Here is a 48,088-nt window from a genome sequence, read left to right as displayed (position 1 = left end):
CTCACGCCAGCTGAGTACGAACAGCAATTGATCACGTCACGTAGGCTGTCACTCGTCGCGTGAAACCCGGTGTCCACCCCCGGGGATCAACCTCAGGCCACCGCTACACCTTCCATGACTACCGCCTCGCCGGACGCTCCACCGTCCGCGTCCACACCGGTCAGGGCCGCGACACCCGCTCCGACGTCTGCCAGGACCGCCGCAACTACGTCTGGGACAACCGCTCCGACACCGCCCCCTCCGCAACGACCACGGCCGCTTCATCGACGACGAGTCCTGGGGCCACCGCCGCAGCGGCCGCCACTGACACCCACTGGCCGTGCCGGTGGACCCCACCGGCACGGCCACCGCATCGTGCGGCACGCCTTCCCTCGACCGCGGGGGAAGGCGTGCCGCCCGGCTGTGTTCAGGTGCCGAGGCCGGACTTTTGGGGAGTCAGATGACGTCGATGGGGGTGGAGGGTGAGGGGTGCTCGCCGACGGTGAAGGCCACGCCGGTCGGGCCGGTAGGAGTGGCGTCGGAGGCACTGACACAAACCCACATCACTGATCGGGAACCCGGGTTGGGGATGGCGAGGTCAACGTCGGTGAACGTCAGTTCCTGGCCGTCGTCGGAGATGCTCCCCCGATAGACGACCGGGTCTCCCGCGCCGGTCCACACCGTGAGCTGATGGTCGGGGCTGGACTGGGTGCCGAACCGCATGGCCGCGTCGGCGGGCAGAGTCGCGGTGACCGTCTGCAGGGGGATGGTCTGCGAGCCGTTGTTACGGACTTGCACCCCCGGATACACCGGCGTCCCTGCCCGCTCCGCTTGTACGCGGCCTTCCCCCGGGCTGACCGTGAACGCCGGAGTGACCACGACCGTGGTCGAGCGGCAGGCCCTGCCGCCAACGCTGAAGGCCAGGCTGGAGGCACCCAGCGGCGCGTCGTGGCCCGCCCCGACACCGACCCACATCACCGTGGTGCCCGGCAGCTGCAGGTCGACGTTCGAGAAGGTCAGCGAGGTGCCGTCTGCGGACAGGCTCCCGGGGTAGCGGGTGATCCCCCCTGCGGCGTTCTGCACAGTCAGTTGATAGTCGGCGAGTGTGGAGGTACCGAACAGAAGGCCGCGGCCCTCGGGCAGTGTCACCGTCACCGAGACGGGGTTGAAGGCCGTGTCCCCCGCCACCCGGACTCCGGGGTAGCCAGCCGCTCCTCCTTGCCGTACCTGTACGTCCGGCGGGCCGCCCGGCGTCACGGTGAACTCCGACCATTGCAAGACCACCTGGCCACGGTTTCCGGCGTCCCCGACCGGCGACTGGTACAGGGGGTCGTCCTTGCCTCCGGCCCGGGTCCCGTTCCCGGGCACAGTCCGGCCCTCGGTTACGCCAGGACCGCCGACGAAACTACTGCCGCCCCCACCACCACTGGCAAAATTGCCGCCGCCACCGACGAACAGGCCGCCGCCACCACCCGCGTAGCCGGCACCGCCACCGGAACCGCCGCTGTAGCCGGCGCCGCCGCCTCCGCCCATCCCGGGGATCGGGATTCGGCCCCCGGGGGTTCCCTTGACGTGGGCGCCGCCGTTCTCACCGGTGTTGCCGCCACGGCCTCCGTAGCTGCTGTTGCTGGAGACGGCGCCGCCGGCGCCGCCAGTGGACCCCGACGCTCCGCGTGCCGGGGTTCCGGTCCATCCGCCGGAGGTGTAGGTCCGTGCGTCGGAGCCGCTGGTGCCGCCGCCAGCGCCGCCGCGTGCGTCCATGTTGCTGGTGCCGCCTCCTCCGCCGCCGGCGATCAGCAGGGTCTTGCCCAGCCGCTGGCTGTACAGGCCGCTCATTCCGCCGCCGCCGTCCGGGCCGCCGCCCAGGTCGACGACGATCCGCAGGGTTTCCCCCGGCACCACGGCGATGCGCCCGGTGGCAAAGCCGCCCCCGCCTCCTGTGTTGGTTCGGCCTCCGCCACCGCCCCAGCAGCGGGCGTCGATGGTGGTGACGCCCGGGGGGACGGTGAAGTCCTGGACGCTGCCGGTGTAGGCGAAGCGCTGACTGTGGGTGTACGGGCCGACGGGAGCGCTGTCGGCCGGCTCGATCGCCGAGCGCGGCTCGATCACGCTGACGGGTTCGGTGACGGTGTCCTCGGTGATCGTGTTCTGGGTCATGGAGCGTGTCTCTTTCCTTGGTTGCTGGCAGGGACCGGTCGTATGCCGCAGGCAGCTGCGCGGATGGCCCCGCCCTGGTCTGGTCTGGCGGGGTTGCCACAGGAGGTGGTGGCGGTCGTGGGGCAGCCGCCGCGGTGACGGTGCGCCTCGGCCACGGGGCCCGTCGGGCAGCCGCATAGGTCTCACTGCGGTGACGAGCCCGGGCCGGGTGGATCGGGCGGTGACGGGGTCGGGGCGGGCTCGTCACTGGCGCCATATGCGGCTGACGGCGCGCCGGCGGGTGCTGGTGCGGGGGCTGGTGTCCCACAGGGTTTCGACGGCGTCGCACCACTGGTCGAGGTCGGGAGCGGCGCTGAGTTCGAGGGAGCGGGCCTTGGCACGCAGGGAGGCCTGCCTCCAGGTGGCCGGGTCCTGCAGAGCGGTGAGGGCGTGGATCCAGGCGTTGAGGTCGTCGCGGTAGGCGAAGATGCCGGCGTCGCCGAGGGACTCGACGAGGCCGGGGGTGGGGTGGGCGATGACGGGGATGCCGGAGGCGAATGCTTCGATGGCGACGCGTCCCCAGGACTCGTACAGGCTGGGCATGAGCATCACGCGGGAGCGGCAGTAGACGTGGTCGCGCATCTGCTGGCCCGGCACCCCGTTGACGACTTCGCAGTTGGGCAGGCGTGGTGGGGGCATGATCTGCTGGCCGTAGGCGCCGCGGACGCCGAGAAAGTTCCACTCGGGAGTCCAGGCGGCGATCTGCCAGAACAGTTCGCCGCCCTTGTCGGCGTTGAGGTTGACCAGGGTCGCGGCCTCGCCGGGCTCGGTGCGGTACTCGTCGGCGAGGACCGGGGGGCGCACGACGATGCTGGTGCGGGGCAGGAACTCGCGCGGGTAGCGGGCGTAGAAGATCTCGCCGTCGCGGCGGATCCATTCGCTGTTGTAGACGACGAGGTCGGCGCCGGCGGCGTTGTGGAAGCTGGTGGCGAAGTTGTCGTGGCAGATCACGGCGAGCGGAATCCGGCGGTCTCTGGCAAGGCCCGCCAGGACCGGCACGTTCTCGAAGTGGGACAGCAGGACGTCCGCCTCGGCGGCCTGGGCAGCGAAGTCCAGACCGTCCTGGAAGGGAACGACGCGCACGCCGTCGATCTCGTAGCGTTTCTCGGTCTTACCAGGGTGCGACAGCCAGACAGTCACGTCGTGGCCACGTTCGGCCAGGGGGCGGAGCATCGAGTGCAGCATCCACTCCGAGCCCGCATTATGGTCCGGCGGGTAGCCGTACACCCGGGCCACCAGGGACATCCGCCGCCTGTTGGGGGCGGCGGCCAGCCGGTAGGGACGCAGTGCCGCTGGGTCCACACGCAAAAGGTTCTTCTCCGAACGGGTCGAGCCACGGTTCGCCGGCACACCCGCTATGGCGGGCTGCCCGCCCGCCCGGCCACGCCTTGCGTGCCGAGCGGCCCGATGCCCCGGCGGTCACACCGAAAGCACCAGCACCCACCTACATACCCTTCGTAATCACCTGAACGCGTAGCGTGTCTAATGGAAGTGGGCGCGCGGAAGCACTCAACACCGCAGCCGTATCGTCTGGTTGACCGCGCAAGCGCCCCGCACTCCGGAGCGCCGACAGCTCGCTGCCCCGCCGGGCGCAGCGTCCTGCACGCCGGTGCGCCGGCAGCCCGCCATCCCGTCGGAAGCAGCACTCCGCGCTCCGGCGCATCAGCCACGGGCACGTTACGCCGTCGCTTTCTTCCCATTTATTCACTCACATGGGGGAGATGGCGGTTCGTGCTGAGTGATGCGGCAAAGCTGCCGAAGAGCAGTAGTGCTGCAGGCGCCGCTTACTCGACACATGTGAGCCGGGCGCCCCGCCTTCCCCAGCACCTCTTTTCCGCCTGGCCGGTCACGGACGGGCCAGGTCCCGCACTCAAGGGAGTTTGGCATGACTACAACAATTGAGCCTGCGGTCGACGTCGAGGCTGCGGACTCGGCCGAGACGGGCATCGAGACCCTCGGATACGCGAACCGGTTCGCGGTATGGGATTCCGAGTTCCGCTACGACGGCCGCATCCGCGTTCCGGTCGGCGTGAAGATTTCCAAGGTCGAGTACGCCTACTACGGCCGGGACGACAAGGACTACATCACCGCCGTCGTCGTGCCGCGAGGCCAGATGGGCATCAACCAGGAGTACGAGGTCGCCGACCTGACGTTTTTGGAGGACTCCGACGTCATCACCTTCACGCTGCGCGGCGACCTCAACGTCGACGCGGCCCCGGAGAAGGGGCAGTACAGCCGCACCTACCAGCTCGGAGTGCGGCTCAGCCTCAACGACGGCACCACCCGCACCACCCACGTGCCCGTCGAGGTCCTGTGGCCCCACTACAACGCGGACCAGGGGTATACCGGCCGGCCGTTCGTCCGCCTGCCCTACGACACCGGCTGGGGCGGCACCCCCAACAGCCAGGCCGGGTTCGGCTACGTGTCCGACAACGGCTACGTCGCCGAGAAGCTCATCGTCGACCTGGTCAACCCCCGCCAGGACATGAAGGACGTGGCCAGCAACTACAGCGACCACGTGTACTGGCAGCTGCTGCACGAGGACGGCACGCCCTCCCACCTCACCCCCGACCCGGTCAAGCTCAACGTCAAGGGCCACCAGGGCGGCGGCACCGGCGACAAGAAGATCCTCGAGGCCCTCAACCTGCGGGACGCGGGCGACAAGCCCGGGTACTACCGCTTCCTGGTCTGGCCCCAGTCCGTCGACACCGCCAGCGGCAAGACCAGCATCCTCAGCTGGGACCGCACCAAACTGGAAGACGCTTTCCAAATCGGAAGCATCTACTACCGCTACACTGCCACCGGCTCCACCGGTGCCCGCTTCGACGTCGCCCCCGGCGGACCGCCCGACGTGAAGCTGTCCTCCGACGGCCCCGTCGGCTACCCCGGCGTGCGGCTGACGACCGACGACGGCCCCGTCCCCGTGCACAACGTCCAGGTCAGCCTGCCTCCGGGCATGGGCCTGGCATTCGTCGCAGAGGGCAACCCCGGCTACATGCTGACCGTGCTCGACGGCGACGGAGCAGCCAAGCACTACCCCGGGCAGCTCTCCGCCGACGGCCAGACGCTCACCTTCCCCAAGGTCAACCTGGCCCTCGCCGGCAAGACCTCCCAGTCCATCGCGTTCGTGGCGGTCAGGGCCACCGACCCCAACGCCACCGGCCGCACCTCCCTGACCTTCCAGGTCGGCGCCGAAAGCAGCCAGAGCACCCCCATCGAAGTCGGTGCACACTGACGGGTACATGCTCGCCGCCCCGGCTCCCAGCCAGGCCGGGGCGGCACTCCGGGCACGCACCAGGCACACCGAACGCGCGGGGTATCACGCCCCGGCCCAGCGCCACCCCGTGGCTTGGTGGCGGGGCTTGATCCTTGTACGGCTCACACTGACCCATGCCCTGAGGACCTGCAAACAGCGAAGTGGCCCGATCCTGGAGTCGGGCCACTTCTCTGCTGTGGAGGCTTCGCATCAAGATGAGTCTGCAGTCTGCCGACGGATGCGGCCTATAGGTCGCATCCTGGGTCCCGCCCTAGGTCACGCCCCGAATCCCGCCCTAGGTCGTGTCCTAGGTCCCGGCCTGGGTCGCGCCCGACGTCGTCCCGGGGCCCAGCGAAACCCCAGCTCAGCGCCGCGATTCCGGACAGTGCGGCACGCCGACTACTTACCTGGGAGGCTCCCTGCGGGCAGTACCGGCCCGGTTCCGCCAGCTCCTGGTGCTCTGCTCGGGCCCGGCTGGCACCCGCTGTCAGGAGCACCGGCAGGCGCTCGCCGAAGCCCACCGCCTCCCACACGTGCGCGTCACGCGTGCGCCTGGGCCGGGCCGGAGCGCACAGCCGGGGCGGTGAAGAAGAACTCCGGCTGCACCGCGATGATCGGGCGATGACAGACCGCCGTCCCCTGGGCACCGGACCCGACCGTGCCAACACGTCCCGCACGCAGAACACCGCCCTGCCGCGCGTCCAGCTCGCCGCCGAACGCCTGCCCGCCGCCCGGGCCACCACCGAGCCGAAGCCCCCACGCCCACACACCGGGCGGCGCATCCTCGGGGCCGGCCCCGACGCCCAGGCGGTGACGCCCTTCTGGCGGGGCCGCCGTGAACGCGTGTCACCCGTGGGAGGTAGTGGGAGGAAGGCTCGCAACGGCTCATAGCCGCGCGCAGGCGGCGGGAAGCCTCGGCAGGGCCGACATCGAGGCGCTGCTGTCGCCAGCACCTCTAGGTCCGGCGCGATAGGCCGCTGTTCAGCGATCGACCACCCAGCGAGCGCCTGCGGGGGCATGGCGGTTGTCGCGCACGTAGTTGCAGCGGGCCTGGTCGACGGCGTTGCGGGTGTCGCGGCCCTGGGCGGCCTTCCGCGCCGCAGCGGGCGCGGACATCGAGAAGTCCCGTGCCTGCTGGGGCAGGTACGGGACGTGTGTGGAGCGCCAGGCAGGCCTTGCACCTGCATTTCCCCGCAGGAAGCGGGACGTCTTTCCTTAAAAGAGCGTTTTGTCCCGGCAGGGTTGTTTGGTTTGAGGTTCAGGTGTCGCGCCAGTTCGGGGTGGATTCTCGGGTGAGGCGTCGGCTTATGAGGTCGATCATGGCGATGTGGATCATGGCTTCGGAGCGGTGGGGGTGGGTTTCGTAGTCGCGGGCGGGGCGGCGGTGGTGCATGAGCCAGCCGAAGGTCCGCTCGACCACCCAGCGTCGCGGGATCACCTTGAAGCCTTTGGTTCCGGGTTCGCGTTGGACGACTTCCACGTCGATACCGAGGCGGGCGCCGTGTTCGATGGCTTTGGTGCGGTAGCCGGTGTCGGCCCAGGCTTTGGTCACGCGGGGGTGGGTGGCGGCGATGTGGGACATCAGGTGCATGCCGCCGACGTTGTCGGAAACGCTCGCCGCGGTGACCCAGACGGCCAGGAGCAGGCCGAGGGTGTCCACCCCGATATGGCGCTTGCGGCCTGCGATTTCCTTGCCGGCGTCGATGCCCTGGCCGGCCGTCGGCACATTGCTGGAGGTCTTCACGCTCTGCGCGTCCAGCACGCAGGCACTCGGCTCGCCGTCGCGGCCTTCGGCCTGACGGGCCAGGCGTCGCAGGAGACCGTTGAGCTGGTCGAAGACACCTTCCTTCTGCCAGGCGGCGAAGTAGCCGTAGACGGTTTCCCAGGGGGCGAAGTCGTGCGGCAGGTACCGCCAGGGGATACCGGTGCGGTCGACGTAGAGGATGGCGTCCATGATGCGGCGCAGGTCGTGCTCGGGCGGGCGGCCGATGTCGAGAGCCTTGCCCCTGCGCTCGGCCCGCCAGGCGGTGAGCGTGGGTCCGATCAGTTCCCAGCGCGCCTCGGAGAGGTCACTGGGATACGGGCGGTGTCGCGTCATGTTTCGGTAGTACCGTCGAGCAGGCCGCCTCCCCAGGGCGCAAACGAGGCCAACCGGGGGCGCGTTGGGATCAGGCAGGAACGAACGGAACGAAACGGGTCGCCGAATGACGACACGAATCCCCCGCCCCGCATCAGACACATCTACCCCAAAGGCCCCATGCCGGATCGGCCCGCGAATCAACGCCAAACAGCCCTGTCGGGACAAAACGCTCTTTGAGTGCGTGTTTCTGAACTCTGTATCAGCAGATCAAAGGGTTTCAGTGGTGAGCTGACGCCCCGATCCGCTAGCGGACGAGGTGGCTCTCGATGTGGTCGATCACCGCTGACACGGCCTGCCGGTAGGCGGTGCTCGACCGGCGAACCTGGGACAGCAGCATGCCGCCCTGGATGGCGGCCAGCAGAGCGGTGGCGAGCGCGGCAGTATCGGCGCGCTCGTTCAGCTCGCCGCGTGCCTGCATGCGTGCGAGTCCCGACCTGATGGGGCCTTCCCACCGGTCGAAGGCAGAAATGAGGCTGGTCCGCGCCGACTGATCGCTGTCGGCGAGTTCGCTGGCGAGCGAGCCGATCTCGCAGCCGCCTTCGCATCCTCTTGCGTCCTGCCGGTTCCCTGCCCTGTCACACCACTCGCGTAGGGCCTCGATGCTGTCCAGGTTGTCCAGCAGCGGACGCTGCTTGGCGAGCTGGGTGTCCGTCTGGTGGTCGATGACCGCCAGGACCAAGCCCTGCTTGTCGCCGAAGTAGTGGTAGATCTGCGACGCGCTGACCCCGGCGGCCGCCTGGATGTCCGGGATGCTCGTGCCTCCTGCGCCGCGGTGGAACATCAGTTCCGCAGCGGTCTCGATGATGCGTTCGCGGGTCTTGCGGCCGGCCTCGGTGAGCCGCTGCTCCTTCGACCCTTCGGTCTTCACTGATGTGCTCATATACCCACGCTACCCAAGTTGGAATTGACATTCCAATTATGCTCCGCCGATGATCCTGGAAAGGTCATTCCATACCGGGTGGCCGTCTCTTCAGACAGGTGAGTGCTATGCCCCTCGACCCCCAGATCGAGACCCTGCTCAAGCAAGTGGCCGCAGGGGGCGGCCCGGCGCCCGAAACCCTGACGGTGGCGGAGAACCGCGCGTTCGGGCGCGCCTTCGGCGCCCTGGCCGGCGCTCCCGTACCGGTCGCCGATGTCCGGGACACCACGGCCGCTGCCGACGGCCGCGACATACCCGTCCGTGTCTACCGGCCCCTCACCGAGCCGGACGCCGGGCCGCTGCCCGTGACGCTCTTCTTCCACGGCGGCGGGTGGGTCTTCGGCGACCTGGACACCCAGGACAACATCGCCCGCATCATGGCCAGCCGCTCCGGCACGATCGTGGTCTCCGTCGACTACCGGCTGGCACCCGAGCACCGCTTCCCGGCCGCGGTCGACGACGCCTACGCCGCGCTGACCTGGGTCGCGGACAACGCCCCGGGCTTCGGGGGCGACGGAGAGCGCATCGCCGTGTTCGGCGAGAGCGCCGGCGGCAACCTTGCCGCGGTTCTCGCACAGGAATCCCTGCGCCGCGGGGGACCTCGCATCACGCTCCAGGTGCTCGCCTACCCGGCGGTCGACCGGTTCGACGACAGCCCTTCGATGTACGAGAACATGACGGGCCCGGTCCTCTCCCGTTCCTACCTCGAGTGGTTCTGGGGCGCCTACCTCAGCACCCCGGACCAGGGCGCCGACCCGCGGGTCTCGCCGGCGCGCTCCGATGAACTGGCCGGACTTGCTCCTGCCGTCATCGCCACCGCCGAGAACGACCCCCTGCGCGACCAGGGCGACCACTACGCCCGCAAGCTGGCCGACGCCGGCGTGCCGGTCCAGCACCTCCCGGTCGGCGGAGCCGTTCACGGCTTCCTCTCGTTCACCGGCTCGGTGCAACTCTCGCGGGACGTACTGAATCAGCTCTCGGACGCCGTGTCCGCAGTCTTCAGCTGACTTGACCCGCACGGCCTCGCCAGCCGCCGATTTTCTCGCGCACGCAAGCAGGACGGCGACCACCCCTGTGCTGACCCTCGCTGTGAAGTGGCCGGTCCGGGGCTGCTCGGACCGGCCGCTTCGTCTGCAGCAACTCGTGGCCACCCAGTACGGGACGCAGATCGCCAGTGAGTGGCCCGAGCTGCGCGGCCGACGACCCCCGGGGGGCGCGGTGGACCGGACCGCGGTGGACCGGACCGCGGTGCGGCTGAAAGTCGGACACGGACTGACGGTGACCGAGACCGCGCTGGCGTTCTTGCAGGACGCCCGCCGCCGCGGTGACGTGTGCCGGCCGTTGGACTGGATCCCGGAGGTCCACCACGCCCTCGGTTGGGGCGAGGCCGTCATCCCTGACGCCCTGCTCTACTACCGGCACATCACCGACACAGACGGCGGTGGTTCGATGCTGCGGGCATTCGTCGAAGTCGACCGCGACACGATGGCCCCGAGCGCCTCGCCGCCGAACTCGGCGCCTACGCCCGCCTCCACCAGCACATACCCGCGCCCGCGCCCGGCACCACCTGGCCGTGCAGGAGGAGAGCCGGTGGCGGCGCTACCCGCTTTTCCCCGCTCGTGGCCGTCAGGACCCCGACCATGGGCCCGACCACAGCAAACCAACACCATGCGCAGACACCGCGCAGACCAGGGCTGTCGGCGTACCGAGAAAAGTGCTCAGGCGTGTACAGACGAACGTGCTCAGTCGTGGGACCGGGAGGACAACCCTGCGGCCGTGGGGGTGTCCGCGAGCGTTCATGGCTCGACGCCGGTCTGGACCTGGAGCACGCGGGCGTAGGCTCTCGGGAATGCGGATAGGCGAGTTGTCCAAGCGCACGGGCGTGAGTCCGCGCTCACTGCGGTACTACGAAGAGCAGGGCCTGCTGACCAGCTCACGCTCCGATGCGGGGCAGCGTCACTATTCCGATGCTGCGGTCCAGCGCGTGTCACTCATCCGACAGTTGTTCGACGCGGGTATGTCCAGCAGGGTGATCGCGACTGTGCTGCCGTGTGTGGACGTCCCGGGTGACCTGGGCGTCGCCGAGGAGACGTTCACGGCGATGATGCGCGAGCGCGACCGGATCGACGCCGACATCGCGCATCTGATCGAGACCCGGGATGCACTCGACGTGCTGATCAGGGCCAACAGCCGACACCGGGCGGAGCTGTCCACGGCCCCGGAACCGGTGGCGCAGTCGACCTGATGCTGTGATCTGCGTCTCAGCCGGTTGCCCCTCACATCCATGTCAGAGGTGAGGATGGCGTCAACGCCCGGAATCACCGGGTCGGTCGTACGAGAGGCGGCGGAAGATGGGGCAGGCGTGGGGTTTCGGCAGGTATGGCGGGCCCGAGGTGCAGGAGTTCTTCGATCGTCCCGACCCTGTCCCCGGTCGCGGCGAGGTACTGATCCGGGTCGACGTCGCCGGGGTGAATCCCCTCGACCACCTTCTGCGCTCGGGTCTGGTCGACGGGCTCGACGGCGGGCGTCCGTTTCCCCGCGTGCTCGGCATGGAGGCAGCCGGAACCGTTCTCGCCCGGGGCGAGGACGTCAACGGGCTCGAGGTGGGTGACGCGGTCTTCGGCTTCGCGCTCACCGGTGGCGGCACCTACGCCGAGACGACGGTGCTGTCCGCGCCGAACACCGCGCGCATCCCGGAGGGTCTGTCCGCGACCGTGGCGGCAACGCTGCCCGTAGCCGGGACGACCGCGGTGGACGTGCTCGACCAGCTCGGCCTCCCGGCCGGTGCCACGGTCCTGGTCAACGGAGTCGGGGGCGGGGTCGGCCTCGCCGTCGCCCGGCTGGCCATCGGGCGCGAGCTGCGTGTGATCGGCACCGGGAGTACCGCCAAACGCGAGCACGCCGAGGCCATCGGGGTGCGGTTCATCGACTACACCGCCGAGGACGTCGCCGCCGCGGCACGCGAGCTGGTTCCGGACGGCTTCGACGGGATCGTCGACCTGGCCGGAGGCACCTCGCTGCGGACGGTGGCTCCGCTGGCCCAGGATCCCCGCAACGTCATCGCTGTGGGTGATATGTCCGTGCCCGATCTCGGTGGGCGTTTCGTCGAGCGTCGCGTCGACCGCGAGAACCTGGAGCGGTCGGCCCGGCTGGCCCTCGACGGACTCCTCGCACCCGTGATCACCGCGGTCCATCCGCTCTCCGACGCCCCGGCCGCCCTCGCCACCGTCGAGAACGGTCACACCTCGGGCAAGGTTGTCATCAAGGTGACATGAGAAGTGCCCGGCCGTCTGACGCTGTCGACCGTGTGCCGCTCGAAAAGTCATCGTCGCCTGTCAAGCGATATAGCGGTACTCGCTGATCACGCCGCCGAGGATCCTGGTCCGCAGCACTCGGCGAGCGTCGAGGTCGTGCACTGTGACATCGGGCCGTTCCTTGGCATCAGGCGGTAGTTGCTGTCGGGCTTGGTGAGGTCGGTGGGCGTTGCAGTGCCGCCGGTAGGCGGCCAGGACCTGGCGGGCGTGGGCCTCGTTCACGATCAGCACGTGGTCGAGCATCTCGCGCCGGATGCTGCCAATGGTCCTCTCGCAGTGGGCGTTCATCCGAGGAACCCGCGGGGCACTCAAGACCACCTCCAGCTCCTCGGCCTCGAAGACCGTGTCGAACGCCGCACCGTACCTGTCATCGCGCTCACGCAGCAGCAACCGCACAGACTCCATGCCCATGCCCAGATCGGCGGCGGGATTCCGCGCCCGTTGCACGGCCCACTCCCCGGTGGGCTGGGCGGTGACTCCGGTGAGGTGCAGGCGCCTCGTGCCGTGCTCGAGGAACACCAGTGCCTACAGCCTCGTGCCGAGCGCGGTGTCGAGGTGGAGGAAGTCTGCCGCGATGATCCCCTCGGCCTGAGCGGCCAGGAACTCGCGCCAGGTTGGACCGGCACGACGCGGCGCCGGGTCGACGCCCGCGGCGTTGAGGATCTCCCGGACCGTCGGGGCAGCGATCCGATGCTCGAGTCGGGCCAACTCCCCCTGGACCCGCCTGTGCCCCAACCGCGGGTTCTCCGGGGCCAGCCGCAGAATAAGCATCTTGATCACCCCTCAGGTGGGCGGGCGTCCGGTGCGTCGGCGTGCGGTGTAATCCCACTGGGCAGCGACTAACCTGCGGTGCCAGGCGAGCAAGGTGCCTGGAGTGACCGGGAAGACCTCGCGCCAACGTCGCCGGGGTATCAGCCCGGAGAGGGCAGCGAACCAGAACCGACCGGCCGGCTCGTAGCGGACCGGGACGGCACTCCGCCGGCGCAGGACTGTGTTCTCATGCCGCAGCACGAGCAACTCGGCGCCATTCGCGGTGTCACGGCGCAGCAGCACCGACAGGACGGACAACAACCTCCGGACCACCCCGTACAGCAGAGACACGATCACGCGGACATGCCCCCCCCCAGGACCGAACTGCATCACTCCCACCTGCGCCGATGACTTTTCGAGCGGCACACGGTGTGCGCAGTGTGCTGCGTGCGCTGGATCTCCTCGCCTTGTTCGGCGGGTCCCATCGCTCGGGGACGGTACAGGAGTTGGCCGACGCGTCGGGGCTCGTGAAGACGACGGCCGACCGTCCGGACCGGCTACCGTCTCGGCCCCGCCAGAGCGTAGGCCGTGATGCCGGCGACCGTGAGGACGAGGGCCGTCCAGGTACCCGCCGCCGTGCCAGGTGGGAGCAGCATCCAGGTCGCCACCTGCATCGGCACACTCGTGGCGGGTGGGGCGAGGAACGAGAACGCGAGCCAGGCGAACGGCAGCGTCCACCCGAACTGTCCGCCCGAGAGTGTCGCGCCCAGGGCGGCCAGCCCCATCAGGCCCGCGCTGTCCCGGACGACGAACGCGGTCGTGGCCATGTCCTCGCCCACCGCTTGCACGGTCAGCAGCACCGTGGTGACGATCCCGCTGCTGAGCAGCACGTGCGCCGCCCTGCGGGGCGCCCAGCGGATCGCGGCCGTCCGGTCCAGTGCGAGGTCCTGCCCGCTGAGCCCGGTCGAGACCGCCATCGCCGCCGCGGCGAGGACGAGCACGGGGGGCCGCGGATCCCACGGCTCTCCGCTGCTGTCCCGGGCGAGTGCCCACACCGCCACCGCGCTGATCACCACCGCGGCGAGCGACGCAGGCACCTGCCGGGAGCGTGTGTACAGCATCAGCCATCTCACCGGGACGCACCGCCCTTCAGCGTGTCGAACGCGTCGCCCTTGCAGGAGAACGCGGCGGCGCGCATTGCGTTGATCCGCGCGCGCTGCCCGTCCCGCGAAAGCGCCTTGAGCTCTCTCCACACCGGGCGGGCCTTGGCGTCGGCCTCGCGGCGCAGGCTTGCCGACCCTGCGCCGGGAAGCGACTTGAGGTCCCCGAGGACCCAGCCCACCGCGACGGCCCGCGCGAACTCGTCCCCTCCGAAGCCGCTCCAGCCGACGGGGTCACAGCCTGGCACCATGCCCTTGGCGATCAGGGCCCAGGTCAGTTCCTCGCCCTCTGCGGCGGCGATGAGGTCCTCGTCGAAGTCGAAGAGTACGGTGTCCTGGGACCACTGCGGTGTGGAGCCGTCCGGCAGTACGGCGGTGTTCTCCCGGATTGAGGCCGGTGCCTGGTCGCCCAGGGTTTCGTGCAGCAGGCGCAGTGCGTCCTTACCGGGTCCCGCCAATCCGGCGAGTCGTCCCTGGTGCGTCTTCGTCACGCATACCGGGCCGTCGCACACCGGCTCCGCGGCGGCCTCGTCGACGACGTACATCCGGCGTGGGTCGGAGGGGAGGACGAGCAGGGCGATCACCGCGCCTGTCAGGAGCGGCGTCAGGGCGATCAGCCGGGTGCGCGAGGTGGTGGCGGCCAGCAGCCCGAAGCCGGTCGCGGCCAGGCCGAGCAGCCAGATCGTCTGCCCGACGTGCACGGACGCGGAGAGCGTGACCAGCACGTCCCGCACGTCCTGCACCGCCGGTGACAGCAGGGAGACCCGGTTGGGTTCCGTGATCGGGATGCCCGACGCTGTGTACGTCTCCGTCCGGCCCAACGACATGTGCATCAGGGCCGAGAACACAAAGGCGCCCATGGCCAGCGCGGGAGGGGTGAGCGCGGACGGCAGGGCGCGACCGGCCCCCATGCCCAGCGTCGCCCCCGCGGCGAGGGAGAGGGCTCCCACCAGCGCGATCGGCAGCCACCCGAGGTGTGTGTAATCGGTGTTGGCAAGCACCTGGACCGCGCCGACGAGGACGAGGAGTGCGAAGGCCGATGCCAGTGTGATCGTCGTCGTGCCGGCCATCGTGGCCGCGCGGTGCCAGGCGGGCCGCGGCGTGCTCGTCAGCAGCTCGGACATCCTCGAGCGGTGGTCGCGCAGACCCTGCAGCGCCCCGAGCCCCACGGCGAGCGGCCACAGGTAGAACAGCAGGCCGCGGGTGGTCAGGGCCAGGGACGTCCACTGGGCCGTCCACATCGTGGTGCCCCTCCACCACGCGCCGTCCACCAGGTACAGGAACGCCAGTGCGCTCGTCAGGACCAGGGCGCCGGCCCAGGGGGCGACGGAGCGCTTCAGTTCGGTGCGCAGGACGCGTGCGTTCACCAGGCGCCCCTTCCCTGCTCGGGGCCCTGGAGCAGGGCCGAGTAGCCGCGCTCCAGCGGGCTGTCGCCCACGTGCTCGGGACCGCCTGCGGCGGCCAGTTCGTCGGGGGTGCCCTGGAAGACCAGCCGGCCCTCGGCGAAGAGCACCACGTCGGTGCAGGCGGCGGCGACGTCCTCCACCAGGTGGGTGGAGACGAGCACGCAGGTGTCCGTGCCCAGCTCCTGCAGCAACTGGCGGAAGCGCAGCCGCTGCGCCGGGTCCAAACCGACCGTCGGCTCGTCCAGCAGCAGGATCGACGGGTCGTTGACGATGGCCTGGGCGATGCCGACCCGCCGCACCATGCCGCCCGACAGGGTCTTCATCCGCTCGTCGGCACGGTCCGCCAGACCCACCCGCTCCACGGCGCGTTGCACCGCTGCGGGGATCTCCGTCTTGGGTACTTCCTTCAGCCACGCCATGTACTCGACGAACTCGCGCACGGTGAACCGTTTGTAGTAGCCGAACTCCTGTGGCAGGTAGCCGATCCGGCGGCGCAGTGCACGGTGCTCACCCCTGCCGCCCACGGACTCGCCGAGCAGTTCCAGGGTGCCCTCGGCGGGGCGCAGCACGGTGGCCAGCGCCCGGATGAGGGTGGTCTTGCCCGCCCCGTTGGGGCCGAGCAGGCCGTGTACGCCGGTGCCCAGCGACAGATCGATGCCGTCGACGGCCATCCGCTTCCTGCCGGCCCTCACCTTCAGCCCTGTGGCCTGGATCTGCCAGGCGTAGGCCGTCGGCACGAGGTCGGCCGCGTTCACTGCGGCAATCATATGGAATCCTCTCCGATGTCGTTTCGGGTGGTCGACGAGGTGTCCGTCATGGCAGGCTCTCCGGTCGTCAACGGTGGGCTGTGCGTGACGACGTGTCGGGGCGTGATGGGCCGGATTCCAGGCCTGCGGTCAGGTTGCAACGGACCGGCCGGCAACGCTGATGACCTGGTCCCGGACGGCGAAGCAGATGCTCATCTCCACGCGGTGCCGGGTGGCGGTCATCAGATGGCGATGGGAGCGAAAGCAGGGCGAGACGCCGCTGAACGCGGGACAGGCAGCGTTGTGCCGCGCTGACGGAGCGGAAAGCCTTTCCTTGCTCGTTCGCGTTGCCGCGTAGGCTCGTGGCCGCTTCGGGCCCGGTTGTTCGGGGCTTGTGGAAGCGGTGCTCCACGGAGGGGACGACCCTTGCGGCGGGCGGCGCCGCAGGAGCGGAGCTTGTCCATGACGATCGTCCTGGGCACCGCCCGGGTCTTCTTCATCAGGCGGCAAAAGAGGCGACCGGCGGCCTTCGCGTCCCGTCAGGACTGGAGCGGGATGTCGAGCACGTTGCCGCCGGTATCGGGAATCCGCCTGATCACCGACCGGAACTGACTGCTCCTGCCGCCGGGCTTCTCCGGCGGCAGCACGCACGACGGCCTCAGCCCGGAACCGCTCGTGCGCGAGATCCCACTCATCCTCTTCCGCCTCGGCGCCCTCGGCCGAACACCGCTCCTATAAGGGCTTGAACAACCGGGCGGAGAACACCCACCGACCCACCCGCCAGCGTGACGCGCCGTGGAGGGCTTCCGCTCGGGCAGGCGGGGCGCAGCGGTTCCTGCCCCGCGTTCAGCGGTGTCCCACTGCGCTTCCGGCCTCGCCGCTCCTTGATGAGGGCGCACGGCTATCGGCCCGGGACGGCCATCCGCTTCGCGATCCGGAACCGGAACACCGGCACCGCCAACCGGCCCACCACGATCTGAACACGAGATCGAACCGAAAGCCCACTACCCCCGGCACACCGGCAGACACTCAGCCACCCGACAACGTGACAGCGTCGGTGGCGGGCCTGCTGAGGCCCGAGTATCACCTCGGTGGGCGCCCCATCCCACTGCGCCGGGCCGGGCTGGTGCTCTCATGGAGGCGGAAAAAGCGCGGGTCAGTGGCGGGTTGGCAGGAGCGTGGCAGATCTGCTCGGGGCTCCCGCGCAGGGTCAGGTCATGCTGGACGAAGTCCCGGAGTTCCGGGTTCTGGCCGATCTTCCCGACTTTCGGCCGAGGCCGCCGCCGGACCGCTCGCCGGTGGGCCGTATGCGGTCGGTAGGACCACTGGCCGCCGGACAGGACCGTGCGGTTGCGGTGGATCTCCCGGCTGATCGTGGACGGACTGCGCCCCAGCTCGGCGGCGATCGCGCGAACCGGTGCCTTCTCCCGGAGCCGGTCGGCTATGTGGATCCGGTCCGTCTCGCCCGGATATCGCGAAGGGCCGTCGCTCTCGGGCTCCTGGGCGGCCACCGGCTCTGGGTCATCGGTGTAGCGCCACGGCCCCGTTTCCACGAGGGGCGGTGCCGCTTTGTTCTTCCCGGACGCCTGCCGGCCGTTACGCCATCGCCTGCCTGCCCGGTCGTTGATGCCAACGACCGGACAGGCATCCAGGTGAGAAGTTCCTTGATCCACGAGCAGAAGGTACGTCTCCCGCTCGCGGCTCAACTTCTTCGGCCCCTGTGGCCGCCGATCCGCCCGACCCTCGAAGTCCATCGCATCCCCTGAGCTGGGGTGTTGCGACGACCACCAGAACTCAACTTCGCCCCGGGCCCTGTCGGTGAACGGGCCCTTCGGCCCTCGCCCTACCGGACCGTGAGGTAGGCGCGGTCGATCGTCTGGACCAGGGTGTTGCCGTCACGGTCGGTCAGCTCGGCACGCAGCGAGACGGTGCCCGGCTGCGCTGGGTGGTTCAGCGACAGGTGGGTGCCGTTGACGGCTCTGGCCGTGGTCCAGGTCCTGCCGTCGTCGTAGGACACCTCGAACTCCAGCTTCTTGGCTGTCCGAGCGGTGGCCGCGCCCTCCACGGTGAAGGGCACCTGGAACCTCTCGCCGGCCTTCGCCGTACTGGTCAGTGACAGCCCGGGAGAGAAGCGGACCACGGACAGCGGCAGCCGGGCCCAACTGTCCCCGGACACGCCGGCCGACCTGAACGTCCACTGCGCCCGCACGCGGGTGCTTACCGCGAGTAGCTCGGGGTCCCGGGAGGCGTCGACACTCAGTTCGTACCGGCCGTCCCCGGCGGGGACGGTGTACTCGGCGATGTCCAGCGGATCGCCCTCGGCGGGGATCTCTTCGCCGTCGACGCGGAGCGAACTCTCCAGCTCCGTGTAGCCGCCGCTGCTCTCATGCCCGTCACTGTCGCCGAACATGGGCAGATGCGCCTTGATCGTGTTCCCGCTCCGCGCGATCCCGGGACGCCTCCACCGCGGTTCACCCTCACCCGGGGGCAGGAGCGGACCGAAGACACCGACGTTGAACCGCGCGGCGTAGCTCTTCTTCGGCTGGTACGCCGTGAACCTTCCCAGCTGTGCGTCCCCCGACTCCCAGTGGTGTACGGAGTAGGACCACTTGACACCATTGCCGAGGACGTATTCAGAGGTCCGCAGCGGCAGTTGGCGCTGGGTGGGGGTGCTGAAGTCGGCCGCGAACTCGCCGATGGGTGTCAGGGGCATCACCGCGACCTGAGCGGTGGGCTCAGGGCCGGGCCTGCCGGCCGCGAAGTCGATCTCGGCCAGTTGCTCGCGCCGGACGTCGGCGGTGAAGCCGCCGAGCGAACCCGTACGGTTCCACGCGAGACGGTAGTTCACCGCGCGCCCGTCGGCCGGCTGACGTGTCCAGAAACCGCTGTACTGGGCGTATGCCGCGTCCTTCGGCGCCTCCGGGCCGATGTGACCGACCTTGAAGCTCTGGAAATCGGGGAAGTCGAAGACGGACGGCGTAAAGCCCAGGGGCTGCCCGTCGGAGCGGGTGTAGCCCGGGATGAGCTGGGCGTGGTGGTTCTCGGCTCCCGCGTCGGGGACGGTGATGCGCGTGGGCTTGGCCTCCCGGGCGTCCATGACGACCGTGGTGTCCTTGGTCAGCTGCAGGGCCGGGGCCAGGAAGAGGGAATCGGGGGCGGCGGACTCGCCGCCGGCGTTGAGGACCCCGGTGAGCGCATAACCGCCCTTGGGCAGGCGCACCGTGATCTCGCCGTCCGTCGCGTCTGCGAACTCCTGGTAGTAGTCGCGGTCCCGGCCATCGATCGTCGTGAAACCCTTGCCGGTCGGCTTGCCGTCGTCGTCCAGGTGCTTGATGGTCAGGTCGTACGACTCAATCTCGCGCTCCACGCCGAAGGCGGTGCGCACCCGGGTCCGGCCGTCGGCCGAGGCTGCGGTCACCGAGCCGCCGTACGAGCCGTAGGCCTCGCCGCCGACGCGCGTATCGGCGGTCACCGTGATGCTCGCCGCACCGCCCGCCGCAACGGTGAGCTGCCGCGACGACATCTCGAACATGCCCTCGGGGGCGGGCCCGCCGTCCATCCCGAGCGCCTCGATCGCCAGGTCCAGGACGACCGGCTCGGTGCCGAGATTGCGGTACGTGATCTCCTTCGTCACCGGCTCGTCATCGGTGTGAGGCCACTTCGGGCGGCCGAAGCCGATCGGCCCCTGCTCGGCGACGACGGTCTGCCCGATCGCCCGGGCCACATCGGTGCGGCCGGTGCCCTGCTGGTACGCGCTGTACGGGCCGGGCTCAGCGGAAGCGGTGAGCGCCGCCTTGATCTGCTCGCCGGTCCAGTCCGGGTGCTGCTGCGCCAGGATGGCGGCGGCGCCCGCGACATGGGGAGTGGCCATCGACGTGCCGCTCTGGGTGGCGTAACCGGGCGTCCCCGAGGGGAACACCTGCTCCATGCCGCTCGCGGTGGAGGCGGCAGCCGTGATGTCGACGCCCGGCGCGGTCAGGTCCGGCTTGACTCCTCCGTCACCGACGCGCGGGCCGCGGCTGGAGAAGTCGGCGAGCTCGTCGGCCTTGTCGACCGCGCCGACCGTCAGCGCGGACTCGGCGCTGCCGGGCGATTCGACGGTGCTCTCGCCGTCCTCGCCCGCGTTGCCCGCGGCGATGACGAACAGCGTGTCCGTCTCGGCGGAGAGACGGTTGACCGTCTCCTCCAGCGGGTCGATGCCCTGGGTGTCGGTGCCGCCCAGACTGAGGTTGACGACCTGGGCGCCCTCGGCGACCGCCCACTCCATGCCCGCGATGATGCCGGACTCCCAACCGCCGCCGCTGTCGTCCAGGACCTTGCCGTCCAGGATGCGCGCGCCCGGCGCGACGCCCTTGTACCTGCCCTGCGACCTGGCACCCGTACCGGCCACCGTCGAGGCCACATGGGTGCCGTGGCCGACTCGGTCGACGCTGTCCTCGGCGTCGGAGAAGTTCCGTTCGGCGATCTCCTGGCCCGCCAGGTCGGGGTGCGTCTGGTCGACGCCGGTGTCCAGCACGGCGACCTTGACGCCCGTGCCGTCGAACCCGGCGCCCCAGGCCGTCGGCGCGCCCGTCTGGGCCACGCTCTTGTCCAGGCCGGCCTGGCGCTTGCCGTCCAGCCAGACTTTCACCACCTTCTTCACCGCCGGTGAGCCGGACAGCCGCGCCGTGCCCTGTCCACCGTCCCCGCCGTCGGTGAAGGTGTCCCAGAACGCGGAGTGGCCGTGCTTGTCGGCCCGTAGCGCCACGCCGTTGACGCTGGTCAGCTCCTGGCCGGCCTTGGCCCGTGCGTCGCGGAAGGCGCTCGCGGGGGGTGTCTCGTCCCCGGCGTAGGTGACGATCAGCGGCAGGTCGGACCGGCTCGCGTCGTCGTACCCGTACGCGACGAGTTGCGTCACGTCGAACAGCCGCCGGTCGAGCTTTCCCTGGGCGACAGCCGGCGCCGCGTCGCCCGGTATGACGAAGCTGTGCCCGTCGACCTTCCGGACCGAGAACGACACGCCCTCCCGTCCCTTGGCCCTCTCGATCCCGGCGACAGAGCCGTCCGCGGCGATCGACACCTTGTCGCCGGTGATCAGCGTCACCGTTTTGGCGCTCTTCGCCCCCGGAACGGACAGGGCCCTCCCTGAGCCTGCCGGAGCGTCAGGGGTCAGGGCGACGGCCTGGCTCACCCCCGGCATCCCGGTCACGGTGACTACGGCGGCCATGGCGAGAGCCCCCAGCGGGGCGGCCGCACGTATTCGTCTGCCGGGAGATAAGGACATGCTCATGCCATCTCTTTCGTCGGGGGATGAAGGAACGAAGGGCTGGAGCACACAGGCCCGCCCCGCGATGACTCCGAGGTTGGACGTCACGCCGTCCCACGCAGGCCAGGACAGGCCGGCAGTGGGTCCGCCGCCGGAGGCGGACCGCCCGGGCCGCGGGACCGGGATGCCGAAGACCTCGCGTGCTGAGCGATCACGGTCGTTGAGGCTAGGTCCGCGGTGTGACCGGACCTGGCTCGGACGATAACGGAACCGCATCGGCCGATCCGAGGATGTGCTCGGGGACCGCCACTTGGCCGACGGCAGGCGACCGCGGCCACGTCAGCCGAAGATGCGCCTGCCGCGCCGACGGACGGTCTCACCGACCGCACATTCCCGTCCGTCGCGCCCACTGCACACCGTGGCGGTGGTCGACGGGAGCAGGCCCCCGCGCGCCGTGTGGTCCTGCCGTCACCGCCGCACCCGGTTGGCGACGGCCCGCAACGTGCGCGGGCCGCGTCGACCCGGCCACCGCCGTTCTCCACGCGAAAGCCGTTGGCCGCGGCCGCCACGGCCCGAACCTGATCGACGACGCTGTCCTCCAGCCTTTCGAGCAGTTCCTCACCCTGGTGGCGCAGCGCAGCGAGCAGGTCGGCGGTTGCCCGGCCATGGACCGCTTTTCCGCGATGCTCTGGCCGGCCCGACAGGCCGCCAGCACCGGGGCGGTCTTCAGCCACCGTAGAACCCGGACCTCGACAGGTTCAGCACGGTGCACAGCCGCTTCACGCCGAAGGCGTCGCGATGGTCGGCAACGAACTCGAAGCGGCTCACCAGTTCGTCTCGCCCGCAAAATACTTGGCCGCCCGGCGCAGGACGTCACGTTCCCTCTCCAGCTCGCGGACCTGCTTGCGCAAGGCGGCGATCTCCGCGTCCTTCGTGGACTGCGCGACCGCCTCGGGCCGCTCGGCATGCTCCGCGGTCCTGATCCACTGCCGCAGCGTCTCGTGGTGCACGCCCAGCTCGGCGGCAACGCGAAAGACGGGCCGGCCCGACGAACGGGCCAGCGCCACCGCATCGGCCCGGAACTCCGTCGAGTATGTATAGGCCCCCACCTGGGACTCCTCTCTCTGAACTCAAGATCCAGTGTCGAGGTGTCCACGATCAAGGTGGAAGCCTCATGTGCCACCGCGCCACCTGAGACCACCCGATCGGCAATTTTTGCCATAGCAGCAAGGAGCCTTCGCGCATTGGCACGGTTACGCGGACGCTGGTTCTCGAGCGCCCCTGACCGCATCGGGGTAGGTACGAAAGGGCAACCGATGACCAGCAGTGACATAGCCGCAGCCGCTGCGAGCCGACCCGACGAGCAGGACTCCGAGTCGTCCGCCTGCTTGGCCGCTGTGCGCCAGGTCGCCAGTCGGTTCACCGGGACATACGGCCTGACGCAGGTCGACCCCGAGTTCGGTCTGCTCTTCGCCGAGACCGTGGAGGTCTGGCACAGCTTCGATCACGAGACCGTGTCACTTCCCGGCGATGAGTTCGCGAGTGCGATGCTGCGGATGCTCCGTGCGACCGCCGACCTCATGAGAAACCACGCCGACCGCATCTGGTCTCTCCACGTCGACCACCACGGCTTCGCTCTGGCCGCCACCGCTTCGGGCGAACTGGAAAACGGCACCCCGGTGCGCATTTCACGCTGCCTCCAGGTGACGGTCCACGAGGGGCGCATCACTCGCATCTGCGAGTTCGGCGACCAGCAGCAGCGCCTGCCGCTGGAGGAAGCCCTGCGCGCCGCAGGCCGCTTCCGCAGCTGACACCCCCACCACCCTGACATCGTCAGGAGTCATCATGGACGTCTTTCTCACAGGCGCCAGCGGCTATATCGGCGGAGCCGTAGCCCGCCGTCTGACCCGCGAGGGGCACACGGTACGCGGCTTGACCCGCACGCCCGGCGTGGTCGATGCTCTCGCTGCCGCCGGGACCGCCGGCCTCGGCCCCGGCCGGCTCTCCTTCACCCGCACCATTCGCCTCGCACGCCGCCAGGTCACCACGCAGGCGGCTTTTTCCTCCTGACCGCCTGGCCACGACACTGGCCGACGGACTCCGCGAAATCACCGCCCGACTGCTGCCCCCGCGACGCAGGCGTTCCAACCCCCGCGTCGTCAAACGCAAGATGTCCAACTTCGGCGTCAAACACGACGAGCACCGCACCTGGCCCCAGCCCACTCGCAACCCGGCCGACGCAGTGACCATCGCACCGCACTGGCGCACCACCCCTGTCCTCTGACATTGGTGCTGGACCGTTTGCCATCGGGGTTGGACCGCTGGTGCCGGGCGATGAGGAGCCGGAGGCTATGCGCGGTGCCCGGTGGCGAAGCGGACGAAGCCGGCGATGCGCGGGCTGAACGTCAGCGCGCACTGCTCGCTGAGAGCCGAACGCACGCCCGCCACCACATCAGCGTCCGGCGCACCAAACACCTCGAAGCGCTCCACCTGACAGTGCTTCATCACCTCTTGGATGTACGGATCCGCCAGCTTCCAGTGGAGGCGGACCGCGTCGGAGTCCTGATAGAGCTGGAAGCTATGGGCGACCATCCGCTCCTCGTCCACGAAGGTCTCCACCATCAGCTGAGGACCGTGCTGCTCTGCGAACGCGACTGCCCTGGTGACGGCGTCGCGGAAGCCCTCCAGGTGACCTTCGGTGATGCGCATGGTGTTCCGGAAGAGGAGACTCGTCGAGTCGTGAGTAGTCATGACTCGACACTCGCCCCTCAACCTTGGTTGAGGTCAAGCGTGGATTTCTCCCAGCACCCTCCTCGACCTCGTAGGCATCGCTCAGGTCAGGCAAGGTGCCGACAGTGACGCCACCGCTGTGGCCTCTCAGCTCCCGGTCCAACTTCGCTGTCACGCACCGAGTGGCGGTCCAACTTCGGTGGCAAACAATCCAGGTTCGGTGTCAGAAGCCGCATCTCAACCGAACGTGATCCTTTGATTCCTGCAGGTCAGGCATGGTTTCGCTCGGGTTGAGGGAGGTTTCGCGACGTCTTGTGTCCGCTTCATGGTCAAGGGGTGCGCGGTGGCGTCGGTGCTGGGGATGCTGGAGGAGCGGGAGGCGGCTGCCCGGGTGCGAGTGGAGGGCTTGCGGGAGGAAGCCGCGCGGTTGGCCGAGGTGTTGGAGGCCGCGGAGATCGAGCTGGACCGGCGGGTGATCGCGCGGGAGGAACTGCTCGAGGTCCCGGCACCAGCCGACGAGGGAGCCGGTGTAGCCGCCGTCGGCCCAGACCAGGGTGATGTCGCGGTGCAGGCGGTGCAGCCGCCCAAGCAGGCCCGCCGCGGCGTCCCGGTCGCCGATGTTCGCGGCGGTCACGCGGGTGACCAGGAGCAGGCCGAGGGTGTCGGTCACGATGTGCCGTTTGCGGCCCGGCACCTTCTTCCCGCCGTCGTAGCCGCGTGAGGCGGCCGGCACCGTCGCCGCGGCCCGCACCGACTGCGCGTCGATGATCCCGGCCGTGGGCTCGGCCTCACGGCCCTCGCGCTCACGGACCTTCCCGCGCAGCCGGTCGTGGAACTCGGTGATCAGCCCGTGCTCACGCCAGCGGCGGAAGAAGGCGTAGACCCGGCCCCAGGCGGGGAAGTCCGCGGGCATCGCCCGCCATGAGATCCCGCCCGCGACCAGGTAACGGACCGCGTCCAGCAGCTGGCGGTGGCAGTAGCCCTCGGGCCGTCCGCCCCGCCCCTGAAACCAGGCCGGCACCGGCAGCAGCGGTCGGATGGCCGCCCACTCCGCGTCCGTCATGTCCGACGGATACCGGCGCATCCGATCGGGATGATCGGCCGCGTTCCCGTACACGTGCGCGAGGCAATCGCACGACACGACGGACGAGTTGAAGTCAACGGGCTCGGACGCGTACAACAACGACAACAGGGCCTCCGGGAACCGCTCGAAATGGGATCGCACCCCCGAGCTACCAGGAGGCCCTGCCTTCATGCGCGTACCACCGGAAGATCACCCGACCAGGAACCCTGTTCGATCCACACGCTCCAAGATCGGTTGAGATACGGCTTCTAAGGTCAGTGCCGCATCAGGCAACGTTCGTCCTGCCCCTGTCCCCCGGTGCTGGGGTGGTTGTGATCAGTCGGTTTGTGATCTCCTCGGCGGTCAGCACGAGTGCGAAGCCTTTGCGCAGGACGGCGAGTTCTGGTTCCTGGCGGGACTCGTCATCGGTGGCCGTGATGTCGCTTCCGAAGACGACCTTGTAGCCGCGTTCGTACGCCTGCCGGGCCGTGGTGCCGCAGCAGTAGTTGGTGAGGGTGCCTGTGACGATGACAGTGTCGCGGCCGAGGTTGCGCAGCATCGTGTCGAGCGGGGTGTCGTAGAACGCGCCGTAGGAGGGCTTGCGGATCAGTGCCTCGTCAGGGCGGCGGCCCATCGGAGCCCATACTTCGGCATGGCCGGGGCGGCGCCAGTTGGTGTTGGCATGCGGGAGGAAGGGCAGGGCATGCGGCCGGTCCAGTCCGAGATGGGTGTCATCGAAGATGGTCCAGATCACCGGGATCGAGGCAGCTCGGCAGTCCTCGACCAGTTGCTTCAGCCGGGGAGCCATCCGAGTGGCTGCGGGCACCCAGTAGGGGCTCCACCCGGGGCGGACGAATTCGTCCTGCATGTCGATGACCAGCAGCGCTGTGCACTCGGACCGTACGTCGAACGAAGCCCGGCCGTGCTCGTAGGCGTCGCGCGCTCGCGCGGTCACCCACTCCTCGGTATACGTCATCCCCGCCCCTTACATCGATTCGAGGTACCTCGTTTCGATGTGCGAGAGTAGCAGCATGCTGGAACTTGCGATCCTGGGATTCCTGGCCGAGGGGCCACTGCACGGATATCAACTACGGCGCCGGATAGCGCACTTGTCCGGCCATGCCCGTCCGGTCAGCGACGGCAGCCTCTACCCGGCGATCAACCGCCTGGTCAAGGCCGGGCTGCTCGACCGCAGAACCGAGCCAGGTGCCTCGGCCGTCCAGCGACACACCCTGAGCCTGACCGCTGCCGGCCGCACCGAGCTGCTGCGTCGGCTGCAGGGCGCCGACGGCCTGGACATCAGCGACAGCACCCGGTACTTCACGGTCCTGGCCTTCCTCTCCCAGCTTCCCGACCTCGCCGACCAGCACGCGGTACTGCGCCGACGGCTGGACTTCCTGGAACAGCCCGCAAGCTTCTTCCATGATGGCGACCGCCTCCTGGGCGCCGAGGACACCGACGACCCCTACCGCCGCGGCATGCTCACCATCGCCCGCATCACCAGCCGTGCGGAACAGTCGTGGCTACGGGAACTGCTGGCCTGACACAGACACGGCGGACCCCCACCCACATGCCCCTCCACCCGCGAGACCAGGCGGGTGGCAGGACCAGTACGCGTCCGAGAGATCGATGACGATGAGGGGCGGTACCTGCTGCAAATCATCCGCAGGGGGACCTGATCGGTGGGGACCTGACTGGGGGCCCAGATGGTTCCGCTCTCAGCTCAGGGCATGCCCGCGACGAGGATCGCCGAGGTGACGTTCACCAGAGACGACCGGGTGCGGGATGTAATCCGTGACTTCAACGCCGACGGCTTCGACTCTCTTTACCCGAAGCACAAGGGCGGCCGACCGAGAACCCTCACGCCCCCCCGCATGACCGCGGACTCAACGACAGCCGTGACGGGACGGTCGATTGGGCTCGGGGCAGGCATATTGACCTCAAGTGCACTTGAGGGAGGAGTCTGCCGCCATGAACACCAACGAGATGCAACGACAGCTGCAGGCCCTGACCGACCGCGCTGGGATCACCGATCTGATGGACCGCTACCTGCGTTCCCTGGACGACGGGGTCTTCGACGAGGAATGGGCTCGCGCGTTCCACACCGAAGACGTCACCGCAGAAATGCCCATCGGCACCGTCCATGGCCGCGATGCCCTATTGGCCCGCATCCGGCGAGGAATGGCGTTGTTCGACCGAACCGTGCATCTCGGCACCAACGCCATCATCGAGATCGACGGCGCCCGGGCCATTGCCCGTTTCGCCCAGCTGAGCACCCACGTCCTGGCGGACGACTCAGGCAGCGTCTTCATCTCCGCCGGCCATGCCGATACCCACCTGGTCAGGACGGCTGACGGCTGGCGGATCTCCGCCTCGACACTGCGGGTGGTGTGGACCCAGGGCTCCCCTCCGCAACTGCCGGAAGAATTGGCCCCAGTCCCCGCAGCCTAAGACGTTGTCTCATTTGGGTTCGTAATCTTGAGGCATGACGATCGTGGAGCGGCTGGTCCCGGACGGGTTGTGGGAGTTGTTTCAGCGGGTGGTGCCGCCCGCTCCGACGCGCCCGCAGGGCGGTGGGCGGCGTCGTCATGGTGACCGTGAGGTGCTGGCGGCGATCATCCTCGTCGCCACCTCCGGCTGCACCTGGCGGCAGTTGCCGCCGGTCTTCGGCCCGTCGGGGCCGACCGCGCACCGGCGTTTCACCGAGTGGAGTGCCGCCCGGGTCCGGGCGAAGCTGCACCGTCTGGTCCTGGACGAACTGGGCTCGCGCGGGGAGCTGGACTGGTCGCGGTGCGCGATCGACTCGGTGAACATGCGGGCCCTGAAAAGGGGGGACCTGACGGGTCCGAATCCTGTCGACCGGGGCAAGAAGGGCTCGAGAATCCACTTGATCACCGAGAGAACCGGTCTGCCCCTCTCGATCGGGATCTCCGGCGCGAACCTCCACGACAGCCAGGCCCTCAAGCCCCTCGTCCGCGGCATCCCGCCGATCCGCTCCCGGCGCGGCCCGCGCAGACGCCGACCCGCCAAGCTCCACGGCGACAAGGGTTATGACTATGACGACCTGCGACGATGGCTGTGCAAGCGAGGCATCCGGCACCGCATCGCCCGCAAGGGCATCGAGTCCTCCACCCGGCTCGGCCGACACCGCTGGACCATCGAACGCACCATGTCCTGGCCGGCTGCCGCCGCCTGCCCCGCCGCTACGAACGCAAGGCCGAACACTTCCTGCCTTCACCACCATCGCCTGCACCCTCATCCGCCACCGCAGACACACCAAATGAGACGACGTCTAACCACCAGGCCACCTGCCGCTCGCCTGCCGGGCGAACCTCGTCCTGCCGTTCCCGCTCGTCGCCGGTCCGGGGTGCTGAAGGGTCTGTCAAATGAACGGCCCTGTCCCGCATTCGGTAGTGACGGAGGGTGGCGCTATCCGAGGAGGATGCGGTGGCGGAGCAGGGGGAAGCTTGCTCGGCCGTGCATCTGGCGCGCGATTCGCTTGGTCTTGGTGTTGACACCTTCGGTGGGGCCGTTGCCGTACGGAAGTGTGAGTGCGGCGTTCACGGCGTCGCGGTCTCGGTCCAGGCCTCGGGTGAAAGCGTGCAGATGGGGCAGATCGGCTGAGCGAACCTCGACGATCCAGCGCGAGAGCCCGTCGGCGTTTCCTGCGCAAGGCAGGTTGTGCCACAGGTGCCACCGGTCGGCGACCTGGACTGCGTCAGGCAGGGCGCGGCGGATGACCTCGGCATAGGTCGCGGAGCCGTCTCGACACACGATCTCGATGCCTGGATGTTCGCGCAGCCATGCTTCCAGCGTGTCGGCGGTGCGGTCGGGCAGTACGTCGCTCCGTTCATGGGTCCCGGCGTCGATCACGACGGTGGCGTGGCGGTGCCGTCGGCGCAGGGCGAAGTCGTCGACGCCGATCACACGGGGCATCCACCCGGTGGGCAACGGGATGCGCAGCAGAGTGCGCAGGTCCGTGTGACGCGACAGGCCCACCGCGAGTATCGCCAGCAGACGCGATCCGGCCCGGCCCGCTGACTCTTTGGCCACGGTCTTGACCTGCCTGGTCGGACGGGCCGTGCGGCGCTGGTATCGCTCCAGCACCCCGGTCATCTGCTCACGGAAGGTCTGCCGGCAGCCGCGTGTGGGACACACCGGACGCCGAACCCGCACACGGACCACCACCCGGCGGTCGTCCACCGGCACGTCGGCGACGGTCCGCCAGTGGTAGCCGTGCACCCGCCCCGTCGACGCCCCGCACACCGGACAGATCGCGGCCTCCTGCGGAGTACGCGCCCGTACCACGATCCGCTCACCCTCGTCGGCCACTTCCTCGACGACCAGCGGGAACAGACCCGGAAGCACCATCCGCACAAGCTCGTTGGCGTCCTTCACGCGAAGGTCAGCCGAAGGTTGACGACCCTCACGACTCTCCGGCACCACCGACTGTGAGACAGGGCCGTTCATCTGACAGACCTGGGCTTGGCCGTCGCAGGCCGACGGCGACGCCGACTGTGACGAGCAGGGCGCCGGTGACGTCGGCGGGGCCTGCCCGGCCGAGGCCGAGTGCGACGGTGGTGAGCAGTGCGCCCACCGGTACGAGGCCGGCGAAGAGGCCCGCACGGTCGGCGCCGAGGCGGCGCAGTGCGTCGTACCAAAGGAAGAAGGCGGCAGCGGTGACGACCGCGCCAAGGTAGCCGAAGGCGGCTGCTTGGCCGGGGGTGGGCAGCCGCAGGGAGGCCGTACCGTCCAGGGCGAGACCCGCCGCCAGGAGCATGGGTACGGACAGGGCGGCGGGATAGGCGGCGACCCTCAGGGGACCGAGTCTGGGCAGGAGCGGGACGGCCAGCAGGGAGAAGGCCACCTCACCGGCGAGTGCGCCGAGGGACAGGAGGAGGCCCTTCGTGCTGCCCGAGCCGAGGCCGGCGGCGACGGCTGTGCCGATTGCCACCACGAGTGCGGCGCCGACGGTGCGGGGCGCAGGGCGCCGGCGTTCCGTCAACGGTCCCAGGAGGGCAAGCACGAGGGGGACCGCTCCGACCACAGAGGCGATCATGGCGGGCCCGGCGTGCCGGGTGGCTTCGACGAGGAAGACGTTGAACCCCGCCAGGCCGGTGGCGGCCAGCGCGATCAGCAGCAGAACGTCACGTGCGGTCAGGTGCGCGCGGGGCGGGCGCCGGTGGCCTACGACGGCCAGCAGGATCGCCGCGGCGAGCGCATAACGCAAGGCTTGTCCTGCGAAGACCGGGTAGTCGGCGATGGTGGCGGAGACCGCGGTCGAGGTGCCGACGAGCAGCATCGCCGAGGCGGCGCCGACAGGGGCGGTGGAGGCTCTCATGCGGCGTGCTCCGGCGTCGAGGGGGCGGCCGGGGCGGCCAGGACCTTGCGGGTGACGCGTTCGGCGATGGCCGCGACCAGGGTTCGGGGGCGGCGGGGTGTCAGGTGTGCGGCCAGGGCGTTGCCGAGTCCGGGGGCGGCGTAGCCGCGGTCGCGCTCCAGCGCGCGCAACGCGGCGCGTACGACGGGCTCCGCGGTGGTCATGGAGCCGGTGACAGCCGCCCGGCGGGTGCCGATGGTGTCGAAGAAGGCGGTCTCGACCGGGCCGGGGCACAAGGTGAGCACGCGGATGCCGCGCCGGCGGTACTCCTGTCGCAGGGCGAGGCCGAAGTTCAGCACGAAGGCCTTGGCCGCACCGTAGACGGCGAAGTACGGGGCTGGCTGGAAGGCGGCGTTCGACGCGACGTTGACGACCGCCCCGCGGCCGCGCTCCAGCATGCCGGGCAGGAGTGCGTGGGTGAGGTCGACGAGGGCGACGACATTGACCATCAACTGGTCGTGGTCGCGGTCCCCGGAGATTTCCTCGAAGCGGCCGCAGGTACCGAATCCGGCGTTGTTGACCAGCAGGTCGACCTTCAGGCCGCGGGCGGTGAGCCGGTCGGCGATGCGGCGGGCCGCGTCCGGCTCGGCGAGGTCCTGGACGAGCACGTGTGCGCGGACGCCGTGCTCGGCGATCAGACGCTCGGCAAGGGCGGCAAGCCGGTCGCCGGAGCGCGCCACCAGGACCACATCGTGTCCGCGGGCGGCGAGCTGCGCGGCGAACTCCGCGCCGAGGCCGGACGACGCTCCGGTGATGAGGGCGGTGCTGTTCACAAGTTTCTCCTTCAGCCGAGGACAACTGGGGGAAGTATGTATCGATAATTCAATGAACCGCAACAGAGATGATGCAGTTATAGGCGGTGTCGCGTCACAGATGTATGGTGTTCCCGGACAAGAGGTCCAGCAGGAGGCGTGATGGGTGAGACGGCGGGACGATCGCTGCGGGCGGACGCGGAGCGCAGCGTGCGCGCGATCCTGGAAGCGGCCGAGCGGGTGCTCGCCGAAGAGCCCGGTGCTTCCATGGAGCAGATCGCCGCAGCCGCGGGAGTGGCCCGCACGACGATCCACCGGCGGTTCGCCAACCGGCAGGCACTGATCGAGGCGTTGGCGTCGTCCGCCGCCCGTCAGCTCGCCCGGGCAGTGGACGACGGCAGGCCGGACACCGCGCCGCCGCTGGTGGCGATGCACCGGATCACGGCCAACGTGCTGCAGGTCAAAAGCGCCTGGGCGTTCGCCCTGGAGCTGGCGGCCGACCCGGACAGCGAGGCCGCCGCCCTCCATCAGGACATCGCCCGCAGATGCATCGCCGTACTGAAGCGGGCCCAGGACGACAAGCTCATCGACGAAGCGGCCGACCTCGACTGGGTGCGCCGGGTCTACTACGCGCTCATCGGGGAGTCCCTGCACGGCAACGCGGACGGCGCCGATCCCGACACCCTCGCCGCCCGCATCGTCGACACCCTGCTGCACGGCGCCGGCCCGCGCGCCTGAGCCAAGAGCCGCGGCCAGGAGCCGCAGCCGACCCGGGCGCAGCACCGGGACGGGGCCGCGCCGGGACGGGGCCGCGCCGGCGAGATGTCCCCCGCCCGGTTCAACGGCCTGCGCCGGCTCGCCCCAGCAGGCGCGGCGGCCGGCGTCACCCGTCTGCAGGGTGGCACGGCGACCGGCCGCCCGCGGTCGCCGCCGGCTCCGGCCGCGGGCATGCCGGAGCCGGCGGCGACCGCGCTCAGGCGGGGACGGCTTTGGCCAGGCTCACCACGCCGTCGTCCGGCGCACCGGGAAGCGGTACGTATCCCTGCCGCCGGTAGAGGGCGAGGTTGCGGTGGCTGGCGGCACCGGTGGACAGGACGATACGCCGGCTGCCCTCCCCCGCCGCCTCGGCCCGGCGCAGCAGCCACCGTCCCACGCCCAGCCCCCGCAGGTCGGGGGCGACGGCGAGTCGCCCGATGCGCAGGTCGGGGCCGTTGCGACGCGTGCGGACCATCCCGAGCAGCCGCCCGTCCCGCCACACTCCCGTCGCATGCCAGTCGGCCAGCCAGGCGCGCACCTCGTCCGGCGACTCGTGGAGCGCCGGAATCGCCAGGGTGCCGTTGGCGAGCGCCTCCTCCGCCCAGCAGCAGCGCTGCAGCACCGTCACCTCGGGGGCGTCGTCCGGGCCGAGACGCCGCGCGTACGAGCCGGGGAGCGGGCCCTCCACGGCGCCCGCGTGTCCGCGCTCACGCAGCGGGGCCAGGGCCCGCGAGACCCGTACCAGTTCCGCCAGCAGTCCTTCGGCCGCGTCGGCGTGGCGCGCCCCGGGGGCGAAACGGTCCTCCCGCATCGCGTCCGCGATCCGTATCGCGACGGTCGCCCCCAGGGGGACCAGGCGCAAGGTGGTCACCACCTGCTTGGCGTGCTGGACCGCGCGGGTGCCGGCCGAGGTGTGGCCGTAGCTGACGAAGCCGGCCGGCTTCCAGGCCCATTCCGGGCCCAGGTAGTCGAGCGCGTTCTTCAGGGTCGCCGGCATGCCGTAGTTGTACTCCGGCGTCACGAAGACGAAGCCGTCCGCCCCGTCGACGATCCGGCTCCAGCGGCGGGTGTGCTCGTGCTCGTGGACACCGGTCGAGGGGTGCTCCTCCTCGTCCAGGAAGGGCAGGCCCAGATCGCCGATGGCCAGGGGCACGAGGTCCGCGTCGAGGGTGTCGGCGCTCGCCGCGAGCGTCCCGGTCAGCCACTCGCCGACGGCGGGACCGAGGGCACCAGGGCGCGTGCTGCAGACCAGTACGACGATGCGGAGTCGTTTCGTTGTCATGGAAACGAAAGTAGCCGGTAGATTGATTACATGTCAACGAACGAGACGGATCCTCCGGTCCGCTGGCTCGCAGCCGATGAGGAGCGCGTCTGGCGGGCGTACCTGCGCATGGTGACCGCGGTACGGGCCCGCACCGCGCAGGACCTGGCCGCACAGGGGCTGTCCGAACCGGACTACGAAGTGCTCAGCACCCTGTCCGAGCGCACCGACGGCACCAGCACGTTGCGCGAACAGGCCGCCAAGATGGGGTGGTCACGAAGCCGTCTGTCCCGCCACGCCACCCGCATGGAGGCGCGCGGACTCATCCGGCGCGCACCGGACCCCGCCGACGGGAGGGGCTGCTTCCTGGTGCTCACCGAGACGGGGCGGGACACGCTCCAGGAAGCCGCCCCGAGCCATGTCGCCTCCGTGCGACGGCACTTCATCGACCGGCTCGACCCCGGGGAACTCGCGGCGCTCGGCCGCATCGCGGAGAAGATCGCCGACGGCCCCTAGGGCATCCGCGTCACCCGGGCCGTCCCACCGGGCCGCCGGCGGCGGCGAGCGGCCCGGTCTCCTGCCGGCCGGACGGTCCCGCCCGTCCGCTCCCTCTTCGCCCTGTCCCCCGCTGCCGTCGCGGGCGGCAGCGGTGACCGGACGGGGAGGGATGAAAGCCCGTGACGGCCTGGCTGTTGTCCAGGAGGACGGACGGGCGGGCGTTCACCGATCGGGGCGTTCACCGATCGCGGAGGCGGAGGGCGCCGAGGACGACTCGGACCGTGCAGGGGTTCAGGCGGCGCCGACGGCGAGCCGGCCGCAGACGGGCCGGGACATCGGCTCCGTCAGATGTGCCGTACGCATGCCCGATGGCCGCTTCTCAGTTCCAGCTTCGCTGTGTCGCCGAGCAGGAGTTCGTGCCAGGAGTTCGTGCCCTGGGCGCGCATGATTGCCGACACCTACGGTCCGGACCGGTCGGAGGAGGGGCTGGCCGGTCAGCGAGCTGCGACGGCTCTCGCCCGCGCCCTGGCCGTGTTCGACCGGGGCGAGCCGGTTGCCGGGGCCTCCGTCCACAGCCGGACGCTGACCGTGCCCGGTGGCGTCGTGCCCGTGGCGGGGATCGCCTCGATGGCCGTGGCCCCGACACACCCCCGCCGCGGCATCCTCACCTCGATGATGCGCGCCCGACTGACCGGCCCGCACGAGCGGCGACGAGAGACGATCGCCGCGCTCCGGCCCTCCGAGGCCGGCATCTACGGACGGTACGGTTACGGCCCCGCTGCCGCTGGCAACCGGATGCGCCGCGACCGGCGCGCCATGCGCTTTCGCCCGGACACCGACTTCGGCGACGGAGCCGTCCGGCTGCAGCACGCCGACCAGGCCCGCCCTCTCCTCGAGGAGATCTACGACCGGGTCCGCACCACTACGGTCGGCCGGCCCGACCGGCAGACGGCCCACTGGACGGTGCGCCTCGCCGGCCATCCGCACCGGCGCGGCATCCGGACGGTCCAGGCCTCCATCCGGCGGGACTTCTCCCCCTCGTACCTTGGTGGGACTCGGTACCGAAGGACAGCACCGGGATGCCGGCGACGTCCGTCCTGACGCGCGCCGCCGGCTTGTCGCCGGTGCCCCCCAAGGGGCTCGTAGCCTGCGTCATCCGGCGCTGTCCCGAGAATGCGGAAACCGGCAGGCAGGGGTGGGCGAGCCGGGTGGTGGGGATGCGGGCCTTGTGGATCTGCGTGCCCGGACGGGTGCGGTTGCCCCGGCTGAGAAGTGGACGGGGCGACGTCACGCAGGAACGCCGAGCGGCGGGTGCTCGAGCACGCGGGGCTTGTACTCGACCAGCTGGATGCGGCCGTCGAAGGTGCGGTGCTCGAGCATCTCGAGGGCAACGTCCGGATAGCCGTCGTAGATGCGTTCCTCGCCCGTGGCACCGGTGATCACCGGGAACATCACGACCCGGAAGCGGTCGACGAGTCCGGCTCGCAGCAGGGACCGGCACAGGCTGAGGCTGCCGATCGTGCTGAGGAGCCCCGGGCCACTCGACTTCATGGCGCGGACCGCCTCGACGGCGTCGTCGCGGACGAGCGTGGAGTTGGCCCACGTCAGTGGCTCCGCCAGCGAGGAGGAGAACACCACCTTGGACGCTTGCGTGAGCTCGTCGACGGACGCCTCTTCTTCCGGCCTGAACTCGTCCTGGCCCTTCGGGACCTCGCCTGCGGCGAAGCCCGACATCAGGCGGTAGGTGTTCGCTCCCATCAGGTAGGTGGCCTCGGGCTGCTCGCCGAGCCACGCGAGGTACTCCGGGCCCTCGAGGCCCCAGAATCCGGGCCATCCCTCTCCCGATGCGCAGCCGTCGAGGGAAGTGATGAAGTCGACGAGAAGCTCCGACATGGCGGTGTCCTTTCCTGGAGTGTCACGAGCTTGGACCGGCCGGGAGCCACAAACTCATCGGCCGCGCCGTGGAGCGAGGAGAAAACCCATGACGCCGCAACCGACCAGGACGGCGGAGCGGCACCGCTTCGGAAGACCTGGAGCCCTACACGACTGCGCTGCGCGCACAGTCGGGTGATGATCTCCACACGACTGGGACGGCGGTTTGAGTCCTGTCAGAGCCCCGGCTCAGCCCCACTCGCGAACGGTTTCGACGATCTACGCGATTGAGTTGCTCCTGCTTTCGGGAGTCCGGCCCGGCAGCGGGCGGCGCGGGACTCCCCGCGGGAGTGGTCGGAGGCGGGCGCGGTCTGCGCGGCGACCTGTCCGGCGCCGACGCCGCCGAGCACGCCGCCGACGGCCGGTCCGGCGCCGAGGAGACCGGCGCGGCGCACCATGGAGCGCCGGGGAAGCTGCTGGGGCGACAGTTCCTCGTCGGGGACGGCCAGGCCGAAGGCCGCCGGGACGGCGTCGGGTTCGACGACCTGGTGGCCGGGTCCGTGGTGGTGGGGATGGTGGTGGTCGTGTCCGTTGCCGCTGTGGGCCATCTCAGCTTCCGCTGATCGGTGGTGTGCCCGTGACCTGCCGGGATGTCGTACCGAGAGTGAGCGCCGGCGGTGAATTACGGGGCGTGGGAACGGTGGCGTAAGCGGGAGCGGTGTCCCGACCGTTGATCATCGGTACGAACGGCGCATAGGTTGCGGTCCATGACGACGACTTCGCAGAACGGCGTTCGGATCGGCGTGATGTACGACCGGGACTGGGCGCCCGAGGGGCTGCCCGGGTTCGCGCGGGAGGTCGAGGCGCTCGGCGCGGACGACCTCTGGGTCGTGGAGGACCTCGGCTGGAACGGGGGCCTGTCCGCGGCGGCCGTGGCGCTGGGGGCGACCGAGCGGCTGCGGGTCGGCATCGGGATCACCCCGGCGCCGCTGCGCAGTCCTGCGCTGCTCGCGATGGAACTGGCCACGCTGGCGCGGGTGTTCCCGGGCCGGCTGGTGGCCGGGGTCGGGCACGGGGTGCGGGAGTGGATGACGGCGGTCGGCCTCGCCCCGCGCTCCCCGCTCGCGCTGCTGGAGGAGACGATCACCTCCGTACGGGCGCTGCTGCGGGGCGAGCGCGTCGAGCTGGAGGGCCGGGAGGTGCGGCTGGACGGGATCCGGTTGGTGCACCCGCCGGCCGAGGTGCCGCCGGTGGTCGCGGGAGTGGTGCGGCCGCGTTCGCTGGAGCTGTCCGGGCGGGTCGCCGACGGCACGGTGATCGCGGAGGGGCACGGCCCCGCCGAGGTGACGGCGGCCCGGGAGCTGGTGACCAAGGGCGGCGCGGGCGCGGAGCACACGATGACGGTGCTCGCCTTCACCTGCGTGGACGAGGACCCCGCCCGCGCCGCCGAGGCGCTGCGCCCGCACACGGAGGGCCAGGCCGCCTGGCTCGGCCGCCCGGCGGACGAGGTGTTCACCGTCTCCGGCCGCCCGGAGGACGCCGTCGGCCACATACGCGAACTGGCGGCGGCCGGCGCCGACACGGTCGTCCTGCGAGTGACGGGAGCGGAGCCGGTACGGCAGCTCGGAAGCCTGCTGGAGACACTGCGGCGGTAGGCCGTCGGGCGCATGTTCCGCGCGCAGGGCATCGACGCCGTCGGGATCGCAGACCTGATGAAGGAAGCGGACCTGACCCACGGCGGCTTCTACAACCACTTCGCGTCCAAGGACGACCTGGCCGCCGAGGTGTGCAACGCCTCGTTCGCGGCGTCTCTGGACGTCCTGGAGCAGGCCGTCGAGGAAGGGGACGATCTCGCCGGCCCACCGCTGAGGCGAGTGGTGGACGACTACCTCTCGGTCGCCCACCGCGACGCTCCGGACGGCGGATGCCCCTCCGCCTCCCTGGTCACCGACGCCGGGCGGCACAACGACACGATCCAGCGCTCGTACGCAGCCGGCGTGGAGGGATACCTCGCGGGCTTCGCCGCAGAACTCGCCCGTGAGCAGCACGGGGAGATCACCCCACAGCAGGCGCGGGACCGGGCGGTGCTGCTGCTCAGCAGGCTGGTCGGGGCGATGGTGCTCGCCCGAGCGGTCCGCCACGTCCGGCCCGAACTGTCCGACGAGATTCTGCGGACCTGCCGCGCTCACGCTCTCGACTGATCAGCCTGGACGGCACGGCCACGGCGGCGTGCCGAGCTGAGCCGGCGCGGCACCGACAGAGCGCTCAGCTCGTCGGAGCCGTCGAATCGGCGACGGCGGGAGCCGGGCCGTACGCGAAGGCAAGCGGTGGTCCCGGGCCGGGCGGGGCGGTCCATGGCGACAGGCAGGTGGTAGGCGGACGGGGGCGAGCGGACCAGGCGGCCGGCGGAGGCCCGAGCGCGTCGGCACGGGGGTCGGCGGGCAGGCGCAGCGCGGGCGGGCACGGCGACGCGGACGGCGGGAGGACGGCGGGAGGACCGCGGGTGATGGCGCTGGGACGAGCAATGGCAGGCCGGGGCCGGGACGGGCGGGACTGGCGCGGGGGTAGCGGCTGGTACGGAGGCGCCAGGGACAACGCGGGCGTACAACGGACCGGCTGTCGCCAAACCGAGACAACCACTTGCCGACCTGCCGCTCCTCCCCACGCCGGCCACCGACGCCTCCCGCCCGCCGGACAGCGGCTCCTCCTCATCAGCATCCCGCCCGCGCCGTGCCCGGAGCGGTCCATGGCGCCTTGCGGATCCGGGAGCGGGCCGCCGCCAGAGCGCTGTACGGCGGCCCGCCGGATTGAGCCGAAGCTCAGGAGTTGCCACCAGCGGAGTCGTTTGAGCTGATGAACGGGATCGGTCGAAGCGGTCTGGTTGTCACAGGCGAGGCATCCGACTTGTCACACACGCTCATTCAGCAGTCCTTCTGTCACCACAAGCGAAGATCGAGAGTCCGCGGCTCTTCATGGCGGTTCCATGGGTCATGGCCGCTGCACGCGCGGGGTTGGGCGCATGTCCCCCACACCGTCAGGTAGAGGCACTCATCGGGCAGGCCCGGAATCGTCGGGTCGCGGAAGACAGGTGACGGAAATGCGGACTGAGGCCGCCAAGCGGGTCGAACTGGTTTTCTCCCTCTTCGACGCCAATGGCAACGGAGTCATCGACTCCGGAGACTTCGACCTGATGACGGGCCGTGTTCTGGAGGCGGCGGCCGCGTCGGACGACGGCGCCAAAGCCGCCATCCGGGCGGCGTTCCGCCGCTACTGGACGACGCTGACCACTGAACTGGACGCCAACGGCGACGGTGTGATCACTGTGGACGAGTTCCGTCCGTTCGTGCTGGACCCCGAGCGTTTCGGCCCCACGATCACCGAGTTCGCCGAGGCTCTCGCCGCACTCGGCGACCCCGACGGGGACGGTCTGATCGAGCGCCCCCTCTTCGTGTCCCTGATGACGGCGATCGGCTTCGAGGAGGCGAACATCCACGCCCTCTTCGACGCCTTCGGCCCGGACGCCGAGGACCGCATCGCCGTGGGTACGTGGGCCGCCGGCATCGAGGACTACTACGCACCGGACCTGGCCGGGATCCCGGGCGACCGGCTCGTGACTGCCCGGTCCGCCTGACACGGCCCGTGAGGGGCAGCGCCGGGCGCGGGCGGCAACCGCTGCGACGCGACCGGGCTGCCCCCTCCATCGGGACGCGTCCCACCGTGCGGGCCCGCGGCGGGCCCCGTCCTCAGCTCCCGTGCGGACGTCGTCGTGAGCGCTGCGGGCGTCATGGCCGTGACTTGTACGCGAACACCCACCGGTTTCCCTCCAGTGCGTCGTTCGGCTCGGGGAGGGGGCCACGTCCGTGCCGACGGGTGAAGTCGAAGGGCGTGTACATCGAGGTGGACCAGCCCTTGGCCGTCAGGGCACCCGCGGAGTCGGGTCGCGGCCCCTTGTCGAAGAGGTGGAGCAGGTCGATGCCGGTCTGTTCTCGCGTCGCCGTGTAGATCGGGCTGCCGCGGTACACCAGCAGGTCCTTTTCCAGCTTGGCCTCGAAGGCCAGGGCGCTGCCTTCGGTGGTCAGCCTGTCCACCGTGTCGACGAGGTACGTCTCGGCGGGGCCCGGCAGGTAGAAGAGGAGTCCCTCGGCCAGCCAGACGCTCGGTGCGGCAAGGTCGAAGCCGACGTTGGTCAGCGCGCTGACCCAATCCGCGCGCAGGTCGACCGGTACGGTGACGCGCTTCACCTTCGGGGTGGCCGCCAGGTCCGTGAGCACCTGGTGCTTGAACTCCAGCACGCCCGCCCGGTCGATCTCGAAGACCTCGCAGCCGGACGGCCAGTCCAGCCGGAAGGCGCGCGTGTCCAGCCCCGCTCCCAGCAGGACCACCTGCCGGGGGCCCGTCCGGACCGACCGGAGCAGGAAGTCGTCGAGGACCCTGGTCCGCAGGCCGAAGTAGCGGGCGAACCGCCCCCACAGCGGGTTGCCGTCCCCCTCCGGGACCTGGTGGATGCGCACCGGCCAGTCCGTGCACGCCGGGGCGGCGCGCACGAAGTGTTCCGCGTAGGGGTCCTGGGCCAGGCTGTCGTCGCGGTGGGTCTCGATCGCCCGTGCCGCGGCGACCAGGAAGGCGGTCAGGCCCACGCCTCCCTCCACGCCTTCCACGTCCGTGTGCTGCGGTGCCGTGCCGGTCATGTCTCCTCCGTTGGCGGAAGTGGGGACCACGAGCTTCCTGCTCGTCGGATGCGGTGGGTCCGCGATGCTGGGGGGGGCCGCGCTCACCGGCTTCTTCCGGTCGGGAGCAGGACGGGTTTGACCACGCGGCCGGCGCCGCAGTCGCGCTCGGCCTCGTTGATGTCGGCCAGCGGGTAGGTGCGGATGAGCTGGTCGAAGGGGAAGCGTCCGGCCTGCCAGAGCCGGGTCAGCAGCGGTATCAGCACTGCGGGGACGGCGTCCCCTTCGCAGATGTGGCGGATGCCGCGGCCCTGGTCGAGCGTGCCCGGTTCGAGCGGCAGCGTGGTGCGGAGCCGTGCCACCAGGCCGAGGCTGCCGGTGGGGCGCAGTGCCCGGAGGGCGTCGTTGATGAGCGGGGCTAAGGCCGTGGTGTCGAGCGCGTACTGCGCGCCGTCGTCGCTGACCCGCCGGATCCGCTCGGCCAGTCCGGCCGTTTCGGCGGGCAGCGGGATCGCGCCGAACCGCTCGGCCAGGGCAAGCCGTCGGGGGTGCCGGTCCACGGCCACGGTCAGCGCGCCGGCGGCGGTGGCCGCCATCACCGCGGCCAGACCCACGGCTCCCGCGCCGAGAACGACGACGGTGTCGCCCGGGCCGGCGGCGAAGGTGTTCAGCACGGCTCCGGCGCCGGTGAGGAAGCCGCAGCCGAGCGGCCCGAGCAGTTCGACGGGCAGTGCCGGGTCGACCCGGACGGCGTTGCGGGCCGGGACGAGCGCGTACTCGGCGAAGGAGGACTGGCCGAACCACCGGGGGGCCAGCGCTTCCCCGGCCGCGTCGGTGAGCCGCGGCGCCTCCTCCTCGCGTCCCCCGAAGAGGTTGAGGGAGGCGAAGGAGTCACAGTAGGCAGGGGCCGCGCCGCGGCAGTTTCGGCAGTGCCCGCAGGAGTCGAAGCTCAGCACGACGTGGTCACCCACGTCGATCGCGGTGTCCGGGCCGCCGCCCGTCCGCACCACGACCCCGGACCCTTCGTGGCCGAGCACCGCCGGCAGCGGGCTGCTGCCGGCCGATCGCCGGATCGCGAGGTCGGTCCGGCACATCCCGCAGCCGGCGATCTCGACCAGGACCTCACCGGCGGCGGGTTCCGTCCGCAGGGCCACCTCCTCGAGCGTGAACGGATTCTCGTACGAGCGCAGTACGGCCGCCTGGAACCTCACCTCACGCCTCCCGCGGACGGTGGACGACGAACGGCCGCAGGTTGCCGTACAGCCCCCACGGTCCGCCCGCCACGCCGACGCCGCTGTCCTTGACGCCCGCGAAGGGCTGGGCGAGGGACAGTTCGGCGTGGTGGTTGATCCAGGCCGTGCCGCATTCGAGCCGGTCGGCCACCGCCTCGGCCCGGTCGAGGTCGGTGCCCCACACGGACCCGCCCAGTCCGAAGCCGGTGCCGTTGGCGGCGTCGACGGCTTCGTCGAGGCTCCGGTACGGCAGTACCGGCAGGACCGGCCCGAACTGCTCCTCGGTCACCACCGGGCTGTCGGGCGGGACGTCGGTGAGGATCGTGGGGGCGAAGAAGTTCCCCGGCCCGGTCGGCCGGTGGCCGCCGGCCGCCGCCCGGGCGCCGTCCGCCAGGGCCCGCCGCGTGATCTGCTCGACCCGGGCCAGCTGGGGGGCGTTGTTGACCGGTCCCAGCCGGGTGTCCGGGTCGAGGCCGGGCCCGACGGCGACGGTTCTGGCGCGCTCGGCGAGGGCCTCGACGACCTGGGCGTGGAGCCGGGCCGGGGCGTAGACGCGTTTGACCGCCATGCAGACCTGTCCGCAGTTGCGGAAGGCGGCCCAGAACAGCCGGTCCGCGATCCGCTCCACCTCGACGTCGTCCAGCAGGACGGCGGCGTCGTTGCCGCCCAGCTCCAGGGTGACCCGGGCGAGCGAGGCCCCCGCCGCTTCGGCCACGGCCCGCCCGGTGGGCACCGAGCCGGTGAAGGTGACGTGGCGGATGCCGGGGTGGGAGGCGAGGCGGGCACCGAGCGGTTCGCGGCCGGTGACGACGGTCAGCACGTCCTCGGGCAGGACGGTGGCGAGGACGGAGCCGAGCAGCCTGGTGGCGAGCGGGGTGAAGGGGGACGGTTTGAGGATGACGGTGTTGCCGACCGCGAGCGCGGGCGCGAACTTCGCCGCCGCGAGCTGCAGGGGGAAGTTCCACGGCACGATCGCGGCGACGGGTCCGAGGGGCCGCCAGCGGATCTCGCTGTCCACGGGCCGACCGTCGGTGATGCGTCGGGTCCTGGGGGCGAGGTCGGCGAAGTAGCGCAGGCGGGCCGCCGTACGGGCGATCTCCGCGTACGACTCGGCCAGGGGCTTGCCCTGCTCCCGGGTGAGCAACCGGGCGAGGTCCTCGCCGGCTGCCTCCACGACATCGGCCGCCACGCGCAACGCGGTGGTGCGGGCTGCGGGGTCGGCGCGCCAGCCGTGCCAGGCCCGCCGGGCCCGGTCGACCACGGAGTCCAGCTCGTCCGGCTGCTGGTCGGGGGCCTCGTCGAAGGTCTCCCCGGTGGCCGGGTCGACGACGGGGAAACGCGCGGCCCGGTGTCCGGGGACGCGTTCGGGCTCAGAGGCCGGCATACCGGTGGTCAGTTCGCGGCGGGAACGCCGGCCGCGTGCTCCCGGGCCTGCCGGTCCATCTCCGCCCGGAAGGCGGCCACCAGGTGGGGCTGGATCCGTCCGGCGTTGCGGTCGCCGCCCTCGCAGACCGCTCCCCGCACACCCACGATGTCCGTGCCGATGCGGGTCAGCGCGCCGAGGTCGCTCTGTTCGACACTGCCCGCGAGGGCGGCGAGCAGACCGGACGCGTGGGCCCGACGGACGAACTCGGCGCATACGTCCGGTGGAACGTGGTCGAACAGCCGCGTCCTGTCCTTGACCGCGGTGTCGAGCATGGCGGCGTCGGCGCCGGAGCGGGCGGCGATGTCGGGCAGGGCGAGCGGGTTGACGCAGCCGATCCGGTGGGCGTCGGCGTAGCCGGAGGCGACGACGAGTGCTTCGGGGCGGTGGTCCTTCACCGCCCGGACGACCGCGCGCATGACCTCGACGCCCTGACCGGGCGTCGTGCATCCGTAGAGGCCGACCTTGATGTACGTGGCGCCGGAGACGACCGCGCCGAGCGCGGCCTGGGCCACCGTGCCGGGCTTGTACGGGACGTCTCCCACGGTGGCGGACACCGGTTTGTCCGCCGGGACCGCGTCGCGGATCTCCCTGATGACCCAGGGGAAGTTGGCGCCGAGCGAGCCCTCGTCGGGCTTCTTGACGTCGACGATGTCGAGATGCTCCGCCGATTTCGCACAGTCGAGAGCCTCCTCGACACCGTCCGGGGAGATGAGAAGCAACACCGTGCACTCCTTCCACCGCCAGTCCGCCCGGCCGAGGCACAGGGGACCGCGGATCACGTGGTTCGTGTGCGGTGGGCTCATCATTTCCGCCGCCCCCGGGCACTGGTAGGGCGTGCGGGGTTGGCCCGAGGCGGTCGTGCCCTCGCGCGGTGGGCCGCGCGCACCGGCGTGGACCGGCACGCGGTCGCCCGGCTCATGCGCCTCCGGCCGGTGGGCGCCGGGGCCGTCCCCGTGTCCGTGGGGACGGCCCCGGTCCGGTGGGCCGGCCGGTGACCTCGCTGTTCCGCTCCCCACCCGCGATGGGGCCCCTTTGAGACAGCCGGGGCCATGTCCACGGGTTGCCGGCGCGTCCGTTGGGTATCCGGTCGGGGCCGGGGGCTGGTGGGGCGCGCGTCCGTGGGCCGGCGTCCGCACGGCTCCGTCGCGAGGGTCGACGGCAGGACCCGCCGAGCGCAGCTGCTGTGAACCGCACGTGGTGATCGCGACGCGGAGCGGCCTCATCATCGACGTTCGAGGCGACCCCCTGCGGGCGCACCCGCGCCGGCGGCGGCAACGGCCTCGCGATGCCCACAGGCCGTCCGGAACGATCCGTCCCCACCGTCCCCGCCCCGAGGCCGGCACCACTGCCAACCTGCCGGGTGGGACACGGTCTTCAGGGGCGGGCTCCAGCACCTCCAGAGCGCCGCTCCGGGTGTCGTGACTGCGCAGGGTGGTGAGCCGAACCGACAGCGGCGGCGCCGGCAGCAGCTCAGAGACCCGCCGGTCGGTGAAGGCACCGGCCCGCCGGGTGCGGCCAAGGGTGATGTGCGGGCTCCACAGCGCCCGGGTTCATGGAGAGGGTTGAGGGTCTCGGGCGGGCTGTCCGAGGCCACCGCCTCCCACACCCTGCGCTGCAAACAGGCGGCGCGGAGTCGAGGTCCAGCGTCCGGGCCAGCGCCAAGGTGGGCCGTTCGAAACGGACCAGGCGGCACTGTCACGTTGTTGGGTGCGTGACTGTCTGACGGCGCGTCGGGGCGTGATGGGCCTTGGGGTCGGGCAGGTCTTCAGGCCGTGGTGGGCCGGCCGGCAGCCTGAAGCCACGAATGGCAGCCACTTGTCAGCCACACCCCACTCCCCTGGGTGTCCTCACCCTACGAATGGGAGAACCGACCCGTTCAAGAAGGTAGAGCCACTTGTCGCCCGGCCGGGGCCGCCGACGGCGCAGGCCGTTCGCGTAGATCTGCCCGAACTTCGCGCACCAGCGCCGGACCGTCTCGTGGGAGACGAGCGCACCACGCTCGAGCATGAGCTCCTCGACCTCGCGGAAGCTGAGCGGGAAACGGAAGTACAGCCACACGCGGTGCGCGATCACCCCGACCGGGTACCGGTGCCCCTTGTACGACGACGACGCGGACGACACGAGCGAACCCTCCCCGGCACAACCAACTCAAAAATCACCCCAAACCGATCAGCCAACGTGACAACGCCGGTCGTACAGTCCACGGGCGAAGCCGAGAACCCACCGCCGACCGGGGCGCTCGGTCCTCGAGCCGAGCCGTCCACCCCACGCGATCGTCTCTCACGCGGCTCCGGTGCCCGGCGTCATCCGCCGAGGGCGATCGGGTCGAGGCCGGCCGGCAGGTGCCGCACGGCCAGCGCCACGGCCTCGTGCGCTGTGGCGAACCGGCCGAGGTCCGCGTCGATGATGCCCCTGCCCACTCCGTACGTACCCTCACTGTTCGCGGTCAGGCAGGGGCCGACGACGGTGAGGCGTGGACGGGTCGTGGTCGAGAAGCGCAGCACCCAGTGGCTCGTGAACGGGTAGAGGGCGCGCAGCGCCGGCTGGGCGTGAGCCGACTCGATCAGGGCCTGATACGTCTTCTGCCAGGGGTACTCCAGCTCGTCTGCTTCCTGGCGCATGCCCCGCCACTCCGACTCCGTCAGGCGTACGGGATCGTGGTCGGGCACCTCGAACCGGCCGGTCAGGGGTATGAAAGGTGCCGTCCGGCGGATGCCCTCCAGCGTGGCCCCGTCGTGCCACGCGCGGGCGACCAGGGCGACCAGCTCACACTCTGGCAGGGGACCCCGCAGGTCTCGTGGTGCGCCGCCGTTTCCGGTATCGCACCCGAGGGAACCCGGCGATGACCCGACGTGGAAGGGCACAGACATGGCCAGCCATGAAGACCGCCACGAGGACGGCTACGGCCGGGCCCGCGACCCCGAAGAGCCTGGATCGCACTCGGGTGCAGAGAGCCAGGCTCAGGACCGTTCCATCCCAGGCACAGCGAGCAGCAAGGAGGGTTACCAACCGGAACGGGGCACGACGGCGGGCAAGCCTCTTGAGGGCATCGAGGCCGAAGAAGGCGCCGCACCTGACGGCGACAACGATGGGGACTCCACCGGCCACTCCGCGCGCTCGGGCTGAGCCGGTCCACGCGTCTCTTCGTGTTTTCCGCGACCTGCCGGGCGTTGTCCTCGTTGAACGAGGTGCCGCGCCATGAACCATCCGATACCCCCGGATGCGCGTAAAGAAAAAGAGGCCACTGGGCTATCCGAGGGAAGGCGAACGGCTCGGGGTGCACTGAGCCCGCGCCAAGGAAGAGGCTGGGGGCATGACCGGTGGGCAGCCCGTGATCGTGTATCCGCCCGGCGCGTACGGGGTCGGCAGGTGCACACCGGTGGGCGCACCATCGGCACCGCGTACTCACTGCACGATCTGACCGTGTTCCTCCGCACCGCCCGTCTGGAGAGCTGGGATGTCCTGAACGCAGCCGCTTACGACCCGATCGAGTGGCGCGGTGGGGCCCTGAATGCTGGACGCCATGAACGTGGCGGGATCATGCGGTGGTCTGATCACCGGGTGGTCCTGCGCCGCTCGAAAAGTCGTCGCCGCAGGTGAGAGTGGTGCAGTTCGGCGGCTGGGATCATGTCCGGGAACCGTGTCCTTGCTGTGCAAGGTGGCCCGGAGGTTGCTGGCCGCCTTGTCGGTGTTGCTGCGCTGTGAAACCACCAAGGACGCGGAACTGCTCGTGCTGCGGTACGAGAACGCGGTCCTGCGCCGACAGCTGGCAGGCCCGGTCCGCTACGAGCCGGTCGAGCGGCCCACACAGGCCGCACCGCCCCGGTGGTGTTTCTGCCCCGGCAGCGCGGGCCAGGCCGCACGCCACTGGAGAGCGGGTATCTGCCATCGGCGCAGCTTGTCGGCCCGCTCGGTCAGTGCGGTGGGGAAAAGCGCAGGCCTGCGGTGACGAGCTTGCGGACGGTGATCACGGCGGCGGCCGTCACGATGGCGTCCCAGCTCGGCTCACCCGCCAGCCGCAGCAGCCCTGCCGCGATGAGGAAGTCCAGCAGGACGGCCAGTGCGGGCATCAGCCGTCTCGCCGCCGCGAACACCACCGCGGCTGCGATGAGCCCGAAGGCGGTGGCGGCGAGGGCAGCCAGGTGCAGGAGGGCGGTCACGCCGGCCCTGCCGGGGCACGGGAGCCGTCCGTCTCCTTGCGGCGCTCGCGCTCGATCTCGGCGCGCTCGTTGGCGATCTCCCGGCTGAGGAAGTAGTTCAGGGCGGTCCGGATCGCGGCGATCGCGGCGAGCTGTCCGATTTCGATGAAGCTCGGCGCGATGGCGGTGCGCAGCACATCCCCGGCGAGCTGGAACTCCAGGCCCAGCGCCAGGAACCGGCCCAGGGAGAGCCGGATCCGGTTGAACTGGCGGCCCACGCCGCCGCCGCGGATTCCTGCAAGGAGGAAGTGGCCGAACGCCCAGGCGGCCCCCACGAAGATGATCAGGGCCCCGGCCGCCTCCACCAGTCTCACCAGCAGGTCCACCACGTCCCGGAGTGTGGACTCGGGCAGCACTTCCACCGACAGGGAAACGTTCATGAGTGGCCGGGTACCCCCTACCTGGTCTGGTCGGCACGGCGGGCGGGCCGGGGAGTCGTACGGCGCGTCAGAGGTCTGCACACTCGACCGACGCCCGCATGGTCAGGACCACGGTCAGGACGCCGGCATTCAGGACTGCGGCGGTCAGACGACGGCCGGTGACCACCTTCCACGAAAGCCGGAAGCGGCAGGCGACACCCTGCCCGTGAAACAGGATGGGGCGCCGCTGCGTCTGGCGACGGCTGCTGGATCAGCCGTGGTAAGTGATGTAGCCGTTGCCGTCGCGATCGTCGGCCGTCGTGGTGTAGGAGTGCACGTCCGCGTGGGAGCCGGAGGGCTTGTAGAAGTAGATGGTGTCCTTGTCGTTGTTCCAGATGAAGTTGCAGTGCTGGCGGTAGACGACGTTGCCCGCATCCGAGTCGGTGCCGCGGCCGCCGCGCAGCTTGATGTAGTCGCCGGGCTGCATGGTGCCTATGGAGCATCCGGGATGCGTAGCGAACCCGTGAGCATCACATGGTCAAATGATGAAGCAAATATGAAGGTCGGGCAGTGTGGGCTGATCGTTGAGAGGAGCTGGACATGGTGAGGGCCAGGGCGCGTATCGGGTTGTGATCAAACTGCGGGACTTGTTCTTGTGACGGTGCCCGATCCGGTAGGCCGTTCTGCATGACGTGAGTGCAACTGACGGACGCAGAGTGGGAGGTCATCGGGCCGTACCTGCCGGTCGGCGAGTACGGCCCGTACTCCGGGCGGCTGCGGCA

Annotated in this window: 43 protein-coding genes and 8 pseudogenes; 23 read left to right on the top strand and 28 right to left on the bottom strand. The window is 70.4% G+C overall.

The window, feature by feature from the left end:
- Nucleotides 1-95 precede the first annotated feature (95 nt).
- A pseudogene (locus tag AB0A94_RS34465) lies at nucleotides 96-307 on the top strand (lamin tail domain-containing protein); the annotation flags it as partial.
- Between the two features lie 128 nt (nucleotides 308-435).
- Here AB0A94_RS34465 and AB0A94_RS34460 read toward each other — a convergent pair.
- On the bottom strand, nucleotides 436-2,136 hold the full coding sequence (locus AB0A94_RS34460) for a hypothetical protein (protein ID WP_361750355.1): 1,701 nt from the start codon (nucleotides 2,134-2,136) through the stop codon (nucleotides 436-438).
- Between the two features lie 243 nt (nucleotides 2,137-2,379).
- Entirely contained in the window at nucleotides 2,380-3,420 is a 1,041-nt protein-coding gene (locus tag AB0A94_RS34455) for a glycosyltransferase family 4 protein (protein ID WP_361750361.1), read from the bottom strand.
- Nucleotides 3,421-4,060: 640 nt separating this feature from the next.
- On the opposite strand from AB0A94_RS34455, the gene AB0A94_RS34450 reads away from it, so the two are divergent.
- Nucleotides 4,061-5,410, top strand: coding sequence for a hypothetical protein (locus AB0A94_RS34450; RefSeq protein ID WP_361750353.1), 1,350 nt, complete (start codon nucleotides 4,061-4,063; stop codon nucleotides 5,408-5,410).
- Between the two features lie 642 nt (nucleotides 5,411-6,052).
- On the top strand, nucleotides 6,053-6,322 hold the full coding sequence (locus tag AB0A94_RS34445) for a hypothetical protein (RefSeq protein ID WP_361750351.1): 270 nt from the start codon (nucleotides 6,053-6,055) through the stop codon (nucleotides 6,320-6,322).
- Between the two features lie 367 nt (nucleotides 6,323-6,689).
- On the opposite strand, the gene AB0A94_RS34440 is transcribed toward AB0A94_RS34445, so the two are convergent.
- Both AB0A94_RS34440 and AB0A94_RS34435 read right to left on the bottom strand, forming a co-directional pair.
- A complete protein-coding gene (locus AB0A94_RS34440; RefSeq protein WP_361750349.1) occupies nucleotides 6,690-7,529 on the bottom strand; it encodes an IS5 family transposase in 840 nt (279 codons plus the stop codon).
- 286 nt (nucleotides 7,530-7,815) lie between these two features.
- Entirely contained in the window at nucleotides 7,816-8,451 is a 636-nt protein-coding gene (locus tag AB0A94_RS34435; protein ID WP_361750347.1) for a TetR/AcrR family transcriptional regulator, read from the bottom strand.
- Nucleotides 8,452-8,558: 107 nt separating this feature from the next.
- Here AB0A94_RS34435 and AB0A94_RS34430 point away from each other — a divergent pair, with 107 nt between their 5' ends.
- From AB0A94_RS34430 to AB0A94_RS34415, 4 genes are all read left to right on the top strand, one after another.
- Complete coding sequence (locus AB0A94_RS34430; protein ID WP_361750345.1) at nucleotides 8,559-9,497, top strand: alpha/beta hydrolase; 939 nt, start codon at nucleotides 8,559-8,561, stop codon at nucleotides 9,495-9,497.
- Between the two features lie 67 nt (nucleotides 9,498-9,564).
- On the top strand, nucleotides 9,565-10,329 hold the full coding sequence (locus AB0A94_RS34425) for a replication-relaxation family protein (protein ID WP_361750359.1): 765 nt from the start codon (nucleotides 9,565-9,567) through the stop codon (nucleotides 10,327-10,329).
- Between the two features lie 10 nt (nucleotides 10,330-10,339).
- The gene (locus AB0A94_RS34420; protein ID WP_361750343.1) at nucleotides 10,340-10,735 is read left to right on the top strand and encodes a MerR family transcriptional regulator; all 396 of its coding nucleotides are present in this window, start codon (nucleotides 10,340-10,342) and stop codon (nucleotides 10,733-10,735) included.
- A gap of 106 nt (nucleotides 10,736-10,841) precedes the next feature.
- Nucleotides 10,842-11,765 (top strand): NADP-dependent oxidoreductase, encoded by a 924-nt coding sequence (locus AB0A94_RS34415; protein ID WP_361750341.1) that lies wholly within the window; start codon nucleotides 10,842-10,844, stop codon nucleotides 11,763-11,765.
- A gap of 60 nt (nucleotides 11,766-11,825) precedes the next feature.
- Here the strand turns inward: AB0A94_RS34415 and AB0A94_RS34410 are convergent.
- A pseudogene (locus tag AB0A94_RS34410) lies at nucleotides 11,826-12,911 on the bottom strand (integrase core domain-containing protein).
- Nucleotides 12,912-12,961: 50 nt separating this feature from the next.
- On the opposite strand from AB0A94_RS34410, the pseudogene AB0A94_RS34405 reads away from it, so the two are divergent.
- Nucleotides 12,962-13,090: pseudogene (locus tag AB0A94_RS34405) on the top strand (helix-turn-helix domain-containing protein); the annotation flags it as partial.
- A 21-nt stretch (nucleotides 13,091-13,111) separates the two neighbouring features.
- Here AB0A94_RS34405 and AB0A94_RS34400 read toward each other — a convergent pair.
- Genes AB0A94_RS34400 through AB0A94_RS34390 form a run of 3 tightly spaced genes read right to left on the bottom strand, consistent with a single transcriptional unit; the run spans nucleotide 13,112 to nucleotide 15,887 of the window.
- The gene (locus AB0A94_RS34400; RefSeq protein ID WP_361750339.1) at nucleotides 13,112-13,687 is read right to left on the bottom strand and encodes a hypothetical protein; all 576 of its coding nucleotides are present in this window, start codon (nucleotides 13,685-13,687) and stop codon (nucleotides 13,112-13,114) included.
- Nucleotides 13,684-15,081 (bottom strand): hypothetical protein, encoded by a 1,398-nt coding sequence (locus AB0A94_RS34395; RefSeq protein ID WP_361750337.1) that lies wholly within the window; start codon nucleotides 15,079-15,081, stop codon nucleotides 13,684-13,686. Before AB0A94_RS34395 ends, AB0A94_RS34400 begins: the two co-directional genes overlap by 4 nt.
- Nucleotides 15,078-15,887 carry an ABC transporter ATP-binding protein gene (locus tag AB0A94_RS34390; protein ID WP_361750336.1) on the bottom strand — a complete coding sequence of 270 codons (810 nt, stop codon included), beginning with the start codon at nucleotides 15,885-15,887 and terminating at the stop codon, nucleotides 15,078-15,080. The genes AB0A94_RS34395 and AB0A94_RS34390 overlap by 4 nt, the downstream gene beginning before the upstream one ends.
- Before the next feature lie 441 nt (nucleotides 15,888-16,328).
- Here AB0A94_RS34390 and AB0A94_RS34385 point away from each other — a divergent pair, with 441 nt between their 5' ends.
- On the top strand, nucleotides 16,329-16,478 hold the full coding sequence (locus AB0A94_RS34385; protein ID WP_361750334.1) for a hypothetical protein: 150 nt from the start codon (nucleotides 16,329-16,331) through the stop codon (nucleotides 16,476-16,478).
- A gap of 572 nt (nucleotides 16,479-17,050) precedes the next feature.
- Here AB0A94_RS34385 and AB0A94_RS34380 read toward each other — a convergent pair.
- The 3 genes and pseudogenes from AB0A94_RS34380 to AB0A94_RS34370 all read right to left on the bottom strand — a co-directional run.
- Nucleotides 17,051-17,620, bottom strand: a pseudogene (locus AB0A94_RS34380) (helix-turn-helix domain-containing protein); the annotation flags it as partial.
- Between the two features lie 89 nt (nucleotides 17,621-17,709).
- Complete coding sequence (locus AB0A94_RS34375) at nucleotides 17,710-20,949, bottom strand: S8 family serine peptidase (protein ID WP_361750332.1); 3,240 nt, start codon at nucleotides 20,947-20,949, stop codon at nucleotides 17,710-17,712.
- A 986-nt stretch (nucleotides 20,950-21,935) separates the two neighbouring features.
- Complete coding sequence (locus tag AB0A94_RS34370) at nucleotides 21,936-22,220, bottom strand: transposase (protein WP_361750330.1); 285 nt, start codon at nucleotides 22,218-22,220, stop codon at nucleotides 21,936-21,938.
- Nucleotides 22,221-22,427: 207 nt separating this feature from the next.
- Between AB0A94_RS34370 and AB0A94_RS34365 the strand changes: the two genes are divergently transcribed.
- The gene (locus tag AB0A94_RS34365; RefSeq protein ID WP_361750328.1) at nucleotides 22,428-22,922 is read left to right on the top strand and encodes a hypothetical protein; all 495 of its coding nucleotides are present in this window, start codon (nucleotides 22,428-22,430) and stop codon (nucleotides 22,920-22,922) included.
- A gap of 34 nt (nucleotides 22,923-22,956) precedes the next feature.
- Entirely contained in the window at nucleotides 22,957-23,181 is a 225-nt protein-coding gene (locus AB0A94_RS34360; RefSeq protein WP_361750326.1) for an NAD-dependent epimerase/dehydratase family protein, read from the top strand.
- A gap of 279 nt (nucleotides 23,182-23,460) precedes the next feature.
- Here the strand turns inward: AB0A94_RS34360 and AB0A94_RS34355 are convergent, their stop codons facing one another.
- The 3 genes from AB0A94_RS34355 to AB0A94_RS34345 form a co-directional block, all read right to left on the bottom strand.
- Complete coding sequence (locus tag AB0A94_RS34355; protein WP_361750324.1) at nucleotides 23,461-23,862, bottom strand: hypothetical protein; 402 nt, start codon at nucleotides 23,860-23,862, stop codon at nucleotides 23,461-23,463.
- Between the two features lie 202 nt (nucleotides 23,863-24,064).
- Nucleotides 24,065-24,904: an IS5 family transposase gene (locus AB0A94_RS34350; RefSeq protein ID WP_361750322.1), complete on the bottom strand. Its 840-nt coding sequence runs from the start codon at nucleotides 24,902-24,904 to the stop codon at nucleotides 24,065-24,067.
- A gap of 286 nt (nucleotides 24,905-25,190) precedes the next feature.
- Nucleotides 25,191-25,880: an isochorismatase family cysteine hydrolase gene (locus AB0A94_RS34345; protein WP_361750320.1), complete on the bottom strand. Its 690-nt coding sequence runs from the start codon at nucleotides 25,878-25,880 to the stop codon at nucleotides 25,191-25,193.
- A 55-nt stretch (nucleotides 25,881-25,935) separates the two neighbouring features.
- Here AB0A94_RS34345 and AB0A94_RS34340 point away from each other — a divergent pair, with 55 nt between their 5' ends.
- The 4 genes and pseudogenes from AB0A94_RS34340 to AB0A94_RS34325 all read left to right on the top strand — a co-directional run bounded on the left by AB0A94_RS34340 (nucleotide 25,936) and on the right by AB0A94_RS34325 (nucleotide 28,188).
- Nucleotides 25,936-26,448, top strand: a complete 513-nt coding sequence (locus AB0A94_RS34340) for a PadR family transcriptional regulator (protein ID WP_361750318.1) — start codon at nucleotides 25,936-25,938, stop codon at nucleotides 26,446-26,448.
- Between the two features lie 138 nt (nucleotides 26,449-26,586).
- A pseudogene (locus AB0A94_RS34335) lies at nucleotides 26,587-26,775 on the top strand (helix-turn-helix domain-containing protein); the annotation flags it as partial.
- A gap of 100 nt (nucleotides 26,776-26,875) precedes the next feature.
- On the top strand, nucleotides 26,876-27,355 hold the full coding sequence (locus tag AB0A94_RS34330; RefSeq protein ID WP_361750316.1) for a nuclear transport factor 2 family protein: 480 nt from the start codon (nucleotides 26,876-26,878) through the stop codon (nucleotides 27,353-27,355).
- A 34-nt stretch (nucleotides 27,356-27,389) separates the two neighbouring features.
- A pseudogene (locus AB0A94_RS34325) lies at nucleotides 27,390-28,188 on the top strand (IS5 family transposase).
- Between the two features lie 145 nt (nucleotides 28,189-28,333).
- Here the strand turns inward: AB0A94_RS34325 and AB0A94_RS34320 are convergent.
- The 3 genes from AB0A94_RS34320 to AB0A94_RS34310 are packed head-to-tail and all read right to left on the bottom strand — an operon-like array spanning nucleotide 28,334 to nucleotide 31,057.
- Nucleotides 28,334-29,275 carry an ISL3 family transposase gene (locus tag AB0A94_RS34320; protein WP_361750357.1) on the bottom strand — a complete coding sequence of 314 codons (942 nt, stop codon included), beginning with the start codon at nucleotides 29,273-29,275 and terminating at the stop codon, nucleotides 28,334-28,336.
- Between the two features lie 55 nt (nucleotides 29,276-29,330).
- Nucleotides 29,331-30,245 (bottom strand): DMT family transporter, encoded by a 915-nt coding sequence (locus AB0A94_RS34315; RefSeq protein ID WP_361750314.1) that lies wholly within the window; start codon nucleotides 30,243-30,245, stop codon nucleotides 29,331-29,333.
- Nucleotides 30,242-31,057 carry an SDR family oxidoreductase gene (locus tag AB0A94_RS34310; protein ID WP_361750312.1) on the bottom strand — a complete coding sequence of 272 codons (816 nt, stop codon included), beginning with the start codon at nucleotides 31,055-31,057 and terminating at the stop codon, nucleotides 30,242-30,244. Before AB0A94_RS34310 ends, AB0A94_RS34315 begins: the two co-directional genes overlap by 4 nt.
- Before the next feature lie 138 nt (nucleotides 31,058-31,195).
- Between AB0A94_RS34310 and AB0A94_RS34305 the strand changes: the two genes are divergently transcribed.
- Nucleotides 31,196-31,774, top strand: a complete 579-nt coding sequence (locus AB0A94_RS34305) for a helix-turn-helix domain-containing protein (RefSeq protein ID WP_361750310.1) — start codon at nucleotides 31,196-31,198, stop codon at nucleotides 31,772-31,774.
- A gap of 235 nt (nucleotides 31,775-32,009) precedes the next feature.
- On the opposite strand, the gene AB0A94_RS34300 is transcribed toward AB0A94_RS34305, so the two are convergent.
- Complete coding sequence (locus AB0A94_RS34300; protein WP_361750308.1) at nucleotides 32,010-33,074, bottom strand: bifunctional NAD(P)H-dependent oxidoreductase/GNAT family N-acetyltransferase; 1,065 nt, start codon at nucleotides 33,072-33,074, stop codon at nucleotides 32,010-32,012.
- A gap of 30 nt (nucleotides 33,075-33,104) precedes the next feature.
- Between AB0A94_RS34300 and AB0A94_RS34295 the strand changes: the two genes are divergently transcribed.
- Nucleotides 33,105-33,569, top strand: a complete 465-nt coding sequence (locus tag AB0A94_RS34295; protein ID WP_361750306.1) for a MarR family winged helix-turn-helix transcriptional regulator — start codon at nucleotides 33,105-33,107, stop codon at nucleotides 33,567-33,569.
- Nucleotides 33,570-33,899: 330 nt separating this feature from the next.
- Nucleotides 33,900-34,652: a GNAT family N-acetyltransferase gene (locus AB0A94_RS34290; RefSeq protein ID WP_361750304.1), complete on the top strand. Its 753-nt coding sequence runs from the start codon at nucleotides 33,900-33,902 to the stop codon at nucleotides 34,650-34,652.
- A 186-nt stretch (nucleotides 34,653-34,838) separates the two neighbouring features.
- On the opposite strand, the gene AB0A94_RS34285 is transcribed toward AB0A94_RS34290, so the two are convergent.
- Nucleotides 34,839-35,444 (bottom strand): dihydrofolate reductase family protein, encoded by a 606-nt coding sequence (locus AB0A94_RS34285; RefSeq protein ID WP_361750302.1) that lies wholly within the window; start codon nucleotides 35,442-35,444, stop codon nucleotides 34,839-34,841.
- Nucleotides 35,445-35,773: 329 nt separating this feature from the next.
- Between AB0A94_RS34285 and AB0A94_RS34280 the strand changes: the two genes are divergently transcribed.
- The 4 genes from AB0A94_RS34280 to AB0A94_RS34265 all read left to right on the top strand — a co-directional run bounded on the left by AB0A94_RS34280 (nucleotide 35,774) and on the right by AB0A94_RS34265 (nucleotide 39,054).
- Entirely contained in the window at nucleotides 35,774-36,046 is a 273-nt protein-coding gene (locus AB0A94_RS34280) for a hypothetical protein (protein ID WP_361750300.1), read from the top strand.
- A gap of 144 nt (nucleotides 36,047-36,190) precedes the next feature.
- Nucleotides 36,191-37,078 carry an LLM class flavin-dependent oxidoreductase gene (locus AB0A94_RS34275; RefSeq protein ID WP_361750298.1) on the top strand — a complete coding sequence of 296 codons (888 nt, stop codon included), beginning with the start codon at nucleotides 36,191-36,193 and terminating at the stop codon, nucleotides 37,076-37,078.
- Nucleotides 37,079-37,090: 12 nt separating this feature from the next.
- A complete protein-coding gene (locus tag AB0A94_RS34270; protein ID WP_361750296.1) occupies nucleotides 37,091-37,624 on the top strand; it encodes a TetR/AcrR family transcriptional regulator in 534 nt (177 codons plus the stop codon).
- Nucleotides 37,625-38,520: 896 nt separating this feature from the next.
- Nucleotides 38,521-39,054 carry an EF-hand domain-containing protein gene (locus AB0A94_RS34265; protein ID WP_361750294.1) on the top strand — a complete coding sequence of 178 codons (534 nt, stop codon included), beginning with the start codon at nucleotides 38,521-38,523 and terminating at the stop codon, nucleotides 39,052-39,054.
- Between the two features lie 151 nt (nucleotides 39,055-39,205).
- Here the strand turns inward: AB0A94_RS34265 and AB0A94_RS34260 are convergent, their stop codons facing one another.
- From AB0A94_RS34260 to AB0A94_RS34235, 6 genes and pseudogenes are all read right to left on the bottom strand, one after another.
- The gene (locus AB0A94_RS34260; protein ID WP_361750292.1) at nucleotides 39,206-40,111 is read right to left on the bottom strand and encodes a class I SAM-dependent methyltransferase; all 906 of its coding nucleotides are present in this window, start codon (nucleotides 40,109-40,111) and stop codon (nucleotides 39,206-39,208) included.
- A gap of 83 nt (nucleotides 40,112-40,194) precedes the next feature.
- Nucleotides 40,195-41,301 carry an NAD(P)-dependent alcohol dehydrogenase gene (locus tag AB0A94_RS34255; RefSeq protein ID WP_361750290.1) on the bottom strand — a complete coding sequence of 369 codons (1,107 nt, stop codon included), beginning with the start codon at nucleotides 41,299-41,301 and terminating at the stop codon, nucleotides 40,195-40,197.
- A gap of 1 nt (nucleotide 41,302) precedes the next feature.
- Nucleotides 41,303-42,706, bottom strand: a complete 1,404-nt coding sequence (locus AB0A94_RS34250; protein ID WP_361750288.1) for an aldehyde dehydrogenase family protein — start codon at nucleotides 42,704-42,706, stop codon at nucleotides 41,303-41,305.
- An 8-nt stretch (nucleotides 42,707-42,714) separates the two neighbouring features.
- Nucleotides 42,715-43,470 carry a (5-formylfuran-3-yl)methyl phosphate synthase gene (locus AB0A94_RS34245; protein ID WP_361750287.1) on the bottom strand — a complete coding sequence of 252 codons (756 nt, stop codon included), beginning with the start codon at nucleotides 43,468-43,470 and terminating at the stop codon, nucleotides 42,715-42,717.
- Nucleotides 43,471-44,692: 1,222 nt separating this feature from the next.
- Nucleotides 44,693-44,869: pseudogene (locus tag AB0A94_RS34240) on the bottom strand (IS6 family transposase); the annotation flags it as partial.
- Between the two features lie 182 nt (nucleotides 44,870-45,051).
- The gene (locus tag AB0A94_RS34235; protein ID WP_361750285.1) at nucleotides 45,052-45,618 is read right to left on the bottom strand and encodes a DUF6193 family natural product biosynthesis protein; all 567 of its coding nucleotides are present in this window, start codon (nucleotides 45,616-45,618) and stop codon (nucleotides 45,052-45,054) included.
- Between AB0A94_RS34235 and AB0A94_RS34230 the strand changes: the two genes are divergently transcribed.
- Nucleotides 45,617-45,874, top strand: a complete 258-nt coding sequence (locus AB0A94_RS34230; RefSeq protein ID WP_361750283.1) for a hypothetical protein — start codon at nucleotides 45,617-45,619, stop codon at nucleotides 45,872-45,874. The genes AB0A94_RS34235 and AB0A94_RS34230 overlap by 2 nt on opposite strands.
- Nucleotides 45,875-46,662: 788 nt before the next feature.
- On the opposite strand, the gene AB0A94_RS34225 is transcribed toward AB0A94_RS34230, so the two are convergent.
- From AB0A94_RS34225 to AB0A94_RS34215, 3 genes and pseudogenes are all read right to left on the bottom strand, one after another.
- A complete protein-coding gene (locus AB0A94_RS34225) occupies nucleotides 46,663-46,908 on the bottom strand; it encodes a hypothetical protein (RefSeq protein WP_361750282.1) in 246 nt (81 codons plus the stop codon).
- Nucleotides 46,905-47,327, bottom strand: coding sequence for a DUF1622 domain-containing protein (locus tag AB0A94_RS34220; protein ID WP_361750280.1), 423 nt, complete (start codon nucleotides 47,325-47,327; stop codon nucleotides 46,905-46,907). The genes AB0A94_RS34225 and AB0A94_RS34220 overlap by 4 nt, the downstream gene beginning before the upstream one ends.
- 250 nt (nucleotides 47,328-47,577) lie before the next feature.
- A pseudogene (locus AB0A94_RS34215) lies at nucleotides 47,578-47,796 on the bottom strand (lamin tail domain-containing protein); the annotation flags it as partial.
- Between the last annotated feature and the right edge of the window lie 292 nt (nucleotides 47,797-48,088).

Source organism: Streptomyces sp. NPDC044984 (assembly GCF_040646935.1).
Classification (GTDB): domain Bacteria; phylum Actinomycetota; class Actinomycetes; order Streptomycetales; family Streptomycetaceae; genus Streptomyces.
This window is presented reverse-complemented; position numbering and strand designations above follow the sequence as displayed.

Coding starts and splice junctions, on each gene's coding strand:
- AB0A94_RS34460 (WP_361750355.1), bottom strand. CDS start 2,136: ATGACCCAGAACACGATCACCGAGGACACCGTCACCGAACCCGTCAGC.
- AB0A94_RS34455 (WP_361750361.1), bottom strand. CDS start 3,420: ATGTCCCTGGTGGCCCGGGTGTACGGCTACCCGCCGGACCATAATGCG.
- AB0A94_RS34450 (WP_361750353.1), top strand. CDS start 4,061: ATGACTACAACAATTGAGCCTGCGGTCGACGTCGAGGCTGCGGACTCG.
- AB0A94_RS34445 (WP_361750351.1), top strand. CDS start 6,053: ATGACAGACCGCCGTCCCCTGGGCACCGGACCCGACCGTGCCAACACG.
- AB0A94_RS34440 (WP_361750349.1), bottom strand. CDS start 7,529: ATGACGCGACACCGCCCGTATCCCAGTGACCTCTCCGAGGCGCGCTGG.
- AB0A94_RS34435 (WP_361750347.1), bottom strand. CDS start 8,451: ATGAGCACATCAGTGAAGACCGAAGGGTCGAAGGAGCAGCGGCTCACC.
- AB0A94_RS34430 (WP_361750345.1), top strand. CDS start 8,559: ATGCCCCTCGACCCCCAGATCGAGACCCTGCTCAAGCAAGTGGCCGCA.
- AB0A94_RS34420 (WP_361750343.1), top strand. CDS start 10,340: ATGCGGATAGGCGAGTTGTCCAAGCGCACGGGCGTGAGTCCGCGCTCA.
- AB0A94_RS34415 (WP_361750341.1), top strand. CDS start 10,842: ATGGGGCAGGCGTGGGGTTTCGGCAGGTATGGCGGGCCCGAGGTGCAG.
- AB0A94_RS34390 (WP_361750336.1), bottom strand. CDS start 15,887: ATGATTGCCGCAGTGAACGCGGCCGACCTCGTGCCGACGGCCTACGCC.
- AB0A94_RS34385 (WP_361750334.1), top strand. CDS start 16,329: ATGACGATCGTCCTGGGCACCGCCCGGGTCTTCTTCATCAGGCGGCAA.
- AB0A94_RS34365 (WP_361750328.1), top strand. CDS start 22,428: ATGACCAGCAGTGACATAGCCGCAGCCGCTGCGAGCCGACCCGACGAG.
- AB0A94_RS34360 (WP_361750326.1), top strand. CDS start 22,957: ATGGACGTCTTTCTCACAGGCGCCAGCGGCTATATCGGCGGAGCCGTA.
- AB0A94_RS34355 (WP_361750324.1), bottom strand. CDS start 23,862: ATGACTACTCACGACTCGACGAGTCTCCTCTTCCGGAACACCATGCGC.
- AB0A94_RS34350 (WP_361750322.1), bottom strand. CDS start 24,904: ATGACGGACGCGGAGTGGGCGGCCATCCGACCGCTGCTGCCGGTGCCG.
- AB0A94_RS34345 (WP_361750320.1), bottom strand. CDS start 25,880: ATGACGTATACCGAGGAGTGGGTGACCGCGCGAGCGCGCGACGCCTAC.
- AB0A94_RS34340 (WP_361750318.1), top strand. CDS start 25,936: ATGCTGGAACTTGCGATCCTGGGATTCCTGGCCGAGGGGCCACTGCAC.
- AB0A94_RS34330 (WP_361750316.1), top strand. CDS start 26,876: ATGAACACCAACGAGATGCAACGACAGCTGCAGGCCCTGACCGACCGC.
- AB0A94_RS34320 (WP_361750357.1), bottom strand. CDS start 29,275: ATGGTGCTTCCGGGTCTGTTCCCGCTGGTCGTCGAGGAAGTGGCCGAC.
- AB0A94_RS34315 (WP_361750314.1), bottom strand. CDS start 30,245: ATGAGAGCCTCCACCGCCCCTGTCGGCGCCGCCTCGGCGATGCTGCTC.
- AB0A94_RS34300 (WP_361750308.1), bottom strand. CDS start 33,074: ATGACAACGAAACGACTCCGCATCGTCGTACTGGTCTGCAGCACGCGC.
- AB0A94_RS34295 (WP_361750306.1), top strand. CDS start 33,105: ATGTCAACGAACGAGACGGATCCTCCGGTCCGCTGGCTCGCAGCCGAT.
- AB0A94_RS34290 (WP_361750304.1), top strand. CDS start 33,900: ATGTGCCGTACGCATGCCCGATGGCCGCTTCTCAGTTCCAGCTTCGCT.
- AB0A94_RS34285 (WP_361750302.1), bottom strand. CDS start 35,444: ATGTCGGAGCTTCTCGTCGACTTCATCACTTCCCTCGACGGCTGCGCA.
- AB0A94_RS34275 (WP_361750298.1), top strand. CDS start 36,191: ATGACGACGACTTCGCAGAACGGCGTTCGGATCGGCGTGATGTACGAC.
- AB0A94_RS34270 (WP_361750296.1), top strand. CDS start 37,091: ATGTTCCGCGCGCAGGGCATCGACGCCGTCGGGATCGCAGACCTGATG.
- AB0A94_RS34265 (WP_361750294.1), top strand. CDS start 38,521: ATGCGGACTGAGGCCGCCAAGCGGGTCGAACTGGTTTTCTCCCTCTTC.
- AB0A94_RS34260 (WP_361750292.1), bottom strand. CDS start 40,111: ATGACCGGCACGGCACCGCAGCACACGGACGTGGAAGGCGTGGAGGGA.
- AB0A94_RS34250 (WP_361750288.1), bottom strand. CDS start 42,706: ATGCCGGCCTCTGAGCCCGAACGCGTCCCCGGACACCGGGCCGCGCGT.
- AB0A94_RS34230 (WP_361750283.1), top strand. CDS start 45,617: ATGGCCAGCCATGAAGACCGCCACGAGGACGGCTACGGCCGGGCCCGC.
- AB0A94_RS34235 (WP_361750285.1), bottom strand. CDS start 45,618: ATGTCTGTGCCCTTCCACGTCGGGTCATCGCCGGGTTCCCTCGGGTGC.
- AB0A94_RS34220 (WP_361750280.1), bottom strand. CDS start 47,327: ATGAACGTTTCCCTGTCGGTGGAAGTGCTGCCCGAGTCCACACTCCGG.